Below are 55,115 nucleotides of genomic sequence, written 5' to 3' on the forward strand. Positions count from 1 at the left end.
CGGACACATTCCGAACCCGGAAGCTAAGACTCGCAGCGCCGATGGTACTGCAGGGGCGACCCTGTGGGAGAGTAGGACACCGCCGGACATTCATTACAGAAGAGCCGCCCAATGCTGGGCGGCTCTTCTGCATTTAACCCGTTCCCGTGCCGATCACGGGGCGCGGGCCTAGGCTTGGGCGATGGGCAACCGCCTCGCCGATGCGCTCAGTCCGTACCTCCGTGCGCACGCCGACAACCCCGTGGACTGGTATCCCTGGGGCGAGGAGGCCTTCGCCGAAGCGGCGCGGCGCGACATCCCCGTGCTCGTCTCGATCGGGTATGCGACGTGCCACTGGTGCCACGTCATGGCCCGTGAGAGCTTCAGCGATCCCGAGATCGCGCGGATCCTCGGCGACGGGTACATCGCCGTCAAGGTCGACCGCGAAGAGCACCCCGACGTCGACGCGAGCTACCTCGCCGCCGCCTCCGCGTTCACGCGCGAGCTGGGCTGGCCGCTGACCGTCTTCGCCCGACCGGACGGACGGGCGTTCTATGCGGGCACGTACTTCCCGCCGCGATCCGTCCGTGGCATGCCGTCCTTCCGCGAGGTGCTCGCCGCGGTCGACGAGGCCTGGCGCGAACGACGCGACGACCTCGATCGCACCGCCGACGCGGTCGGCGAGGCCATCGCCGCCGCCTCCGCTGCGCGCACCGAGGGCGAGCTTCCGACCACGGAGCAGCTCCAGGCGGCCGTCGCGAGCCTCGCCGCCGAGGAAGACGCGGTCCACGGTGGATTCGGCACCGCCCCGAAGTTCCCCGTCGCGCCCGTGCTCGGGTTCCTCGCTTGCTCGGGCGCTGAGGGCCGCGACCTCGCCGTGCGCACGTTCCTCGCCATCGCCGCGTCACCGCTCCGGGATCCCGTCGAGGGCGGGTTCTTCCGGTACGCGACCCGGCCCGACTGGAGCGAGCCGCACTACGAGCGGATGCTGACCGACAACGCGCTCCTCCTCTCCGTCGCCGCGGACCTCGCGGGCGAGCCCGCACCGTCCGACGCGGTCGCCCCGATCGCGCACGGACTCGTCGCCTTCCTCACGGAGCGCATGCGCCTGCCGTCCGGAGGGTTCGCGAGCGCGCAGGATTCGGAGAGCGTGATCGACGGGCAGCGCAGCGAAGGCGGCTACTACCAGCGTGACGCCGCCGGACGATCGACGCTCGAGCCGCCGGCGCTCGACGCCAAGGTGCTCACCGGATGGAACGGGCTGGCGATCGGGGCGCTGGCGCACGCGGGTCACGTCCTCGCCGACCAGCCCGCGCTCCGCGCCTCGCGCGAAGCGGCCGACCTGCTCCTCGAACGGCACGTGCGGGCCGACGGCACGCTGGTCCGCGCCTCGCTCGACGGGGTGGCCTCGCAGGCCCACGCCACGCTCGAGGACACCGGCATGCTCGCCGGCGGGCTGGTTCGGCTCGCGACGGCGACCGGTGAGGCGTCGTACGCGATCGCCGCTCGCGCGCTCATCGACGCCGCGGCGGACAACGGCGGCAGTGCCACGAGCGGGGTCGACTCGCCGCCGTTCCATGCTCCCGGCGGAGCGGATCCCGTGCTCGTCGCCCGGGGACTCGAGATGCCCGAGGACCCCGCCGAGGGGGCGACGCCGGCCGGCACCACCGCCTGTGCGGACGCCGCCTGGCGGCTGTACGCACTCGGCGCCGGCGACCGGTATCGCGAGATGGCGGAGCGCGCCATGCGTGCGGTCGCGGGCATCGCGGTCGAGCGTCCGATCGCGTTCGGCGGCGCGCTCGAGCTCATGGCGCGGCTCGCCGCGCCGCTCGTGCAGCTCGTCACGGTCGTGCCCGAGGGGGAGCGCGCCGGCCCGGGCGGCTCGGAGGAGGACGACCTCGTCCGCGCGACGCGCCGCCACGCGGCATCCGTCGCGACGGTCGTCACCGAACGGCAGGCGCGGGCGTTCGCCGCAGCGGGATTCGAGCTGTTCGAGGGCCGGACCATGCGGGACGCGCGCCCCGCGGCGTATCGCTGTCACGAGTTCGTGTGTGCGCTGCCCGTCGGAACGGCCGACGACCTCGTGGCGCTCGCGACGGACGCGTGACGCACCGCCCTACGATGGAGGCATGACCCGTGCGCGCCCCCGCAGCCTCGGTGCGATCGTCGGAGCTGCCGCCGCGGACGCCGCCCTCATCGTCGCGTTCGCCGCGACCGGGCGCGGCAGCCACGCCGAGCGCCTCGACCTCGTGGGCGTCCTCGGCACGGCGTGGCCCTTCGTCGTCGGCGCGGCGGCCGGCTGGATCGTCGTGCGCGCGTGGCGGCAGCCGCTCGAGGTGTGGCCGACGGGCATCGTCGTCTGGGCGGGCGCGCTCGTCGGAGGGATGCTGCTCCGCGCGCTGACCGGGCAGGGCACGGCGCTGCCGTTCATCGTCGTCGCGACGCTCACGCTCGGGCTGTTCCTCGTCGGATGGCGCGCTGCGGTCGCCGCCGCCGTCGCGCTCCGCACCCGCCGACGCACCGGGGCGACCGCGCGGTGAACCCGATCGAGTGGCTGTTCGACGCCCAGCTGGTGATCGGCGACCAGGTCATCCTCTGGCGCGAGATCGTCGGCAACGCGTTCGGCCTGGCGTCGGCCGTGGGCGGCATGCGACGCAAGGTGTGGGCGTGGCCCGTCGGCATCGTCGGCAACGTCCTCCTGTTCACGGTCTTCCTCGGTGCCGTGTTCGACACGCCGAACCCGGTGAACCTCCTCGGCCAGGCTGGACGGCAGCTCATGTTCATCGCCGTGTCGATCTACGGCTGGGTGCAGTGGTCGCGGAACCGTCGCCTGGGTCGTGAGCACGCAGCCGTCACGCCGCGCTGGGCGACGGCGCGCGAGCGCTTGCTGCTCGTCGTCGTGCTCGTCGGCGGCACCCTCGTGCTCACGCCGATCTTCCGTGCGCTCGGCTCGTTCGAGCCGGTCTGGGCCGACGCCTGGATCTTCGTCGGTTCGCTGCTCGCGACGTGGGGCATGGCGCGCGGCTGGACCGAGTTCTGGCTGATCTGGGTGGCGGTCGACATCGTCGGCGTGCCGCTGCTCGTGAGCGCCGGCTACTACGCCTCGGCGTTGCTGTACCTGTTCTACGGCGTCTTCACGATCATCGGCTTCATCACCTGGGTGCGCGTGCAGCGACGGGCGGATGCCGCGACCCCGGCGGCTGCGGGCTGACCCGCAGATCGACCTCGCCGGGCAGGTGCCGTCACCAGGTGGACGGAACGCGACCGAGCACGCTCCAGACCGCGGTGCTGAGCTCGGGGTGGTCGAGCGCGATCTCGCGCAGCACCTCGAACTCGAAGCGGGCGGCTTCGCCCTGGCGCGCGGTCGGGTGGTACGCCCGCGCTCGAGCCGGGCTCCAGCGGTCGGAGTGCAGGCGCTCCTCGCGGAGCGTCGCGACGACCTGCTCGTCGACGGAGGGCAGCTCGGGCAGGAACGCCCACGGATCCTCGCCCAGGCGGCAGCGCAGTTCGATGAGCGCGGCGAGTTCGTCGCGGGCATCCTGACGTAGGCGTTCCAACGTGGACGACTCAGCCATCTGCGACCTCCCCTCGCTCGTCCGATCGTAACCGACGCTAGGCGGCGCGTGTGTCGGCGGGGTTACGCCGGAAGTCCGGGAATGGACGCGAGGTGTCATCGCGGTGACGATCGCGCGACGGATGGTGCGGAGTCGCGCCTGCTTGAATGGTCGGGTGCATCCCGTGACCGACGACAAGCTCGTCGACGCGCTCGCCGCCGACCTCATGTCGGCGCGGTTCACGGTCGCGGCGATCGAGGGTCTGTGGGAGCAGTCGACGGAGGCGGAGCCGACGCATCCCGGCGCGGCGCTTCGACGCGGCCATCGGGTCCCGGCGCAGCGCGCGCTCGAGCGCGTCGACGTCGCGGACCGCCCGCTGGCCGTGCTCGTGCGGTGCTTCGTGCTGGGTGCGCCCGTGCGATCCGCCGACCTCGACGCGGCGCTGCCGTCACTCGGGATCGAGGGCGCGACGACACTCGGCCTCGTCGATGCGACCGGCGTCGACGGCCCTGAGGTCCGCCCACGCGTCGACCTCAGGCCCTACGCGTTCGCCGATGCCGCGGGTCAGGGGGAGTGGTGGCTCGCGTCCGACCTCGGCGAGCTCGCGACCGGCGGCCCCCTGCCCGAGGAGCACGTCCTCGGCGTCGGGGGAGCCTCGATGACGCTGAGCGGCCTGCTCATGCAGTCGCACGCCGGCGCGACGCTCGACCTCGGCACCGGATGCGGCATCCAGGCGATGCACGCCGCGCGGTTCAGCGACCGCGTGATCGCGACCGACGTCTCCGAGCGGGCGCTCGCGTTCGCGCGGTTCAACGCGAGACTCAACCGGATGGATCGGATCGAGTTCCGCCTCGGCAGTCTGTTCGCGCCGATCGCGGGCGAGCGCGTCGACCGGATCGTCTCGAACCCCCCGTTCGTCATCACGCCGCGCCGCGAGGGCGTGCCCGCCTACGAGTACCGCGACGGCGGCATGGTCGGCGACGGCATCGTCGAGGCCGTCGTGCGCGGCGCCGCCGAGCACCTCGCCCCTGGCGGCATCGCGCAGCTGCTGGGCAACTGGGAGTACCGGCGAGCCGGCGGCCCGGGCGAGCCCGACCAGCTCGAGGACGGCCTGGAGCGCGCGGCCGGGTGGGCCGCGACGTCCGGCCTGGACTACTGGATCGTCGAACGCGAACGCCAGGACCCGAGCGAGTACGCCGAGACGTGGATCCGCGACGGCGGCACGAGACCCGGCACGCCGGAGTTCGAGGCGCTGCACGCCGCGTGGCTCGACGACTTCGCCGACCGCGGCGTCGAGTCCGTCGGCTTCGGCTACGTGCTGCTTCGACGGCCGGCGGACGGCACCGAGCCGCGGCTCGCACGCGCCGAACGGCAGCACGGCCCGCTCGGCGAGACCCCGGGCGGCCTCGGCGCGCACCTCGCCGACTGCCTCGAGGCCGTCGACCGGATCGCGCCCCTCGACGACGCGGGGATGCGGGGGCTCCGCGTGGCCGTGGCGGGCGACGTCACCGAGGAACGGCATCACTGGCCCGGCGATGAGCAGCCGACGGTCATCCTGCTCCGTCAGGGCGGCGGCTTCGGTCGTGTCGTGGACGCGGGCACCGGCCTCGCGGCCCTGGTCGGCGCCGCCGACGGGGAGCTGCCGCTCGGCGTGCTGTCGGACGCCATCGCGCAGCTGCTGGACGTCGAGCCGACCGAGCTCTGGGACGAGCTCGCGCCCGCCGTGCGCGAGCTCGTCGCGGGCGGCCTGCTGCGCCCGGTCGCCGAGTAACGAGCGCGCGTTCGCGGCGCCCTTGCGGCGTGCGGCGGTATCCTCATGCTCGCCACCGAAAGCGAGCCCATGCCCGACAGCCCACTCTCCCAGTCGCCCTACGAGGTCCTGGGCGTCCCCTCCGACGCGGATGCCGCGGCGCTCCGTCTCGCGTACCGGCGCGCCCTGCGCCACGCCCACCCCGACACGGGCGGCGACGCGGTGCGATTCCACGCCGTGCAGGCGGCGTGGGAGCTCGTCGGCACGCCCGAGGCGCGGGCCGCGTTCGACCGCGGCGTGCGCACGGTGGCTCCCTCGGATGCCCCGCACGCGCCCTGGGCGCCGGCCGCGCCGAAGCCCCGGAGCGACTCGCGGCCGCTCGCCCGTTCCTACGGCCACCCCGGCGGGTGGACGCGCGAGCGCTACCTGGCGCTCATCCGCGAGTGGGCGGGGCGCGGGGTCACGCTCGACGACCCGTACGACCCGGCCCTCGTGCGGAGTGCGCCCCGCGACATCCGCCACGTGCTCGCCGACGCGCTCGCCGAGGAGGACACGGCCCGAGCGCTCGCCACGCTCGGCATCGCGTACACGGTCTGGCATGACGTGGCGACGGATGCCGCGGGGCCGGGGATGCCGCCCAAGCTCGACCACCTCGTCCTCGGCCCGACCGGCCTGGTCGCGATCCAGTCCGAGGACTGGGGAGGGCCGGTCGCCTTCAAGCGCGGCGAGCTCGTCGGCGAGGCGCTCGCCGGCGAGCGGCCGATCCGTGCGCTCGCGGCGCGCGCGAAGGCCGTGACGCGCCCGGCGAGGGTCAAGCCGACGGCGCTCGTGATCGTGGTGCCCGACGAGGACGCCGCCGTCCCGCTCGAGGTCGGCGGCACGAACCGCGGGGCGGTCGTCGCCCTGGTGCGACGGTCGAGGCTGGCGAGCGCCATCCGCGAGGGCCTGCCCGGAGCGCCGCACCTCGGCGGGGCCGACTCGATGGAGGTGCGCGCCCGCTTGCAGGCGACCCTGCGGTTCGCCTGAGCGACGGCGACGGCGACAGGCGGCGACGGCCGCCGCGTCCGGCGGGCCGTCCGCCGTACGCGAAGATGGAGGGATGGGCATCCCTGAGGTCGACGCGTACATCGAGGACTTCACCGCGTTCGTGACGGCATCGCCGTCGTCGTATCACGCGGCCGAGGAGGTGGCCCGGCGGCTCGAGGCCGCCGGCTTCGACCGCCTCGACGAGGGCGAGGCCTGGCCGTCCGGCGCCGGGCGCCGGGTCGTCGTGCGCGACGGCGCGGTGATCGCGTGGGTGCAGCCCGAGTCGGCCGGTCCAATCACGCCGTTCCGGATCCTCGGTGCGCACACCGATTCGCCGTCGTTCAAGCTCAAGCCGAACCCGTCCAGCGCCGCAGCCGGCCTCTCGCAGGCGAACGTCGAGGTGTACGGCGGCCCGTTGCTCAACTCCTGGCTCGACCGCGAGCTCCGCCTCGCCGGTCGCCTCGTCACGGCGGATGGCGCGACCCACCTCGTCGCGACGGGTCCGCTGCTGCGCATCCCGCAGCTGGCGATCCACCTCGACCGGGGCGTCAACGCCGACGGGCTCACGCTCGACAAGCAGCGGCACGTGCAGCCGATCTGGGGCGTGGAAGTCGGCCTCGAACCGGCCGATGTCGTGGGCCACCTCGCCGGCCTGGCGGGCATCGACCCCGACGACGTCGTGGGGCACGACGTGCACGTCGCCGACGCCGCGGCACCGGCCCGCTTCGGGCGCGGCGACGTCTTCCTCGCCTCCGGTCGGATGGACAACCTCACCTCGGTGCACGCGGGGCTGACGGCGCTGCTCGAGGCGCCCGCCGACGCCGCCCACATCAACGTGCTCGCGGCCTTCGACCACGAGGAGCTCGGCTCCGAGTCGCGGTCGGGGGCGAGCGGTCCGTTCCTCGACGACGTGCTCACCCGCATCGGCGCCGGCCTCGGCGCGGGCGTCGAGGATCGTCGTCGTGCCTTCGCCGCATCGTGGCACGTCTCGAGCGACGCCGGCCACGCCGTGCACCCGAACTATCCCGAGCGGCACGACCCCGTGAACCGGCCCGTGCTCGGCGGCGGCCCGCTGCTGAAGCTCAACGCGAACCAGCGGTATGCGACGGATGCCGCGGGGTCGGCGCGGTGGGCCGCGGCGTGCCGTGCGGCCGGTGTGCCGACGCAGCCGTTCGTCTCGAACAACACGATCCCGTGCGGCTCGACCATCGGACCGCTCACGGCCACGCGCCTCGGCATCCGCACCGTCGACGTCGGACCGCCGCTGCTCTCCATGCACTCGGCGCGCGAGCTGGCGCACGTCGACGACCTTCGTGCGCTCGGCGCGGCCGTCGCCGCATTCTTCGCGGGCGCCTGAGCCGCGCACCCGGCGCGCCGGCATGCCGGCTTCGCGTGAACGGCAGGATGTCGCGCACGCGCGACGGGATCCGCGCCACGGCAGGTGCGCCGCGAGTGCGAGCATCGTGACATGACCACGACGCACCCCGCACCTGTCGCGACGACCTCCGCGCTCTTCGACCACGCGGCCCCGCCCGAGGAGGCGGTGCACCACTTCAGGGCACGACTCGGCTTCGAGACCGACGTCTCGGACGTGGCCGCGGCGCTCGCCGCACGCGAGCCGGGCTTCGTGCTCGTCGACACGCGCAGCGAGGCGGCGTGGGCCGCCGGCCGGATCCCCGGCGCCGTGCACCTGCCGGGGCGGCGGATCGCGGACGATGCCGCGGCCCGGATCCCGGCCGGGACGCCCGTCGTGGTCTACTGTTGGGGGCCCGGATGCAACGGCGCGACGCGGGCCGCTCTCGCCTTCGCCATGCTCGGGCATCCGGTCAAGGAGATGCTCGGCGGCTTCGAGTACTGGGCACGCGAAGGGTTCGAGGTCGAGCGGGACGGCGGCACCGAGCGGCATCCGCTGGACACGCTCACGAACGTGGCGACCGACGGGCCGCCGATCGAGTGCGCGTGCTGAGACGCCGAATGGGGGACACGCGCCCGCGCGGCGGACGAGCGCCGCGGCATCCGCTCAGCGCAGCGGACCGCGCCGCGACTCGAGCCAGAGCGTGTGGTCGCGGAGCCCGTTGCGCACGGCAGCCTTGACGATCAGGTAGCCGATCCACAGGCTGAGCGCGATCATCGCGAGGTAGATCAACGAGCCGATGATGATCACGGCGGCACTCATGCCGCCGATGACGTCGGGGGAGATGTTCGGGTCCACTCGGCTACCTTGCCAGAGGGGTGCCCTCGGGCAGTAGCGACCCGATCGGGGGACACGGTACGGTGCGGCCGGGCGCACACCGTGCGGTCAGCACTCGATGACGTTCACCGCGAGCCCGCCCTCGCTGGTCTCCTTGTACTTCGTCATCATGTCGAGGCCGGTCTGCCGCATGGTCTCGATCACGGTGTCGAGCGAGACCACGTGCGTGCCGTCGCCGTGGAGGGCGAGACGCGCGGCCGACACCGCGGTGGAGGCGGCGATCGCGTTGCGCTCGATGCAGGGCACCTGCACGAGCCCGGCGACCGGATCGCACGTGAGGCCGAGGTGGTGCTCCATGGCGATCTCGGCGGCGTTCTCGATCTGGCGCGGCGTGCCGCCGAGCACGGCGCACAGGGCGCCGGCCGCCATCGCGCACGCGGAGCCGACCTCGGCCTGGCAGCCGCCCTCGGCGCCGGAGATCGACGCGTTCTTCTTCACGAGGCTCGCGATCGCCGCGGCGGTGAGGAGGAACCGGCGGATACCGGCCTGGTCGGCGCCGGGCACGAACCGCAGGTAGTAGTGGCCGACCGCGGGGAGGATCCCGGCGGCCCCGTTGGTCGGCGCGGTGACGACGCGGCCGCCCGATGCATTCTCTTCATTCACGGCGAGCGCGAAGGCGTGCAGCCATTCGGTGGAGGTGTCGCGCCCCAGCGGGGTGCGCGCGGCGTCGTCGCGGTCGTACTCCTCGAGCCGGCGGCGCACCTCGGGGGCCCGTCGCTTGACGCCGAGCCGGCCGGGCAGCATGCCCTCGGTGCGCAGGCCGTGCTCGACGCACTCGGCCATCGCGGCCCAGATCGCGTCGAGGCCGGCGACGATGCCCTCCTCGCCGTGCACGGCGACCTCGTTGCGCCAGGCGACGTCGCAGAAGTTGACGCCGTGCGCGTCGCAGAGGTCGAGCAGCTCGGCGGCCGTCGAGTAGGGCAGCGGATGGCGCAGCGCCTCGGCCTGCTCGGGGGTGTCGCCCTCGCGACGGATGAAGCCGCCGCCGACCGAGTAGTAGGTCTCCTCGGCGATCGGGAGCGCGTCGTCGTCGCCCCAAGCCTGCAGGGTCATGGCGTTGGGGTGGCCGGGGAGACGGGTCCGCGGTTCGAGGCTGATGTCGGACTGGGTCATGAGGACGGCGCGCCGGCCGGCGAGCCGGATCTGGGCGCCCGCCGTGCCGAGCCGCGTCCACGCCCCGCGGACGTCGTCGGGGTCGCAGTCGTGGGGCACCAGGCCCGCGAGGCCCGCGACGACGGCGTCGGGCGTGCCGTGCCCCAGGCCCGTGGCGCCGAGTGAGCCGTAGAGCGAGCAGGTGACGCGGCGGACCGCGTCGAGGCGTCCGTCGTCGGCCAGCTCCTCGACGAAGGCGCGGGCCGCCCGCATCGGCCCCACGGTGTGGGAACTGGAGGGCCCGATCCCGATCGAGAAGAGATCGAGGGCTGAGACGAACGCTGTCACCCACCTAGGGTACGTCGCAGCACGCGCACGGATTCGCCGGCGGGTCGAAGAATCGTGCGCGAAGCCGGGCGCGTGCTGCGACATCCGCGCTCAGGAGATCTTGCGGCGGTAGGCGAGCATCGCGAAGCCGTACGCCACCACGAGGATGCCGACGAGCCAGGCGAGGGCGATCCAGATGTCGGAGCCCACCGGCTGGCCGGTGAAGAGGGCCCGGATGGCGTCGACGATGGCGGTGACCGGCTGGTACTCCGCGAAGACGCGGACAGGACCGGGCATGCTCTCGGTGGGCACGAACGCGGAGCTGATGAACGGCAGGAAGATGAGCGGGTACGAGAACGCGCTCGCGCCGTCGACCGACTTCGCGGTGAGGCCCGGGATCACGGCCAGCCAGGTGAGGGCCAGCGTGAACAGGACCATGATCCCCGCGACGGCGAGCCAGGCCAGCAGGTCGGCGCCGGTGCGGAAGCCCATGATGAAGGCGACGCCGACGACGATCGCGAGCGACACGAGGTTCGCGACGAGCGAGGTCAGCACGTGCGCCCACAGCACGCTCGAGCGTGCGATCGGCATGGACTGGAACCGTTCGAAGATGCCGCCCTGCATGTCCAGGAACAACCGGTAGGCCGTGTAGGACACGCCCGAGGCGACCGTGATGAGCAGGATGCCGGGCAGCAGGTAGTCCACGTACTGCGTGTCGGAGCCGGTGTCGATCGCGCCGCCGAAGACGAACACGAAGAGCAGCATGAAGGCGATCGGCATGATCGCGGTCGTGATGATCGTGTCGAGGCTGCGGGTGATGTGCCGCAGGGATCGGCCGGTGAGCACGGCGGTGTCGCCGAAGAAGTGCGTGGTCGTGGTCATCGGTGCGGTTGCGGTGGTCATCATCGGTCCTTTCGGGTCGTGGCGGTCGTGGCGGCGTCGGCGGTGGTGGCGTCGGAGGTGGCGGTGCTGCCGTCGTCGCCGACGAGGGTGAGGAAGATCTCCTCGAGGGTGGGCTGCTTCTCGACGTACTCGACCTTCGCCGGCGGCAGCAGCTGCTTCAGCTCGGCGAGGGTGCCGTCCACGAGGATCCGGCCCTGGTGGAGGATCGCGATGCGGTCGGCGAGGTGCTCGGCCTCGTCGAGGTACTGCGTCGTGAGCAGCACCGTCGTGCCGTTCGCGGCGAGCTCCGTGACGGACTGCCACACCTCGATGCGCGCCTGCGGGTCGAGCCCGGTCGTCGGCTCGTCGAGGAAGATGATCGGCGGGTTGCCGATCAGGCTCATCGCGATGTCGAGGCGTCGGCGCATGCCTCCCGAGTACTCGGCGACCTTGCGGTTGCCCGCATCGGTGAGCGAGAAGCGGGCGAGCAGGTCGTCGGCGATGCGGCCCGGGCCGGGCAGGTGCCGCAGCCGGGCGACGAGCACCAGGTTCTCACGCCCGGTGAGGACCTCGTCGACGGCTGCGAACTGGCCGGTCAGGCTGATCGAGGCGCGGACCTCGGCCCCCTTCGCGGCGACGTCGAAGCCGTTCACGCTGGCCGAGCCGGCGTCGGCACGGAGCAGCGTGGACAGGATCTTCACGACGGTGGTCTTGCCGGCCCCGTTGGAGCCGAGGAGGGCGAAGATGCTGCCGCGGGCGACGTCGAAGTCGACGCCGCGGAGCACCTGCAGGTCCTTCGCATAGGACTTCTCCAGGCCCTGCACGCGGATGGCAGGCGCCTGGGTCTGATCGGTGGTCATCTGGATCTCCGTTTCTCATCGGGAGCGCGATGCGCGGATGTGCGTCGCGCGCTGGTACGGCGGTTCGGGGTGTTTCAGGGCGCACTGGACCACCCCGACGTCGGACGAGGGTCGTCCGGCGGGTCGTGCGTGGCGGTGACGCCCGGTATGCGGGTCGGCTAGCGAGCCGGCGTCGAGCTCGGTCGGCGGATCAGGATGTCGCCCCAGCTCGTGCGGGCGTGCAGCTCGACGGTGTTCTCGTCGGCGCCGGGCGCGTCGGACGGCTGCAGCTTGTTGCGCACCGCCCCGTGCTGGCTCGAGACGTCGAGCCAGGCGGCCGTGCCCTCGGCGACGCCGACCTCGATGCCGCCGTATCCGGCCTCGAGCTGGACCCGGCCGACGTCGATGCGCTCCACGAGGAGGTTGCCATAGCTGGTCTTCGCGGTGACGTCGCCTCTCGCGTTGGCGACGTTCACGTCGCCGTGCGCGCCCTGAACGACCAGCGTGCCGGTGACCTCGCCGATGGTCGTCGAGCCGTTCGGGTTCTTGATCTGCGCCTCGCCCGCGAGCTCGCGGATGCGGACGCTGCCCGACGACGAATGGAGCTCGACGGCGCCGGTCGCGCGACCGATGATGATCGCGCCCGACGCGGTGCGAGCCGTGACGCGCTCGGCCTCGTCGACCCGCACGTCGCCGGCGCCGGTGCGATAGGCGACCGCACCGAACGTGCCCTCGGCGAGGAGGCGGCCGGCTCCGGTGGCGCCGCGCACCTCGGACCCCTCGGGGACCTCGATCGTGACGTCGACCTGGCCGGCGTTGCCGAACGGCGTGTAGTGGAGCCATCCCTTCGTCGTGCGGACGGTGAGCACGTCGCCGACGAGCTCGACCTTCGCCTCGGCGGCGGTCTTGACATCCCCCGACTTGTCGGGGTTCGCGGGCCGGACCTCGACGACGGTGTCGGTGCGGTCGGATGCGACGACGTGGAGGTCGCCCCAGCCGAGGTCGACGTCGATGACGACGGGGTTCGGTGTCTGGAAGGTGGTCATGTCGACTCCTCGATCGTGTGGGTGTTCTAGCGGACCCAGCCGGTGACGCGGTTCGCGTCGCCGTCGGCTGGGCGGGTCTCGGTGGGCCGCGTCGGGGCGGGCTCGACGGCGGCGGCGATCGCGCGCACGAGCCAGGTGTTGACGGAGACGCCGTCGCGCGCGGCCGCCTGCTCGACCTGGGCCTTCAGCTGGTCGGGGAGGCGGAGCGTGGTGCGGCTCGTGGACGCGTCGTCGGGGATGGCGGCGGGCGCCGGCACCTCGGCGACGACCGGGACGGGGCCATCGGACGCGGACGTGAAGGTCGCGGCGACCGGCACGGTGACAACGAACTCGGGATCGCGTCCGCGGAGACGGACGTCGACGGATCCCGGAGCGAGCTCGGCGGTGATCTCGCCGGCCGCGGCCGAGAGCGCTTCGAGCAGGACGAGCCGCGCGGCGGCGTCCAACGGAGCGGTGAGGCGCTCGGCGAGCGAGCGTGCCTCGTCGCCGCCGGCTTCGGCTGCGATGGCGAGTCTGCGCTGGAGGTCGTCCACGTATCCGGTGAGGTCCATGACACCATGGTGACACCATTGTGGTGTCATGTCAATGTCCCTGGTGTCAGATTCTCGGCGAGATGGTGTCACGGCGGTGTCACGTGCTCAGCCGGCTCGCATCCGAGGCCGCCTAGGCTTGGCCGGATGTCTCCCAGCCACCCCGCCGTCCTGATCCGAGTCATGCGGGACGACGAGATCGCCGCCGTCCGCGAGCTCGTGAGCCGGGCGTACGCCGGCGACTTCGTGCTGAATCCCGCCTACCTGGCAGAGATCGAGCGCGTCGCCGACCGCGCGCGAACGGCCGAGGTCTGGGTCGCCGTGGACGTCGCGAGCGGCGCCTTGCTCGGCACCGTGACGACGCCGCGGCAAGGGGCCCGACTGTCGCCGGTCGCCCGCGATGACGACGAGCTCGACTTCCGGTTTCTCGGCGTCGCGGCCGGCGCGCGCGGGCGCGGTGTCGGCGAGACGCTCGTGCGGCACGTCCTCGCGCTGGCGGCGAGTCGCGGCATCCGACGCGTCGTGCTCAACACCGGGCCCGAGATGCAGTCGGCCCAGCGGCTCTACGAGCGGCTGGGATTCGAACGCCTGCCCGAGCGGGAGTACCGGTTCGAGCGGGCCGACGGGACGAGCTTCCTGATGATGGCGTACGGCCGAGCGGTGGTCCGTCGCGCCGCCGAGGGCGTCGCGTCCACGTCCGCCGCCTGACCAGGGCCGACGACAGCGGTCAGGCCACGACTGCTTTTGGCGCGCCGTGTGCAAAAGCAGTGCGCAAGTCGCGCACCTATCGGCGGCGTACCGTTGACATCCCCCCGAACGGGGCAATAGTCTCATGCCCGGGACACATATGTCGGCTCGCGCAACATATTGTCCTGCGCGCCTGCACAGGCGGATGGCACGGTCCACGCTCGAAGAGGAGAAACGACTGATGAAGCAACACGTCCGACATGCGATCGCCGGCGCCTGCGCCGCCGCGGTCACGCTCAGCCTGGGGCTCGTCGCCGCCCCGGCCAATGCCGAGAGCGACGACTACGAGGTGCTCGTGGTCGGCGAGACGCTCGGCTTCCGTCACTCGCACATCGACGACACGACCAACGCGATCATCAAGCTCGGCGAGGAGCACGGGTTCAGCGTCGACGTCTGGGACCCGCCGCAGGGCACGTCGCCCGGGCAGCCCGCGCTCACCCTGCCGAGCTCGCCGTTCACGACCGCGGACGACCTGTCGAAGTACGCGACGATCATCTTCGCCTCCCCGGTGGACGCGACGAACAACCTCGACCCGACCCGTCCGCGCCTGCTCAACGACACCGAGCTGGCCGCGTTCCAGGGCTACATCCGAGGTGGCGGTGGCTACGTCGGCCTGCACGCCGCGACCGACTCCATGCACACCGTGCCCTGGTACAGCGAGCTGACCGGCGGCAGCGCGCGCTTCCGCAACCACCCGGCGCAGCAGACCGCCACCATGCGCGTCGAGAGCCCGGGCCACCCGTCGACCGAGATGCTGCCGTCGGAGTGGGTGCGCTTCGACGAGTGGTACAACTTCACGACGAACCCCCGCGAGGACGTGCACGTGCTCATCACGCTCGATGAGTCGACGTACAACCCGGGGAGCGGCGCCATGGGCGAGGACCACCCGCTGGCCTGGTGCCACAACTTCGAGGGCGGGCGCTCGTGGTACGAGGCCGCCGGCCACGTGGACTCCTCCTGGACCGACCCGCTGTTCCTCGAGCACATCCTCGGCGGCATCGAGTGGACGGCCGGCGTGGTGTCGGGCGGCGGTGACTGCGTGACCTTCCCGGAGGTCGACGGCATCCTCACCGGCCTCGAGGACGGGTCGCAGCGCGTCGCGCAGCTCGGCGGCGACGTCGCGGCCTACCTCGAGGCGGCCGAACTGGCCGCCGACTCGGGCGACCACGCCGGCGCGATCGCGGTGCTCGTGCAGGCGAAGGGCAAGGCGAACGGCCTCCAGGATGCCGCGCTCGTCGCCAAGATCGCCGACCTGATCGAGTGGCAGCAGGCGCTCGTCTCCTGACGCCGGATGCGACGGGCCCCGCGACCTCGGTCGCGGGGCCCGTTCGCGTCGGTGGGCGGCTGTGCGGGTCAGCGACCGCCGCGTCGGCTCGTGATCTGGCCGGTGTCGAAGCCCAGCAGGTGCAGGCCGCCGTGGAATCGCGCGTGCTCGACCTTGATGCAGCGATCCATCACCACCGTGAGGCCCTGTTCCTCGCCGTAGTACGCCGCCTGCTCGTTCCAGATGCCGAGCTGCACCCAGATGGTCTTCGCGCCCGCGGCGACCACGTCGTCGACGACGGCCGGGATGTCGCTGCCGCGGCGGAACACCACGACGATGTCGGGCACCTCGGGCAGGTCGGCCAGGCTCGCATACGCCGGCTCGCCGAGGATCTCGGTCTCGTTCGGGTTCACGAAGTACAGGCGGTAGTCGCTCGACTGCTGCAGGTACGTGCCCACGAAGTAGCTCGAGCGCTGCGGCTTGGGCGAGGCGCCGACGATCGCGACGGACTTCGCCGCGTTGAGGATGCGCAGCCGCTGCTTCGCGTCGGGACCGTCCCACGTGCGCTGCGACTTCAGCAGCTTCGCGAGCGGCGAATCGGCGGGCAGGTCGCAGGACAGGCCGTTGACGAGGCGCACCGTCTCGACCTCGCCGGCGGTCGCGGCATCCGTCGTCTCGGTCGCCTGCTCAGCCGTCGGGTCGATCGCGGTGCTCATCGGTCTGCTCCGATCGTCGCGCCGGCCAGCGATCGACCCTGCGTCGCCGCGGCGAGCGCCTGGTCGAGGTCGGCGATGATGTCCTCCACGTCCTCGATGCCGACCGAGAGGCGCACGACCCCGGGCAGCACGCCCGCGTCGACGAGCTGCTGGTCGGTGAGCTGCGCGTGCGTCGTCGACGCCGGGTGGATGATCAGGGTCTTCGCGTCACCGATGTTGGCGAGGTGGCTGGCGAGGTTCACCGACTCGATGAGCGCCTGGCCGACCTCGCGGCCGCCCTTCACCTCGAAGCTGAACACCGAGCCCGGTCCCTTCGGCAGGTACTTGGCCGCCCGCTCGAAGTGCGGGTGGTCGGGCAGCCCGGCCCAGAACACGCGCTCGATGCGCGGGTCGTCGGCGAGCCACTCGGCCACGACGCGCGCGTTGTCGATGTGCGCCTGGATGCGGTACGGCAGCGTCTCGACGCCCTGCGCGAGCAGGAACGCGCTGTGTGCTGCGAGCGTGGGTCCGATGTCGCGCAGCTGCTCGGCCCGCAGGCGCGTGAGGAACGCGTACTCGCCGAAGTTGCCCGACCACTGCAGGCCGCCGTAGGTCGGCACGGGCTCGCCGAACAGCGGGAACTTCTCGGAGTGCCAGTCGAATCGACCCGACTCGACGACGACCCCGCCGAGCGTGGTGCCGTGCCCGCCGAGGAACTTCGTCGCCGAGTGCGTGACGAGGTCGGCGCCCCACTCGATCGGCCGGTTGAGGTACGGGGTCGCGATCGTCGAGTCCACGATGAGCGGGATGCCGTGCGCGTGCGCGACATCGGCGAGGCCCTCGAGGTCGGCGATCTCGCCCGACGGGTTCGCGATCGTCTCGACGAAGATCGCCTTGGTGCGCTCGGTGATCGCCGGCGCGTAGTCGGCCGGGTCGGAGGAGCGTACGAACGTCGTCTCGACGCCGAAGCGGCGCAGCGTGACATCCAGCTGGGTGATCGAGCCGCCGTAGAGGTTCGCCGACGCGACGATGTGGTCGCCCGCGCCCGCGAGGCTCGCGAAGGTGATGTACTGCGCCGCCAAGCCGCTCGCCGTCGCGACCGCGCCGAGGCCGCCCTCGAGGCTCGCCACGCGTTCCTCGAACGCCGCGACCGTCGGGTTCGCCAGGCGCGAGTAGATGTTGCCGTACTTCTGCAGCGCGAAGCGCGCCGCGGCATCGGCGGTGTCGTCGAAGACGAACGCGGTCGACTGGTAGATCGGCAGCGCCCGAGCGCCTGTCTCGGCGTCGGGGATGTTGCCCGCGTGGATGGCGCGGGTCTTGAAGCCGTATTCGCGGTCTGCCATGGCCTCACGCTACCCCGCGTCGCTGGGCCGTCCGCCCGCCGGCCGTAACGAACGGCAACGGATGCCGCGGACCGCGGGCCTCACGCGCCGAGCACCTCGTCGGTCGATACGACGCGCGCGAATCCGCCCCCGTCGAGGTTGACCGCGGTCGCGCGGGCGAGCTCGGCGGCCGTGAGGCGCACGCCGCCCGGACCGGCCATGTCGAACGTGTGCGTCGCGTCGATCGGCAGCGTCACGTCGTAGCCGAGGTTGCCGGCCATCCTGGCCGTGGTCTCGACGCACTGGTTCGTCTGGATGCCGCACACGACGACCTGGCGGATGCCGCGCTCGCCGAGCCATCCGTGCAGGTCGGGCTCACCGTAGAACGCCGAGTTGACCTGCTTCGTCACGAAGAGGTCGTGCGGAGCGTCGGCCACGACGGGCTTCAGCGCATTGCCCGGGGAGCCCGCCGCGAGCGTGGAGCCCGGCTCGCGCGAGTCGTGCCGAACCATCACGATGGGCCGCCCGGCATCCGCCCACGCCTGCACCAGCCGGCCGATGTTCGCCTCGGCGTCGGGGTTGTCGCGCTCGCCCCAGGCGGGGTCGTCGAAGCCCTGCTGCACGTCGATCACGAGGAGGGCGGCGGTGTCGTCGAAGTCCATGCGTCCATCGTCGCGCGGCGGCGCGGCCGGACCCGCGGCACCGGCTGCCATTCCTCCGCGACGGGCTGCCAACACGTGCGAGTACCGTGGTGCGGGTGATCCTGGAGCACGCCGTTCTGCCCGTCGTCGCCGGCCGCGAGGCGGAGTTCGAGCGCGCCTTCGCCGAGGCGAAGGCGATCATCGCCTCGATGCCCGGCTTCGTCGACCTCACGCTCTCGCGCTCGGTCGAGACGCCGAACGCGTACCTGCTGCTCGTGCACTGGGAGCGGATCGAGGACCACGATCCCGGCTTCCGCGGATCGGCCGAATACGCGCGCTGGCGCGAGCTGCTGCACGGGTTCTACGAGCCGTTCCCGGTCGTCGAGCACTTCCGCGAGGTCGAGGCGGTGGCGGGAGGCGCCCGATGAGCGGGGTGACGCAGGTCGAGACCATCGTCGTCGGCGGCGGCGCGATGGGCGCGGCGACCACGTGGCAGCTCGCCCGGCGCGGCCGCGACGTCGCGCTGCTCGAGCGGTACGAGCCCGGCCACCGCAACGGCGCCTCGCACGGCGCGTCGCGCAACTTCAACGTCGCCTACGACGACCCGGCGTACGTCCGGATGCTCGTCGAGGCGCTGCCGCTCTGGCGCGAACTCGAGGCGGAGTCGAGCACGTCGCTGCTCGACCTGGTGGGGGTCGCGAACCACGGGCCGGCGCCGCAGTTCGACGCCGTCCATGCCGCGCTCGAGGCGGCCGGCATTCCGGCCGAGTTCCTGCCCGTCGACGAGGCGTCGCGCCGGTGGCCCGGCATCCGCTGGGACACGCGGGTGCTGTTCAACGCGCAGGCCGGCCGGGTGAACGCGGATGCCACGATCGCCGCGCTGCATGCCACGGCCGCGTCCGCCGGGGCCGACGTGCGGCACCGCACGCGAGCCACGCGCATCGAGCCGCTCGGCGACGAACGCGTGCGCGTGGCATCCGTCACCGACGACGGCGCGGAGGAGGTGTTCGAGGCGCGCACCGCGGTGGTCGCCCTCGGCGGCTGGACGACGAAGTTCGTCGGCGGGCTCGCGCTGCCGCGGCTCGTCGTCACGCAGGAGCAGCCCGCGCACTTCGCCGTGCGCGACGACTCGATCGCGTGGCCGAGCTACAACCACTTCCCGGGCCCGGCGGCCGACGGGTACGACTACTGGCGCTCGCCGGTGTACGGCATGCTGACGCCGGGCGAGGGCGTGAAGGCCGGATGGCACGGCGTCGGCCCCGTCGTCGACCCCGACGAGCGCGACTTCCTGCCGCGGCCCGACCAGCTCGCCGACCTCCAGCGGTACGCCCGCGACTGGCTGCCCGGGGTCGACGCCGACGCGGTGACGCCGATCAGCTGCACCTACACGACGACGCCCGACGAGCACTTCGTGCTCGACCGCCTCGGGCCCATCGTGGTGGGCGCGGGGTTCTCGGGGCACGGGTTCAAGTTCACGCCGGTGGTCGGACGAATCCTCGCCGACCTCGCCGACGGGACGGGTCCGGCGCCCGAGCGGTTCGCGGCCGACCGCGTGATCGACGCGGCGGGCGGGTCGCCCACGGGGCTCGCCGGGCGCTGATCGGCGCGTGCGCGACATCCGCTCGGCGAACTCTGTTTCAGGAGAACGGAGGCTGATCAGGATGAATCCGGCGATCCGGTCCTGAACCACTTCCGTTCTCCTGAAACCGGCGTGGTGCGGACGCCGCGGCGGTGCGACATCCGCTCGGGTGCACAGGGCCTGATCAGGCCCGCTTGCTAGCCTGAGGGCAGGTCGCCGAGGGGCGGCCCCGGACGAGGGAACCCAGTACCCGGAGCGCGACAAGACTGGCCGAAGGAGTGCCGTCATGTCGTGGATCGTCCTCATCCTCTCCGGTGTGCTCGAGGCCGTGTGGGCCACCGCGCTCGGCAAGTCCGAGGGGTTCACCAAGCTCTGGCCGTCGGTCGTGTTCGGCGTCGCGCTCGTGGTGTCGATGGGCGGGCTCGCCTGGGCGATGCGCGACATCCCGGTCGGCACCGCCTACGCGGTGTGGGTCGGCATCGGTGCGGCCCTCACGGTGATCTGGGCGATGGTCACGGGCGACACGGATGTCTCGTGGGCGCGCCTCGCCCTCATCGCCGGGCTCGTGGGCTGCGTCGTCGGCCTCAAGCTGGTGGACGGCGGCGCCGGCCACTGACGCGCGCCGCGCCGCGCCATCCGCCCGTCCCGCTCGCCCCCGCCCGTGCCATTCGCCTGCCCCGGCCCGCCCCGCGCCATCCGCCCGCTCCCGGTCCGGCGAGAGTATGCCGAACGTCGCCGAACGCTGCACGAACGCGTCGTTCGGCATTCTCTCGCCGCGACTGGTGAGCGGACAGGTAAAGAATGCTTGACACGATGTGCAGAATGGTTGACACTGGACATGTCAAACATTGTTTACCTGAGGAGCTGGCATGTCCTACGAGGAGAAGGGGACCTGGGTCTACCTCGTCATCGCCGTCGTCGGCTACACCGTGTACCTCTCGCTGGTGCTCCCGCAGGTGGTCGGCGGCGTCGCCGTCGAGGACGTCGACTACGTGCCGGTCATGCTCTGGACCATCGGCGGAGCGATCGTCGCGACGATCGTGCTGCGCATCCTCGTCGAGATCGTGTTCCCGAGCGAGAGCACCAAGGGCGACGTGCGCGATCGCGAGATCGACCGGCTGGGCACCCGCGTCGGCGGCTCGTTCGTCGTCATCGGCGCGCTCGGCGCGCTCGTGCTCTCGATGCTCGAGGCGGACTGGTTCTGGATCGCGAACGTCATCTACCTGTGCTTCGTGCTCTCGGCGCTGCTCGAGAGCATCACCCGCCTGGTCGCCTACCGCAGGGGCGTGCCGACATGGTGAAGCCCACGAGGGTCACGAACGACATCCGTTCGCTGCGCTTCCGCCACGGCGAGATGACCCAGGCCGAGCTCGCGCAGCGACTCGGGGTCACCCGCCAGACCGTCATCGCCATCGAGCAGGGGCGCTACTCGCCATCCCTCGAGATGGCCTTCCAGATCGCGCGGGTGTTCGGGGTCCCGCTCGACGACGTCTTCCAGTACCCCGAGACGGAGGCATCATGAGAGTCGCACTCGCGGAGCGGTACGGACCGCCCGAGGTCGCCGCGGTCGGGACGCGGCCACGGCCGGAACCCGGTCGAGGCGAATTGCGCATCCGCGTGCTCGCCGCGTCGGTCGGAGCGTCCGACGGCGCCTGGCGCTCCGGGCGCCCGTGGTTCGCACGCCTGGCGTTCGGGTTGCGCCGCCCGCGGCATCCCGTCATGGGCTCCGACTTGGCGGGCCTCGTCGACGCCGTCGGCCCGGGCACGACGCGATTCGCGGTCGGCGACCGGGTGTTCGGCGCGACGGGCGCCAGCGGCGGGGCGCACGCCGAATTCGTCGTGGTCGGTGAGAACGGCGCGATCGAGCGACTGCCCGAGGGCGTGTCGTGGTCGGATGCCGCGGCCCTCTGCGACGGCGCCATGACCGCCCTGCCCTTCCTCCGTGACGGCGGGCACGTCCGTCCCGGCATGCGCGTGCTGGTCAACGGCGCCGCGGGGAGCGTCGGCGGGGCTGCGGTGCAACTCGCCCGTCACCTGGGTGCCGAGGTCACCGGCGTGTGCTCGACCGCGAACGTCGATCACGTGCGAGCACTCGGCGCGCAGCATGTGGTCGATCGCACGCAGGTCGATGCAATGCGCACGGGCGAGCGCTACGACGTCGTCTTCGATGCGGCCGGGAAGAGCACGTACCGGCGCGCCCGGCGTGCGCTCGTCGAGGGCGGTGTGTACCTGACGACCGTGCCGTCCTGGGCGATCATGGTGCAGCAGCTGACCTCGCGCCTGGGTCGCACGCGCGCCGTGATCATGTTCACCGGCCTCCGCCCGGATGAGGTGAAGCGGCCCGACCTCGATGAGCTCGCGGCGCTCGCGACCACCGGCGTGGTCCGGCCCGCGATCGACCGCGTGCTGCCCATCGAACGCATCGCGGATGCCTACCGGATCGTCGACACCGGACACAAGCGCGGCAGCGTCATCGTGACGCCGTCGACCGAGCCTGGGGAGGAATCATGAGGGCGATCGTCCAGGTGGGATACGGCGGACCTGAGGTGATCCGCGTCGCGGAGATGCCGGAGCCGGCGCCTGGCCCGCGTGACGTCGCGATCCGCGTCCGCGCGGCCGGCGTCCACGCCGGCGACGTCCGGATCATGCGCGGCGAGCCGCTCATGATCCGCGCGGCATTCGGGCGCACGAGACCGCGCAAGCCCGTCGTCGGGCGCGACGTGGTCGGAACGGTGATCGCCGTCGGATCCGAGGTGGACGGTCTCGCGGTCGGCGACCGGGTGTTCGCCGAGGCCGACCAGGGCGGGTTCGCCGAGGTCGTCGTGATCGACGCGCCGCACGTTCGACGGGCGCCGGCGAACCTCGACGACGAGCATGTCGCGGTCATCCCTGTGTCGGGCACCACGGCGTTGCAGGGCCTCCGACTGGCGAAGGTGCGAGCGGGCGACCGGGTGCTCGTCATCGGCGCGTCCGGCGGGGTCGGGACGTACGCCGTGCAACTCGCGGCCGGCCTCGGCGCCGAGGTGACCGGCGTCGCGAGCGCCGCGAAGGCCGACCACGTCCGCGCGGCCGGCGCGACCAAGGTGGTCGACTACCGGACGACCGACGTCACCGAGCAGGGCGAGCGCTACGACGTCGTGTTCGACCTGGTCGGCGACCGCCCGCTGGCGGCGATGCGCCGCATCCTCGCCCCGCGGGGCACGCTCGTGCTCTCCTCGGGTGGCGGCACGCGCGTGCTCGGCCCGCTCGGGCGCATCGTACGAGCGTCCCTGCTCGGCCTCTTCACGCGGCAACGGCTGCGGCCGCTCGCGGCGCGTCGCGACGGCGACGACCTCGACGAGCTCCGGCGCCTCGCCGAGGCGGGCACGCTCCGCCCGGTGGTCGACCGCGTCCTGCCCATCGATCGCGCGGCCGAGGCCCTCGGGCTCCTCGAGTCGGGTGCGGTGCGGGGCAAGCTCGCGCTGCGCGGGTTCGACCGTCCTGCCCCCTCGGCGGGCGCCGACGAGGCGGCTCAGCCGAGCAGCACCGCTCCGTAGGCCAGGGCCGCGACCAGTACCCACGACACGAGGCCGACCGCAGCCGCACGCCAACCCGTGTGCAGCAGCGCGGACACGCGCACCGAGGTGCCCAGCGCGAACAGCGCCATGGCGAGCAGCGTGGTCTGCACGAGGTCGGCCGCGACCAAGACGGGCTCGGGCACGGCGAGGAACGTGCGGACGAGCACGGCGGCGACGAACCCCGCGATGAACAGCGGCACGATCGCGGGCCGCGGCCCCGGGCCATCCGTCGACCGCCGTCGCTCGACGGTCGCCGCGATCGCGACCATCGGTGCGAGCATCAGCACGCGTGTGAGCTTCACGACCACCGCGACGGCGAGCGCGGCCGTGCCGGCGACCTGCGCGGTCGCGACCACCTGCCCGACGTCGTGCACGCCGGCGCCGACCCAGTGGCCGAAGCCCGTGGGCGAGAGCCCGAGCGGATGCCACAGCGCGGGCAGCACCGCGATGGCGAGCGTGCCGCACAGCGTGACAAGGGCGACGGGATGCGCCTGCTCCTCGTCGCGCGCCCGCGTCGCGGCCGCCATCGCGCCGATGGCCGACGCGCCGCAGATCGCGAACCCGCTCGCGACGAGCAGCGGCTCGCGCCCGGGCAGCCCGACGGCCCGCCCGAGCGCCCAGGTACCCGCGAACGCGAGCACGACGACCGCGACCGTCGTCGCGATCGTCACCCAGCCGAGCCCGGCGATGTCGGCGAGGCTGAGCTTCAGCCCGAGCAGCACGATGCCGGCCCGGAGCAGCGTGCGTGCGGAGAACGAGAGCCCGGAGCGCAGCGGTCCGTCCACGGCGTCCCTCGCGCGCGGGACCTGGGCGACCGCGATCCCCGCCGCGACGGCGACGGTGAGCAGCGGGACGACCGGGAAGAGCAGGTGCACGGCCCACGCGAGCGCCGCGGCCGCCGCAGCGACGCCGAGTCCCGGCATCCGCTCGCCCCACCGCTCGCCGGACGCGCTCATCCCCAGCCCGGCAGCCAGAAGTGGAGCTGCCGGAATTCGGGCGTGGTCGGGATCCCCGTCCAGAGCGGGAAGAAGAAGGCCGACACCGCGATGACGACGCCGAGGTACACGGCGACGGTCGCGAGCCCGCGCACCCGGCGCCACTCGGGGTCGTCCGCGCGACCGATGACCAGGACGGCGACCGCGCCGAGCGCGAGCAGCGCGTACGGCTCGTAGGCGATCGTGTAGAAGTGGAAGACCGTGCGCTCGAGGTAGAGCAGCCACGGCAGGTACCCGGCCGCCACGCCGACGAGGATCGCGCCGTCGACCCAGGAGCGGTAGCGCGCGAAGCGGTAGACGAGGTAGACCGTCGCGATCGTCGCCGCCCACCAGATCAGCGGGTTCGGGATGCCGAGGATCGAGGACCAGCAGTCCGGGGCCCCGCAGCCCTCGGCGGTGCTCGAGAAGTACATGTTCGTCGGCCGGAGCGCGAGCGGCCAGGTGAGCGCGTTCGCCTCCCACGGGTGCGTCGCGTGCACCCCCACGTGGTAGCCGTACGCGGCCTGGTGGTAGTGCCACAAGCTCTGCAACGCGCGGGGCATCCAGGACCACGCACCCGTGGCCGCATTGTCGGGCTCGTCGGCCCAATGGCGGTAGTACCCGCCGTCGGTGGTGAGCCAGCCGGTCCAGGAGGCGAGATAGACGACGGCGGCCACGGGCACGAAGAGCACGAACGTCGCCGGGCCCTGCTTCAGCACCGCGCCGGTCATCCAGAACGGCAGGCCGATCCGCCGTCGTGCCAGGGCGTCGACGAGTACGAGGTAGACGCCGAACGCCGCGAGGAAGTAGAGGCCGGACCACTTCACGGCCGTGGCCGCGCCGAACGCCGCCCCGGCGGCCACGACCCACGGCCGCGACCAGATCACCGGACCCGCGTACGGGTCGTGTCCCGCCTCGCGCGCCTCGGCGAGGCGCTCCCTGATGCGGTCTGCGGTCCTCGTGCGGTCGAGCAGCACGAACCAGAAGCCCAGCAGGGCGAACAGCATGACCCAGATGTCGAGCAGCGCGACGCGGCTCATCACGATGGCGTTGCCCTCGACCGCGAACAGCAGCCCCACGATCACCGCGACGAGCGTCGACCGGAAGAGGAGGCGCCCGACCATCGTGAGCGCGAACACCGCGACCGTGCCGGCGAGCGCCGTCGAGGCGCGCCACCACACGGCGCTGTCGGCGCCGAACAGCGCCATGCCGAGCCCGATCATCCACTTGCCGAGCGGCGGATGGACCACGTAGGACGGGTCGGTCGAGTAGAGGTCGGTGTCGCCCCGTGCGAACTCCTCGTCGGCGCCTTCGGGCCACGTGGACTCGTACCCGTTGTGGAGCAGCGTCCACGCGTCCTTCACGTAGTAGGTCTCGTCGAAGACGATCGCGTGCGGCTGCCCGAGGTTCCAGAACCGCAGGATGGCGGCGAGCAGCGTCACCGCGATGGGCCCGCCCCAGTACCACAGCGCGCGGCGCCGCGGCGTCGACATGACGCCCGACCACCATCGGTCGAGACGGCTGCCGCGGGGCTCCGCTGCCGGGGCAGGAGCCGGGGTGGGCGCGGCGCCGGATTCCGCGTCGAGCCCGACGCCGCCGTCGGCGGCGTCGGCATCGGTGTCGGCCCTCGCCCCGGCGTCGGCGGGTGGATCCGTGCGGGCGGCGGGCGCGTCCGCACCCGTGCCGTTCACACCCATGCGCCCACTGTAGCCGCGCGCCCCGCGGCATCCGTGCGCCAGACTGGACCGGTGATCATCCTCGCGGCGACGCCCATCGGCAACCTCGGCGACGCCTCGACGCGACTCCGCCAGGCGCTCGAGGACGCCGAGACCGTCGCCTCCGAGGACACGCGCGTGACACAGCGCCTGCTCGCCGCGCTCGGCATCGCCAACCGGCCGAGGCTCATCGCGCTGCACGAGCACAACGAACGCGCCAGGGCCGCCGACCTGGTCGAGCTGGCGCGCGACGGCGACTTGCTCGTGCTCAGCGATGCGGGCATGCCGACGGTCTCCGATCCCGGCTTCCCGCTCGTGCAGGCCGCGGTCGAGGCGGGTGTCGAGGTCACCGCGATCCCCGGCCCGAGCGCGGTGGTCACCGCGCTCGCCGTGTCGGGGCTGCCGACCGACCGGTTCGCCTTCGAGGGCTTCCTCCCGCGCAAGCAGGGCGAGCGGATGCGTCGCCTCGCCGAGCTCGCGGGCGACCGGCGGACGCTCGTGTTCTTCGAGGCGCCCTCCCGCCTGGCCGCGAGCCTCGCGTCGCTCGCCGAGGCCTTCGGGCCCGACCGCTCCGCCGCGGTGTGCCGCGAGCTCACCAAGCTGCACGAGGAGGTCCGTCGCGGGCCGCTCGGCGAGCTCGCGGAGTGGGCGGCCGGCGGCGTGCGCGGCGAGATCTGCATCGTGGTCGGCGGGGCGGGCGAGCCCCCGGCGGCCGACGCCGACGCCGCCGTCGCGCGGGTGCTCGAGCTCGCGGCATCCGGCACTCGCCTGAAGGAGGCGGCCGGCCTCGTCGCCGCCGAGACCGGCCTCGGCAAGCGCGACCTCTACGAGGCGGCGCTCGAACGGCGTGCAGCCCGCTCACAGTGAATTCGCACGCCCCGCGAGGATCATGTGCCCTGGGGGCACGAGTCGGGGGTGTGACATGGCACAGGCGGTTCGATTCTCGGAATTCGGCGGTCCGGACGTGCTGGAGGTGGTCGAGATCCCCGTCCCGGAAGCGGCACAGGGTGAGGTCCTCGTCGAAGTGGTCGCCACGGGCATCTCGCCGGTGGAGTCGGCGGTCCGGCTGGGCGCCCATCCCGAGCGGTGGCCGGTCGAGTTCCCGTCCGGCCAAGGACGCGAGTTCGCCGGCATCGTCGCGGGCACCGGGCCCGGCGTGACCCGGTTCCATCGCGGCGAGGAGGTCATGGGCTACGTCGCGCGCGGCGCGCAGGCGACGCACGTGGTCGTGCCCGAAGCGCAGCTCCTGCCCAAGCCGACGTCGCTGCCGTGGGAGGTCGCCGGGTCGCTGTACGTCGCCGGCACCACCGCGCTCGGCGCAGTCGAGGGCCTCAACATCGGCGCGGGCGATGTGGTCGTGATCACCGCCGCAGCCGGCGGCGTCGGATGCCTCGCGGCGCAGCTCGCCAAGGCGCGCGGCGCCGTCGTGATCGGCACCACGGCCCAGGCGCGCTTCGACTTCCTACGGCAGTTCGGCGTCATCCCACTCGAGTACGGCGCCGACCTGGCCGCGAACGTGCGCGCAGTGACCGACCAGCCCGTCACGGCCTTCCTCGACTTCCTCGGCGGACAGGCGGCCTCCGCGGCCGAGCTCGGCGTGCTCCCGTCGCGGGTGTTCACGACGACCGACTGGGCGGCCGTCGAGGACAACTTCGCCGTGAAGCTCTACGCCGGCGACACCATCGCGCTCGGACGGATCGCGCAGCTGGCCGCCGAACGGCAGATCCGGCTTCCGATCGCCGACGTGTTCCCGCTGGCCGACATCGGCGACGCCTACCGCCAGCTCGACCAGCGCGACTCCGCCGGCAAGATCGTGATCGGCATGAAGCTCGTCGGGTACGACCGCCAGAAGGTCAAGCCGTCGCGACTGAAGGAGCAGGACGTGACGATCGGCGTGCCGACTCCGCACACCCCGCTCAACGTCGAGGACATGCTTCCGCCGGTCATCGGCGACGGCCGCGCGCGGCAGCTGCGCCACGGCGAGGAGCCCCATCCGCGGGGCACTCCGGAGCCGCCCGAGCAGCCGCCCGAGCAGTGACGGCGCCCGGCGTCTCGGTCATGCGGGCGCCCGTAGGATTGTCCGCATGGCCGACGCCTCCTCGTTCTACATCACCACGCCCATCTTCTACGTCAACGACGTGCCCCACATCGGGCACGCCTACACCGAGGTCGCGACCGATGTGCTCGCCCGGTGGAACCGGCAGGCGGGGCGCGACGCGTGGATGCTGACGGGGACCGACGAGCACGGCCAGAAGATCCTCCGCACCGCGACCGCCAACGGCGTGAGCCCGAAGGCGTGGGCCGACAAGCTCGTCGACGAGGCGTGGAAGCCGCTGCTCGACACCATCGACGTGGCCAACGACGACTTCATCCGCACGACCGATGAGCGTCACGAGGTCAACGTCCAGAGGTTCCTGCAGAAGCTCTACGACGACGGTCACATCTACACCGGCGAGTACGAGGGCTACTACTGCGTCGGCTGCGAGGAGTACAAGCAGCCGTCCGAGCTCGTCGACGGCACGGGGGAGTACGAGGGCCAGCTCGTCTGCGCCATCCATTCGAAGCCGGTCGAACTGCTGCACGAGAAGAACTACTTCTTCCGGATGTCGGCCTTCCAGGACAAGCTGATCGAGCTCTACGAGTCGCGCCCCGACTTCGTGCAGCCCGAGTCGGCGCGCAACGAGGTCGTGAGCTTCGTGCGCCGTGGCCTGGAGGACCTGTCGATCTCGCGATCGACGTTCGACTGGGGCGTGAAGGTGCCGTGGGACGAGACGCACGTCGTCTACGTGTGGTTCGACGCCCTGCTCAATTACGTCACGGCCACCGGCTACGGCCAGGACGACGCCGAGTTCGCCCGACGTTGGCCGGCCCAGCACATCGTCGGCAAGGACATCCTGCGGTTCCATGCCGTGATCTGGCCCGCCATGCTCATGGCGGCCGGACTCGAGGTTCCCCGCGGCGTCTTCGGCCACGGCTGGCTGCTCGTCGGCGGCGAGAAGATGTCGAAGTCGAAGCTCACGGGGATCGCGCCCGAGCAGATCACCGACACGTTCGGCTCCGACGCGTTCCGGTACTACTTCCTCTCGGCGATCCACTTCGGCCAGGACGGCTCGTTCTCCTGGGAGGACCTCGCCGCGCGGTACCAGGCCGAGCTCGCGAACGGCTTCGGCAACCTCGCCTCGCGCGTGATCGCGATGATCGGCCGGTACTGCGACGGCGAGGTGCCGGCCGGCGGCGAGCCGAGCGCGGCCGATCGCGAGATCGTGCGCATCGAGCGCGAGGCGACGGATGCCGCGTGGGCCGCGATCCAGCGCCTGGAGATCCACGACGCCATCGCGTCGGCCTGGACGCTCGTCGACGCGCTCAACGGGTACCTGACCGCCGAGGAGCCGTGGGCGCTCGCGAAGGATCCGCACCAGAGGCAACGCCTCGAGACGGTGCTCGCCACGGCGTACCACGGGCTCGGCACGCTCGCCGTGCTGCTCTCGCCGGTGCTGCCGAAGGCGACCGCGAAGCTCTGGTCGGCGCTCGGCGCCGACGGCAGCGTCGACGAGCAGCGCATCGACCGTGCGCACGAGTGGCCGGTCGGGTCGCGCGTGTCGGCGCTCGAGCCGCTGTTCCCGCGTGTCGAGGTCGCCGAGTGACGCCTGGCGCGGATGGCGCGGCCCACCTGCGCACGCGTTCCGACGGCGGGCGCGCGGCCGAGTACCCGCCGGCGCCCGAGCCGCTCGCCGTCGCGGTGTACGACAACCACACGCACCTCGAGATCGCCGACGGCGCGCTGCCGCTGACGGCGCACGAGCACCTCGAGCGCGCGGCATCCGTCGGCGTCGCCGGCGCGGTGCAGGTCGGCACGGATGTCGCGACGAGCCGCTGGTCGGCCGAGCTCGCGGCCCGCGAACCGCGCCTGCTGGCGGCCGTGGCACTGCACCCGAACGAGGCACCCGAGCTCGACGCGCGCGGCGAGCTCGACGCGGCCCTCGCCGTGATCGATGAGCTCGCCGCGCAGCCGCGCGTGCGCGCCGTCGGCGAGACCGGGCTCGACTTCTACCGCACCGGCGACGACGGACGCGACGCGCAGTACCGCTCCTTCGAGGCGCACATCGACATCGCGAAGCGCCACGGGGTCGCGCTGCAGATCCACGACCGCGACGCGCACGACGAGGTGGTTGCGACGCTGCGGCGCGTCGGCGCGCCCGAGACCACGATCTTCCACTGCTTCTCGGGCGGCGCCGACCTCGCCCGGCTCGCGGGCGAGTCCGGCTGGTACTGCTCGTTCGCCGGCAATGTCACGTTCAAGAACGCCGAGAACCTGCGCGAGGCCCTTCGCGCGGTGCCGCTCGAGCTCATCCTGGTCGAGACGGATGCCCCGTACCTGACCCCCGCGCCGCTGCGCGGGCGGCCCAACGCGCCGTACCTCGTGCCGCACACCATGCGGTTCATGGCCGAGGTGCTCGACGCCGACCTCGACGAGCTCTGCGCGCAGGTGGCCGGCAACACCGTGCGTGCGTACGGGTCGTGGAACGACGGGCTCGAGGCATCCGGTGCCGGAGCCGCGGGTGCAGGCCCGTCGGGTGCGGGATCGCCGTGAGTCGGCGCGCCGCGACGACGGCGGGGCCGACCTGCCGGACGATCGAGACCGTGCGGGGGAAGCGGACGTGAACGCGCATCGGCACGAGGCCGACGGGGGCGACCACACCCCGCGCCTGCTCGGACCCGCCGAGATCCGCGACCTGGCGGATGTCCTCGGGGTCTCGCCCACGAAGAAGCTCGGGCAGAACTTCGTGCACGACGGCAATACCGTGCGGCGCATCGTGCAGACGGCCGGCGTCGAGCGCGGCGAGACCGTGCTCGAGATCGGGCCGGGACTCGGATCGCTCACGCTCGGGCTGCTCGAGGCGGGGGCCGACGTGATCGCGGTCGAGATCGACCGTCGTCTCGCCGAGCAGCTGCCTCACACCGTGTCGGTCATGCAGCCCGGCACGAAGCTCACCGTCGTGCACGACGACGCGCTGCGCGTCACCGAGCTGTCGGGCGAACCCGTGCGGCTCGTCGCGAACCTGCCGTACAACGTGTCGGTCCCCGTGCTCCTGCACCTGCTCGAGCGGTTCCCGTCGCTGCATTCGGGCATCGTCATGGTGCAGGCCGAGGTCGGCCACCGGCTCGCCGCCGACCCCGGATCGAAGGTGTACGGCGCGCCGAGCGTGAAGGCGGCGTGGTACGGCCGATGGCGCATCGCCGGTCAGGTCTCGCGCATGGTGTTCTGGCCCGTGCCGAACGTCGACTCCGTCCTCGTCGGCTTCGAGCGTGGCGAGGCGCCCGGGGATCCGCCCGGAACGGAGGCCGAGCGGGTCGCCGTGTTCGAGCTCGTGGACTCCGCGTTCCAGCAGCGGCGCAAGATGCTGCGCCAGTCGCTGTCCGGGCGGTTCGGCGGCTCGGCCGCCGCGGCGAGCGGCGTGCTGCAGCGTGCGGGCGTCGACCCGCAGGCGCGCGGCGAGCAGCTCACGGTCGACGACTTCCTGAGGATCGCGCGCACCGCGGCATCCGCGGCATCCGCCGCCGTCACGGACGTCGGGCCGAGCGCGTAGCACCGCGCGCGGTGTCCCGCGCCGCCTGGTCCGCTGCCTAGCGCGACGGTGAGTGCACGGCGACCCCTTGCGACCGCGCCCCCATGCGGGGGTACCGTGTCGGCATGAGCGAGGGCAGCATCGGATCCTCCCGCGACGGCGCCGGCGACCAGTCGGTGCGCGACGCCACGGGGCGCACGCACGACGAGTGGTTCGCGATGCTCGACGACGCCGGAGCCGCGGAGTGGCGGCACGCCGAGATCGCCGCCTGGCTCTCCGGCGACCAGGGCGTGGACGCGTGGTGGTCGCAGCACGTCACCGTCGCGTACGAGCAGGCACGCGGCATCCGCGATCCCGGACAGCGACAGGACGGCCGGTTCGAGGCGAGCGTGTCGCGCACGGTCGCGCTCGATCCCGTCGCCGCGCTGGAGGCGCTCGCCGACGTCGTCACCGCCGAGACCGGGGTCGAGGCGCTCGCGCGCAACACGGGCGCGCGCCATCCGACCGCCCGCTTCCACCTCGACGGCGGGGAGTTCGTGCTCGCCGCCTCGAGCCCTCGCGGCGAGGGACGCTCGTCGATCTCGCTCACCTGGGGCCGGATGCCCGACGGCTCGCGCGTCGCCGAGATCAAGGCCACGCTGCGCGAGTGGCTCGCACGCGTCGGCTGACCCGTCACGCCTCGGCCATGCCCTAGCGTGGAGCGCATGACGATGCCGGCGACCGACGAGGCGGTGCACGTCCGGGCGCCGGGCAAGATCAACGTCTTCATGCGCGTCGGCGCGCTCGACGCCGACGGCTACCACGACGTCGCGACCGCCTACCAGGCGGTCTCGCTCTACGAGGATGTGCGGGCGTGGCCCGACGACGAGTTCTCGGTCGCGTTCGCGGGGTCCATCGACACGGCCCTGCTGCCGACGGATGCCTCGAACCTCGCGATCCGCGCGGCGAAGCTGCTCGCCCGGCACGCGGGCGTCCCGGGCGGCGTCCGGCTCGAGATCGAGAAGCACGTGCCGATCGCGGGCGGCATGGGCGGCGGGTCGGCGGATGCCGCGGCGACCCTCGTCGCGTGCGACGCGCTCTGGGGGACCGCCCTGCCCAAGGAGGAGCTGCACGCGCTCGCCGCGTCGCTCGGTGCCGACGTGCCGTTCGCGCTCTCGGGCGGCACGGCGATCGGCACGGGCCGCGGCGACCGGCTGAGCCCCGCGCTCGCGACCGGGTCGTTCCACTGGGTGCTCGCCGTCGCGGAGTTCGGGCTCTCTACGCCCGCCGTGTACCGCGAGCTCGACCGTCGCCGCGACTCGGGGCTCGAATCGTCGTGGCGCGACCACGCCCACGGCGCGGCCGTCGGCCTGGACTCGCCCACGGTCGACGCGGCTGTGCTGCAGGCGCTGCGGGCCGGCGACGCCCGCCGGCTCGCGCCGGCGCTGCACAACGACCTCCAGTCCGCCGCGCTCGCGCTCGCGCCCGGGCTCGCGGGGATCCTCGAACTCGGCATCGAGAACGGCGCGCTCGCGGGGCTCGTCTCCGGTTCCGGGCCGACGGTGGCGTTCCTGGTCGACGACGCCGATTCGGCGATCGAGCTGCAGGTCGCCCTCTCGGCGGCGCGCCTGACCGCCGTCCGCGTGCATGGTCCGGTACACGGCGCCCGCGTCCTCACCCACTGACCCGCGCGCCGCGCCACCCGCCCCGGCTCTCCCCGCACCGCGTCTGCTCGACGCACCTGGGCGGCGAGAGTATGCCGAACGTCGCCGAAGCAGTTCCGAACCCGACGTTCGGCATACTCTCGCCGTGCGTCGATGCGGGATGTGGAGAACTCCGGGCGTCGACGCGGGTCTGGCGGCAGGGTGAGGGTGTGCGCCATCCTCGAGCCCTCCCGCCCGACCTGCTCACCCGACCGGCCTTCACGGTCGAGCGCGCCGGCCTGGTCGGCGTTCACCCGAGCCGCCTCTCCGCGTCCGACCTGAGGCGTCCGTTCCACGGCATCCGACAGCACGCGACCATCGCGGATGACGCGCGCTCGCGGGCCATGGCGTACGCGGTCCGGATGCCGGCCCGACAGGTGTTCTCGCACGTCACGGCCGCACTCGTCTGGGGCATGCCGCTTCCGCATCACCTCGAGCGGGACCGGCGCGTCCACGTTGCCGTGCCGAGTGGGTCGACGCGGTCGCTCGCAGCTGGAGTGGTCGGCCACGTGATCCAGCCCGAGCGGCTCGGGGTGACCTCGCTCGCAGGCGTCCGGGTGAGTTCACCGGCTGATACGTGGTGCCAGCTCGGATCGCTTCTCGGAGAGGACGATCTCGTGGCCGTCGCCGATTTCCTGATCACGGGCGGCGAGCCGAGCGGTCGACATCCGGCGCTGTGCAGTCGGACGGAACTGGAGTCTGCGCTGAAGCGCCACAAGGGATGTCGCGGTTCGACGCGGCTCCGCGGCGCACTCGAGCTCGTCAGGTACGGCTCGCTGTCGCGCCGCGAGACGCTCATGCGCTTGGACCTGGGGCGCTCGGGGCTTCCCGAGCCGTCACCGAACCACTCGGTCGTGGACGCGCTCGGTGCGTTCGTCGCCATGATCGACCTCGCGTTTCCGGAGTACCGCGTGGGCATCGAGTACCAGAGCGATCTCCACCGCGAGCCCGAGCGCTTCCGAACGGACGTGCGGCGACTCGAACGGTTGCTGGACGAGGGGTGGCTCATCGTGCAGGCGACGAGGGATGACGTCAGTGCCGACGGACACCTTCGCGACTCCGCCGCCTTCGCAACCCGCGTGGCCCGCCGCCTGGAGAGCCGCGGCTGGCGCCCGATCACGATGCCCTGACACCGCGCCATCCTCCGGAAACGTCGACAGTATGTCGAACGACGGTGAACGGTCGCCATTCACGACGATCGGCATACTCTCGACCCCTGGGTGGGTGGGTCGAGGAGGCCCGAGGGCGGGGAAGTAGGGTGGGCAGGACATGGCACACCTCCTGGGCGCCGAGCGCCTGCACCTCGAGTTCCCCACGCGCGTCGTCTTCGACGAGGTCACCCTCGGCATCGACGAGGGCGACCGCATCGGCATCGTGGGTCGCAACGGCGACGGCAAGTCGACGCTCATGAAGCTGCTGGCGGGCCGGCTCGAGCCCGATGGCGGGCGCGTCACGGTGCGCCGCGGCATCCGCATCGGCATGCTCGACCAGGCCGACGCGCTCGACCCGGCGACGACCGTCGCCGACGCCGTGGTCGGCGGCATCGAGGAGCACGTGTGGGCGGGCGACGCGAAGGTGCGCGACGTGATCGCGGGCCTGCTGGCGGATGTCCCGTGGCAGGGCCGCGTCGGCGACCTGTCGGGTGGGCAGCGACGTCGCGTCGGGCTCGCGGCGTTGCTGGTCGGCGACTGGGACGTGCTGTTCCTCGACGAGCCGACGAACCACCTCGACGTCGAGGGCATCGCGTGGCTCGCGCGGCACGTGAAGGGCCGCTGGGCGGCGAGCGACGGCGCGCTCGTCGTCGTCACGCACGACCGCTGGTTCCTCGACGAGGTGTGCACCGCGACGTGGGAAGTGCACGACCGGTTGGTCGAACCGTTCGAGGGCGGATACGCCGCCTACGTGCTGCAGCGCGTCGAGCGCGACCGGATGGCCGCGGCATCCGAGGCCAAGCGGCAGAACCTCATGCGCAAGGAGCTCGCGTGGCTGCGCCGCGGCGCGCCGGCACGCACGAGCAAGCCGAAGTTCCGCATCGAGGCGGCGAACCAGCTCATCGAGAACGAGCCGCCCGTGCGCAACCCGGTCGAGCTCAACCGGCTCGCGGTGTCGCGCCTCGGCAAGGACGTCGTCGACCTGCTCGACGTCTCGGTCGAGTACCCGGTCCGGGATGCCGCGCTCGGCGGTCCGGCGAGGAGGACCGTGCTGCACGAGCTCGAGTGGCGCATCGCGCCGGGGGAGCGCACCGGCATCCTCGGCGTCAACGGAGCCGGCAAGTCGACGCTGCTGAAGCTCGTCACGGGCGAGGTGCAGCCGACGACCGGGCGGGTCAAGCGCGGCAAGACCGTCAAGATCGCGGTGCTCAGCCAGGAGCTCGCCGAGCTCGCGGAGTGGACCGACGAGCGCGTGAGCGCCGTGGTCGCCGCGCAGCGCATGAGCTACACGATCGGCTCGGGCTCGAAGGCGGTGGAGCTCACGCCCGGGCAGCTGCTCGAGCGGCTCGGCTTCACGAACCAGCAGCTCGCGACGCCGGTGCGCGACCTCTCCGGCGGACAGAGGCGCCGGCTCCAGCTCCTGCTGATCCTGCTTCAGGAACCGAACGTGCTCATCCTCGACGAGCCCACCAACGACCTCGACACCGACATGCTCGCCGCCATCGAGGACCTCCTCGACGCGTGGCCGGGCACGCTGCTCGTCGTCAGCCACGACCGGTACCTCGTCGAGCGCGTCACCGACCGCCAGGTCGCGATCCTCGACGGGCACCTGCGCGACCTGCCGCGCGGCGTCGAGCAGTACCTCGAACTGCGGCGGCAGGGTCTCGAGACGCGGGCGGCTGTGCCGGGTGCGACTCGAGCACCGAGCGAGGCCGCCGGCGGTCGAGTCGATGCCGAAGGCGGCGTGCCGAGACCGGAACCGACGCTCTCCGGCGCCGACCGCCGCGCCGCCGAGAAGGAACTCTCCTCGATCGACCGGCGCCTCGAGAAGCTGCAGGCGCAGATCGGCCGGCAGCACGAGAAGCTCGCGCGGCACGACCAGTCCGACTACGTCGGGCTCGGCGCGCTCGGCGACGAACTGGCGGAGCTCGAGGGCGCCGTGGCCGACCTCGAGACGCGCTGGCTCGGAGTTTCCGAGCAGCTCGAAGGTTGACGCCGAAGGATCTGTGACGCTCGATGACCAAGTGGTCAATTGGGCGCAGGAACTTCGCCTAGCGTGGACATGCGCCCGCGATCGCAGCATCGACGCCCCCACCGCATCCTCGGATGGCGGAGCCATGCCGTCTCCACCATGCCCACACCAGGGCAGCCGATCGCGCGCGCCCACGTGAAAGGAACCGCACCGCCATGCCCAGCACCCGCACCAAGATCCTCGCCGCCCTCGCCGCGGCTCCGCTCGTCATCGGCCTCTCGGCCTGCGCCTCGGGCGCCGGTGCCGAGGGTGGCGACGACGTCGTCCGCATCGGCGTCGTCGGCAAGTCCGACCCGCAGTGGCCCGCCTTCGAGGAGGCCGCCGCCGAGGCCGGCATCGAGATCGAGCTCGTCGACTTCGCCGACTACGCCCAGCCGAATCCCGCGCTGACCGAGGGCGAGCTCGACCTCAACCAGTTCCAGCACATCGTCTACCTCGCCGACTACAACGTGTCGGCCGACGAGGACCTCACGCCGATCGGCTCGACGCAGATCTACCCGCTGGGCCTGTACTCCACGAAGTATGAGTCGGTCGACGACATCGAGGAGGGCGAGACCGTCGCGATTCCCGACGACCCCTCGAACCTCGCCCGTGCGCTGCTCGTGCTGCAGTCGGCGGGCCTGATCGAGCTCGAGGACGGCGGCTCGATCTTCTCGACCGTCGCCGACATCGACGAGGCGAAGTCCAAGGTGAAGGTGACGCCGCTCGAGGCGTCGCTCACCGCGACGAGCCTGCCGGATGTCGCGGCCGCCGTCATCAACAACGACTTCGTCGAGGACGCGGGCCTCTCGTTCGAGGACGCGATCGCGAAGGACGACCCGACCGACCCGAACGCGCTGCCGTACGTGAACATCTTCGCCGCGCGCGCCGACGACGCCGAGAACGAGACCTACCTGAAGCTCGTGGAGATCTTCCAGACCGACCCCGAGGTGCAGGCCGGCCTCGACGAGGCGTCGGCGGGCACGGGCGTGTCGGTGGAGATCCCGGTCGCGGACCTCGAGGCGTCGCTCGCCGACGTCGAGGACGACACGCGGGCACAGGGCTGACGCACCGGGCCCGAGCCTGACCCACGAATCGACCGCACGCGAGCGGGCGGGGGCGCCACGAGCAGCCCTCGCCCGCTCGGGCGTGCGCGGAGGAGGAACCCCATGGCGCTCGTGACCCTCGAGCACGTCTCCAAGTCCTACCCGGCCGCAGATCGGCGCGCCGACGTCGTGACCGCCATCGACGACGTGTCGCTCGAGATCGAGGCCGGCGACGTCTACGGCATCATCGGCTACTCCGGTGCCGGAAAGTCCACGCTCGTGCGGCTCGTCAACGCGCTCGAGCCCGCGACGAGCGGCTCGATCCGGATCGACGGCCGAGAGATCACGGGCCTGCGCGAGCGCGAGCTGCGCGCCATCCGGCTCGGCATCGGCATGATCTTCCAGCAGTTCAACCTGTTCGACGCGAAGACCGTGCGCGCCAACGTCGCCTATCCGCTCAGGGTCGCCGGCTGGAAGCCGGCCGACATCAAGGCGCGGGTCGCCGAGCTCCTCGAGTTCGTGGGCCTCGCCGACAAGGCCGGCGCCCACCCCGACCAGCTCTCGGGCGGCCAGAAGCAGCGTGTGGGCATCGCTCGCGCGCTCGCGACGCGTCCGCGCATCCTGCTGGCCGACGAGGCCACGAGTGCGCTCGACCCCGAGACGACCCAGGAGGTGCTGGCGCTCCTCAAGCGGGTCAACGAGGAGCAGGGCGTCACGATCATCGTCATCACGCACGAGATGGACGTGATCCAGTCGATCGCGACGAAGGTGGCCGTGATGGATCGGGGCCGCGTGATCGAGCACGGCGACGTCTTCGACGTGTTCTCGAGCCCGGGCCATCCGTCGTCGCAGAAGTTCGTCGGCACGGTCATCAAGGGCGTGCCGTCGCCGGCCGAGCTCGCGGTGCTGCGCGAGCGACACGAGGGGCGCATCGTCACGTGCTCGTTCCGCGACGGCGACGCGTCGCAGGCGCGCGTGTTCCTCGACCTGGTCGAGGCGGGGGTCGAGTTCGAGCTGGTCTACGGCGGCATCAACGACATCCGCGGTCGCGCATTCGGGCACCTCACCCTGGCGATCCGGGGCGAGGATGCCGCGATCGACCGCGCGATCGCCGCGATCGCGCAGCACGCCGACGTGACGGAGGCCCGCTGATGGACAAGCTCATCGAACTGGCCCCGGAGTTCTGGACCGCAGCGGCCGAGACCTTCTACATGGTGGCGCTCACCATGCTGTTCGGCGGCGCGGGCGGATTCCTGCTCGGCGTCGGGCTCTACGTCACGCGCCGCGGCGGGCTGATGCCGAACACGGTCGTGAACAACCTGCTCAACGTCGTCATCAACTTCTTCCGGCCCATCCCGTTCATCATCTTCATCGCTGCCGTCCAGCCGCTCACGCGCGCCGTGATCGGCACGGGCATCGGCACGGATGCCGCGATCTTCGCGCTCTCGCTCGCGGCGGCGTTCGCGATCGGCCGCATCGTCGAGCAGAACCTCATCACCGTGCGGCCGGGCGTGATCGAGGCGGCGCGCTCGATGGGCGCCGGACCCTGGCGCATCCTCGGCACCGTCGTCGTGCCCGAGGCGCTGGGCCCGCTGATCCTCGGCTACACGTTCATCGTCATCGCGGTGATCGACATGTCGGCCATGGCCGGGCTCATCGGCGGCGGCGGCCTCGGCTACTTCGCGCAGCTGTACGGGTACCGGCAGTTCGAGCCGGTCGTCACGTGGGCCGCGGTGCTGCTCATCGTAGTGTTCGTGCAGGTCGTGCAGTACCTCGGCAACTGGCTGGCGCGGCGCGTGCTGCGGCGGTAGCCGGCAGGTCAGGCGAACCCGAGCGACAGCTTGCGCAGCAGCGCGGCCAGCCGACGCTGCTCGGCGGCCGGCAGACCTGCGAGCAGCTCGGCCTCGGCGTCGACGAGCCGCGTGATGGCGGCGTCGACGCGCGTGACGCCGCCCGGAGTCATCTCGACGAGGATGCCACGGCCGTCGTGCGGGTCGGTCTGGCGCGTCACGAGCCCGCGTGAGACGAGCCGGTCGATGCGGTTCGTCATGGTGCCGCTCGAGACGAGCGTCTGCGCGAGCAGCGCCTTCGGCGGGAGGCGATAGGGCGCACCGGCCCGGCGCAGCGCCGAAAGCACGTCGAACTCCCACGACTCGAGCTCGGACCGCTCGAACGCCTGCTTGCGCGCCCTATCGAGCAGCTTCGAGAGCCGGCCGACGCGCGAGAAGACCTGCAGCGGCGCGAAGTCGAGATCGGGGCGCTCGCGCTCCCAGTCGTCGACGATCCGGTCCACCTCGTCCGCGTCCGCCGTCATGCGGCCAGTATCGCATCGGCGGGATGGCGCGCCGCCGCGTGGCAGACTTGGTAGGCGCTCGGCGGGCTCCGCCGGTGCAGTCCGCCATGGTGTAACGGCAGCACGACAGCCTTTGGAGCTGTGAGGACCAGGTTCGAATCCTGGTGGCGGAGCATGGACACCAATCTCGCGATCATCGTGCTCGCCGCGGGCCAGGGCACGCGCATGAAGTCGGCCACCCCGAAGATCCTGCACCCGCTGGCGGGCGCGCCCATCATCGCGCACGTGCTCGCGACGGCACGTGCGCTCGACGCGGCGCACGTCGTCGCGGTCGTGCGGCACGAGCGCGACCTGGTGGCGCAGGCGATCGAGAGCGAGCTGCCCGGCACGGTCATCGTCGACCAGGACGAGATCCCGGGCACCGGCCGCGCCGTCGAGCAGGCCGTCGAGGCGCTGCCCGCCGACTTCGCGGGCGACGTGCTCGTGCTGAACGGCGACGTGCCGCTCCTGAACGCCTCGACGCTCACCGAGCTGCTCGAGCGCCACCGCGCCGACGGGCTCGCAGCCTCCGTGCTCTCGGCGCGCTACGACGACCCCAGCGGGTACGGCCGCATCGTGCGCGGTGCCGACGGCGCGTTCGATCGCATCGTCGAGCAGAAGGACGCCACCGAGGACGAGCTCGCGATCGACGAGGTGAACGCGGGCGTGTACGCCTTCGGCGCGAACGCGCTGCGCGACCAGCTCGCCAACCTGACGACCGAGAACGCGCAGGGCGAGAAGTACCTCACCGACGTCATCGAGCACCTCCGGGCCGCGGGCTCCGAGGTGAAGGCGCGTCCGGTGTCGGAGTCGTGGCTCGTCGCAGGGGTCAACGACCGTGCGCAGCTCTCCGAGACGGCCGCGAGGCTGAACGCCCTGATCGTGCGCGGCTGGCAGCTGAACGGCGTCACGATCGAGGACCCGGCGACGACCTGGATCGACCTCGCCGTCCGCATCGAGCCCGATGTCACCATCCGGCCCGGCACGCAGCTCAAGGGCGCGACGGCGATCGCGACCGGGGCTGTCGTCGGCCCCGACACGACGCTCGTCGACTGCGAGATCGGCGCGAATGCCGAGGTCAAGCGTACGGACGGAACGCTCGCCGTGATCGGCCGGGGCGCGTCCGTCGGGCCGTTCGCCTACCTCCGGCCCGGCACGGTGCTCGACGCCGACGGCAAGATCGGCACGTTCGTCGAGACCAAGAACGCCCACATCGGCGAGGGCAGCAAGGTGCCGCACCTCTCGTACGTCGGTGACGCCGAGATCGGTGTCGGCTCCAACATCGGCGCCGGGTCGATCACCGCGAACTACGACGGCGTGAACAAGCACCGCACGACGATCGGCTCGCACGTGCGCACGGGCTCGCACGGCGTGTTCGTCGCGCCCGTTACGATTGGGGACGGCGCCTACACGGGGGCCGGCACGGTCGTCCGCAAGGACGTCCCGGCCGGTGCGCTCACCGTGAACGTCGCGCCGCAGCGCAACCTCGACGGCTGGGTGTCCACGCATCGCGCGGGCTCGAAGGCCGCCGAGGCGGCCGAGGCGGCGCAGGCGACCGGGGCATCCGCCACGGAAGGCGACGAGCAGGGCCAGGACTGAGAGCGACTCCGGTGGGAAGGACAGCACACATGTCGGGAATCGAGACCACCGGATCGAAGCGCCTCGTGCTCGTCTCCGGGCGGGCGCATCCGGAGCTCGCCGAGCAGATCGCGGTCGAGCTCGGCACCGAGCTCATGCCCACCGACGCGCGCACGTTCGCGAACGGCGAGCTGTACGCCCGCTTCGACGAGAGCGTGCGCGGCACCGACGCCTTCGTGATCCAGTCGCACGCCGCGCCGATCAACGAGTGGCTCATGGAACAGCTGATCATGGTCGACGCCCTCAAGCGGGCCTCGGCCAAGCGCATCACCGTCGTGTCGCCGTTCTACCCGTACGCCCGTCAGGACAAGAAGGGCCGCGGCCGCGAGCCGATCTCCGCCCGGCTGGTGGCCGACCTGTACAAGGCGGCCGGCGCCGACCGCATCATGTCGATCGACCTCCACGCTGCGCAGATCCAGGGCTTCTTCGACGGCCCGGTCGACCACCTCTTCGCGATGCCGGTGCTGCTCGAGCACTTCCGCGCGTTGCTCGACCCGTCGACCCTCACCGTCGTCTCGCCCGACATGGGCCGCGTGCGGGTCGCCGACATCTGGTCCGACAAGCTGGGCGTGCCGCTGGCCATCATCCACAAGCGCCGCGACCCGCTCGTGCCCAACCAGGTCTCGGTGCACGAGATCGTCGGCACCGTCGAGGGCCGGGTCTGCCTGCTCGTCGACGACCTCATCGACACCGGTCGCACGATCGCGAAGGCGGCCGAGGCGCTGAAGAAGAACGGGGCGATCGGCGTCGTCGTCGCCGCGACCCACGCGGTGTTCTCGAATCCGGCCGTCGAGATCCTCCAGTCCGAGGCGATCGACCGCGTCGTCGTCACCGACACGCTGCCGATCCCGCCCGAGAAGCGCTGGGACCGCCTGACCGTGCTGCCCATCGCGCCGCTGCTCGCGCGCGCCATCCACGAGGTCTTCGACGACGGCTCGGTGACGAGCATGTTCGACGGGGCGGCCTGACCATGTCGGATGCCGCGGCGCGACCCTGGCTCGCCAGTTACGCTCCTGGCGTGCCGCATGAGCTCCCCGCGCCCACCGGCTCGCTCGTCGACCTGATCGACGCCTCCGCCGAGGCCTACCCCGACCGGCCCGCGCTCGAGTTCTTCGGACGCGTGACGACCTACGCCGAGCTGCTCGAGCAGGTCGAGCGCGCGGCCGAGGGCCTGCGCCGGCTCGGCGTGCAGCGGGGCGACCCGGTCGGCATCGTGCTGCCGAACTGCCCGCAGCACGTGGTCGCCTTCTACGCCGTGCTGCGCCTCGGCGCGATCGTCGTCGAGCACAATCCGCTGTACACGCCGCGCGAGCTGCGGCACCAGTTCGAAGACCACGGCGCCCGTGTCGTCATCGCGTGGGACAAGGTCGTGGCCTCCATCCAGGACTTCCCCGACGACTTGGCGATGCGGCACGTCATCTCGGTCGACCTGACGCGCGCCATGCCGTTCACCACGCGCGCCGCGCTGCGCCTGCCCATCGCGAAGGCACGCGAGGCGCGGGCCGCACTCACCACGCGCGTCGAGGGCACCGTGCCGTGGCACGAGCTCGTGGCATCCGATCGCATCGCCCGTCACATCCACGGGCCCGACGTGGGCGACGTGGCGCTCATCCAGTACACGAGCGGCACGACCGGCAGCCCGAAGGGTGCGACCCTGACGCACGCGAACCTGCTCGCGAACGCCGCGCAGGCACGCGCCTGGGTGCCCGAGGTCGAGCGCGGCACGTCGGTGGTCTACGCCGTGCTCCCGATGTTCCACGCCTACGGGCTCACGCTGTGCCTCACGTTCGCCATGAGCATGGGGGCGCGACTCGTGCTGTTCCCGCGCTTCGACCCCGACATGGTGCTGAAGGTCGCGCGCAAGCGGCCGCCGACGTTCCTGCCGGCGGTGCCGCCGATCTACGATCGGCTCGCGAAGGCGGCCGTCGACGAGGGCGTCTCGCTCCGCGGCATCCCGATCGCCATCTCGGGCGCCATGCCGCTGTCGGCCGACGTCGTCGAGCCGTGGGAGGCACTGACGGGCGGCTACCTCGTCGAGGGCTACGGCCTGTCGGAGTGCTCGCCGGTCCTCATGGCCAACCCGGTGGCGCCCACGCGCAAGGCGGGCACGGTGGGCCTGCCCCTGCCTGACACCGAGGCCCGCGTGGTCGACCCCGACGAGCCCACGCGCGACGTGCCCGCGGGCGAGCGCGGCGAGCTCGTCGTTCGCGGGCCGCAGGTGTTCCAGGGGTACTGGCACAAGCCCGAGGAGACCGCCGCGGTGTTCGTCGACGACCCCGCGGGCGGGGCGCCGTGGTTCCGCACGGGCGACATCGTCACGATCGACGACGGCGGCTTCGTGCGCGTCGTCGACCGCATCAAGGAGCTCATCATCACGGGCGGCTTCAACGTCGCGCCGAGCGAGGTCGAGGACGCCATCCGGCACCACCCCGACGTCGACGACTGCGCCGTGGTCGGACTGCCTGACGAGCGCTCCGGCGAGGAGGTCGTGGTCGCGGTCGTCCTGCGACCCGGCGCCTCGCTCGACGCCGAGTCGATCCGCTCGCTGGCCCGGGAACGGCTGACGCCCTACAAGGTGCCGCGACGCGTGATGCAGGTCGACGACCTGCCGCGTTCGCTCATCGGCAAGGTCATCCGTCGCCAGGTCAAGGAGCAGCTGCTCGCGGCCGAGGCGGGCACGGGTGCCGGCGAGGGCTCGGCCTAGGTCTCGCGCCCCGGTTCGATGAGCCGCGGCGCCCCGGGCATGAGCCCGAGGTTGCCGAGCAGCACGCCGCGGTCGCCCGCGCCGACCTCGGCGTAGCAGAGCCAGCCCGGGCCGCCCTCGGCGAAGAGGTCGAGGGCGACCCGGGACGAGGCGGTCGAGTGGTACGCCGTCGCGTAGATCGCGCACGCGCGGTCGGCCGCCGAGTGCCCCACGCCGTAGGCCGAGAGCACGAGCGGGAGCAGCATCCCGGCGAGCGCGACCAGCACCACGACGCGCAGCATGCGCCGACGGCGGTCGGTGCGCACAGGGCGGTCGTCGTCGTCGAACTCGGGATGCCAGTCGCTCATCCGCTCTCCTTCCCGACCACCCGACGAGCACTGGGGATCCAGCGGGCTCGTGCGACCGCGGCGGCGGCGACGACGGATGGCAGCGCCGGACGCGGTGACGTGATGGTCAGGATAACCCCGCTCACCGCGTCCGGCGCCGTCGCTCAGTGGGAGGAGGGCGTGATCTCGATCTCCGAACGGTCGCCCGACCACAGCGTGTGGAACACGCCCGGCTTGTCGACCCGCTTGTACGTGTGCGCGCCGAAGAAGTCGCGCTGGGCCTGCACGAGCGCGGCCGGCAGGCGGTCGGCGCGCAGCGCGTCGTAGTACGCGAGCGAGGAGGAGAATGCCGGGGTCGGGATGCCCGCGCCGGCCGCGACCTGCACGACACGGCGCCAACTGTCCTGCGCGCCCGCGACGGCGTCGCGGAAGTACGGGGCCGTCACGAGGGCGACGAGGCCCGGATCGGCCTCGTACGCCTCGGCGATGCGGTTGAGGAACCGGGCGCGGATGATGCATCCGGCGCGCCAGATCTTGGCGATGTCGCCCTTCTTGATGTCCCAGCCGAACTGCTCGGCGCCGGCGACGATCTCGTCGAAGCCCTGCGAGTAGGCGATGATCTTGGACGCGTAGAGGGCGCGGCGCACGTCCTCGACGAAGGCGTCGGCCTCGTCGGCCGCGACGGTCCAGTCGCCCGACGGTCCGGGCAGGTCGGCCGCGGCGTCGCGCTGGGCGCGCTTCGACGACAGGCTCCGCGCGAAGACGGCCTCGGCGATGCCGGACTCGGGCACGCCCAGCTCGAGGGCGTTCTGCACGGTCCACGCGCCCGTGCCCTTGGCGCCGGCCTCGTCGAGGATGACGTCGACGAGCGGCTTGCCGGTCGCGGCATCCACCTGGCGCAGCACCTCGGCCGTGATCTCGATGAGGTAGCTCTCGAGCTCGCCCGTGTTCCACTCGGCGAAGATGTCGGCGATCTCGGCGGGGGACTTGCCGGTGCCCTGGCGGATGAGGTCGTACGCCTCGGCGATGAGCTGCATGTCGGCGTACTCGATGCCGTTGTGCACCATCTTGACGAAGTGGCCGGCGCCGTCGGTGCCGACGTGGGTCACGCAGGGCTCGCCCTCGGCGACCGCGGCGATCGACGCGAGGATCGGACCGAGGGTCTCGTACGACTCGGCCGAGCCGCCGGGCATGATCGACGGGCCGTGCAGAGCGCCCTCCTCGCCGCCGGAGATGCCGGCGCCGACGAAGTGGATGCCGGTCGGGGCGATCTCGGCGTCGCGGCGGATGGTGTCGTGGAAGTTGGCGTTGCCGCCGTCGACGATGATGTCGCCCGGCTCGAATCGCGAGACGAGCTCGGAGATCACCGCGTCGGTGCCCTTGCCGGCCTGCACCATGATGATCGCCTTGCGGGGCTTGGCGAGCGACGCCACGAAGTCGTCGTAGCTCTCGGCGGCGACGAAGCCGGCCTCGGGGTGCTCGGTCGTGAGCGTGCGCGTGCGCTCGGGGGAGCGGTTGAAGACCGCCACGGTGTTGCCCTCGCGGCTGGCGAGGTTGCGGGCCAGGTTCGACCCCATCACGGCGAGTCCGACGACTCCGATGTTGGCGCTGGCGGGTGTGGTGCTCTCGGGCATGCTCGTGCTCCTGCGTCGGTGCGGTTTCCGGCACCACGCTAGCAGTCGGGTGCCGCTCAAGAATCAGACGTCAATCAGTATGACATCGATTAAATATGATTTGAACCCGGATGGCGCTGCCGCCGTCATCCCGTCGCCGCTTCCGCACGCGGCAGGTCCTGCCACGTCCGCGCGACGTCGTCGGCCGTCCGTCCGAGCACGCGCAGCATCGACTCGCGCGCCGCCTCGGGACGACCCGCGAGGATCGCGTCCGCCACGTCGACATGCCACTGCATCGCGTCCTCGTTGGGATGGGTCGGCATGAGCCCGCTCGACGTGCGCCCGCGCAGCACCTCGCCGACGGCGTCGCCGAGCGCGGCGAACATCTCGTTGCCCGACGCGCGCAGCACCAGCCGATGGAAGTCGACGTCGAGCTCGAGGAAGGCGTCGGCGTCTCCCGCCCGACCGGCCGTTCGCATCGACGCCGCGATGCCCATGAGCTCGCTCGCGAGCGCGGGCGGGGCGAACCGCGCCGCGAGCTCGGCCGCCACCGGCTCGATCGCGGTGCGCAGTTCGGTGAGCGAACGCAGCTGCGCGCCCTTCTGCGCGGACTCGAGCCGCCACCTGATGACCGAGGGATCGAACAGGTTCCACGACCGCATCGGCAGCACGCGGATGCCCACGCGCTTCACCGTCTCGACGAGGCCGAGGGACTGCGCGACGCGCACCGCCTCGCGCACGACCGACCGTGAGACGCGCAGGTCGTCCTCGAGCGCGTCGGTCCGGAGGACCGTGCCCGGCGCGAGCTCACCCGACACGATCCGCGTGCCGAGGTGCTCGACGGCCAGGTCGTGCAGGCGGGAGCTCATGCGTCGAGGATAACGGCGGCGTCTCGGCGGCGAGGCGGCAGCGATACGGCCGCCCGCGGCATCCGCTAGACTGGGCGATTGAACTTCGGCGAGGGATGCCGCCGAAGGCCGGGTCCGCCCGGTCGTGGCATCCGTGATCGACGCGGTGGAAGCGAGCTTGACGGCTGTTCCTCACGCGCATGCGTTCGAGTAGAAGACAGACACCCCACTCTGGGCCCGAGAGCCCGCAAGGAGCCATCATCATGGACGAAGACAACAAGGTCGTCGCCGAAGCGCGCGAGACGTTCGGCAAGGGCGCGGCGCGCAAGATCCGCGCCGCCGGCAAGATCCCCGCCGTGCTCTACGGCCACGGCACCGACCCCCGCCACCTCACGCTGCCGGGTCACCAGATCCTGTTGCTGGTGCGCAAGGCCAACGCGGTGCTCGAGCTCAAGATCGGCAGCAAGACCGAGCTCGCCCTGGTGAAGGACGTCCAGAAGGACCCGGTGCACCAGATCATCGAGCACCTCGACCTCATCGTCGTCAAGCGCGGCGAGAAGGTCCAGGTCGAGGTGCCGGTGCACGTCGAGGGCGAGCCCGAGTCCGGCACGATCGCCGACCTCGACGCCACCACGCTCTCGCTCGAGGTCGAGGCCACCCACATCCCCGAGAACGTCGTCGTCAGCGTCGAGGCCCTCGAGGACGGCACCAAGCTGTTCGCGAGCGACGTCGAGCTGCCCAAGGGCGCCACGCTGCTCAGCGACCCCGAGACGCTCGTCATCAACGTGCACGTTCCGCAGAAGGTCGACCTGGGCGAGGAGCTCGAGGCGGCCGAGGGCGAAGAGGGCGCCGAGGGCGAGGAGGCCGAGGGCGCCGAGGAGACCACGGAGGAGTCGGCCGAGTAGCCGTCCGCGATCCGTCGCATCCGTCGCGAGGGCTCGCGGCGCCGCATCCGGGTACGCTCGGATCGCGGGGCCGCGGGCCCTCCGCCGTTCCCACCCACCAGTCCGGAGGCACCAGTGGACCTGCTCGACCGCCTCCTGCGCCGCCGGAAGGACGAGGCCGTGCCTGACAACACCTGGCTCGTGGTCGGCCTTGGCAACCCCGGCGCCCAATACGCCGGCAACCGGCACAACGTCGGCCAGATGGTCGTCGACGAGCTCGCGGCCCGCGTCGGCGTGAGCTTCAAGAGCCACAAGACGCCCGCGCGCGTCGCCGAGGGATTCCTCGGACCGGGCCGCCCCAAGCTCGTCATCGCGAAGCCCAACGGCTACATGAACACCTCCGGCGGTCCCGTGTCGGCACTGCTGAAGTTCTACTCGCTCGGCGCCGACCGGCTCATCGTGGTGCACGACGAGCTCGACATCCCCTTCGACACCGTGCGGCTGAAGCGCGGCGGCGGTCACGGCGGCCACAACGGCCTGCGCGACATCCAGAAGGCCGCGGGCTCGCCCGAGTTCACGCGCGTGCGCGTCGGCATCGGGCGGCCGCCGGGCCGCATGGATGCCGCGGACTTCGTGCTGCGCGATTTCGCCGGCCCCGAGCGCGACGCCCTGCCGAACCTGCTGTCGGATGCCGCGGACGCGGTGGAGGCCGTCGTCGAGCACGGGCTCGTCGCCGCGCAGCAGAAGTTCCACTCCCCGGCCTGACCCGAGCCGGGACGGGTCAGATCAGGCCGCGGAGGAACTCGTCGGGTGACGTCCCGGCCGCGCGGGCGCGCTCGAGCAGCCGCGTGTGCTCCTCGGTCGTGAGCTCGAGGGTCAGGGTCGTCCAGTCGGCGGACGGATCGTCGAAGTCGAAGAGCACGGCATCGGCGCCGGCACGGTCGTCGCGGAGGTCGGCGTCGGTGGGCGCCGCCGCCGTGACCTCCGTCTCGAGGTCGATCTCGGGAAGGGACGGCGAGACCAGCGCGTCGACCGCGGGTTCGCACGCGCCGCTCCACCCGGGCCCGGCCGGGATGTCGCCGCCGCGCTGGTAGGCGGTCGCGACCGCGCGCGCCCGCTCGTCGGCCGCCTCGTTCATGGGATGGCCGGCGTGCCCGCGCACCCACTCGAAGCGGTAGCGGCGACCGCGGAGCGCCTCGTCGAGCGACTGCATGAGCTCGAGGTTGAGCACGGGGGAGCCGTCGGCCTTGCGCCAGCCCTTGCGCTTCCAGTTCGGCATCCACTTCGTGAGGGCGTTGATGACGTACTGGCTGTCGCACTGCACGAGCAGTTCCTCGTCGAGGTGCGCCGTCGCGCGGAACAACTCGAGGACGGCCGTGAGCTCGCCCTGGTTGTTGGTGCCGCGCGGCCAGCCGCCCGCGGCCCAGCACGCGTCGTCGACGTACCAGGCCCACCCGGCGGGCCCCGGATTGCCGAGCGCGGATCCGTCGGCGGCGGCGATGATCATTCGGGTCCTTCCGATCGGAGCGGGCGGCGACCATGCTATCGGCGGCCACCGTCCTCGACCGCGTGTCAGGGGCCGCGCGTAGACTGCTCCGGTGATCCTGCAGGGCTTGAACACGGCGCTTTCGCGCGCCTCCACGATCGACCGAGCCCTGGCCGAGGCCGAGCGCAACGCCGACTTCTCGGCTCCCGCGGGGCTCGACGCACCGCTCATCGCCGCCCTGCTCGAGCGCCGAGCCGCGGCCGGGCACCCGCCGGCCCTCTTCGTCGTCACGGCGACCAGCCGCGAGGCCGAGGCGCTGCGCGCCTCGCTCGAGCCGTACCTCGACGGCGCCGAGGTCCTCGAGTTCCCCGCCTGGGAGACGCTGCCGCACGAGCGACTGAGCCCCAGCGCCGAGACCGTGGGCCGGCGCCTGCACGCCCTGCGGCGCCTGCGCGCATGGGCCGGCGAGGGGGCGGGCCACCCGCTCGTCGTCGTCGCGTCGGTGCGCGCGGCGCTGCAGCCCGTCGCCGACAATCTCGGCGACCTCGAGCCCATCGAGCTCGTCGCCGGCGGCCGCGGGTACGACCTGACCGACATCGCCGAGCGCCTGGTCGACCTCGCCTACGCGCGCGTCGACATGGTTGCGCGCCGCGGCGAGTTCGCGATGCGCGGCGGCATCCTCGACGTGTTCCCGCCGACCGCCGACCATCCGGTGCGCGTCGACTTCTTCGGCGACGAGGTCGAAGAGCTCAGGGCGTTCTCGGTGGCCGACCAGCGTTCCCTGCCCGATCGCGTCGAGCGCGTCGCCCTCGCGCCGAGCCGCGAGCTGCTGCTGACCGAACCGGTGCGGCAGCGAGCGCGCGAGATGGTGCACGAGTTCCCGAACCTGTCGGGCATGCTCGAGAAGCTCGCCGAGGGCATCCCGGTCGAGGGCATGGAGTCGCTGGCGCCCGCGCTGCTCGAGCGGCTCGTGCCGGTCACCACCTACCTTCCGGCCGGTGCCGCCGTCGCCGTCGTCGCGCCCGAGCGCGTCGCCACGCGCGCCGTGAACCTCGCCGAGACGAACCGCGAGTTCCTCGCCGCCGCGTGGAACGCCGCCACCGCCGGCGCCGCCGCTCCCATCGACCTCGAGGCCGGCGACTTCCTGACCCTGCGCGAGCTCCGCGCGTCCGCGCTGTTCACCGCACCCGGCGAGCCCGACCCGCAGCGCGCATGGTGGACGTTCTCGAGCTTCGACCAGGGCGACGCCGCCGAGGCGATCGGCGAGACGCTGGGCGACGCCGATGGCGCGTACGTCCGCGTCACGGCGTCGGCCGTCCCCAGCTTCCAGGGCAACGTCGAGGGTGCCGTCTCGCACGTCGGCGACCGCCTGCGCGACGGGTGGAGCCTCGTGGTCGCGGCCGCCGGGCACGGGCTCGTCGAGCGCGCCCGCGACGTGCTCGCCGAGCACGGGCTGGCCGGCCGGCTCGTCGATGCGGTGCCCGCCGAGCTCGAACCCGGCGTCGCATACCTCGTCCAGGCCCAGGCGTCGGCAGGCTTCGAGGTGCCCGAGGCGAAGCTCGGGCTGCTCTCCGAGGCCGAGTTCTACGGCCGGTCGGCCGGGTACGACACGCGGCAGGTCAAGAAGCTCGCGAGCCGCCGGCGCAACGTCGTCGATCCCCTGCAGCTCAAGCCCGGCGACCACGTCGTGCATTCCACGCACGGCATCGGCCGCTTCGTCGAGCTCGTGCAGCGCGAGGTGGCCACCGGTACGCGGCCGACGGGCCCGAGTCGCACCGCGGGCATCAAGCAGGCGCCGACCGCGATCCGCGAGTACGTCGTGCTCGAATACGCACCGTCCAAGCGCGGCCAGGCGGGCGACCGCCTGTTCGTGCCGATGGACCAGCTCGACCTCCTGTCGCGGTACGTCGGCGGAGAGGCGCCGAGCCTGTCGAAGATGGGCGGCAGCGACTGGGCGTCCGCCAAGAGCCGCGCCCGCAAGGCGGTGCGCGACATCGCGGTCGAGCTCGTGAAGCTCTACTCGGCGCGCATGGCGGCGAAGGGCCACGCGTTCGGCGCCGACACGCCATGGCAGCACGAGCTCGAGGAGGCGTTCCCGTACGCCGAGACGCCCGACCAGCTGCAGACCATCGACGAGGTCAAGGCCGATATGCAGCGACCCATCCCCATGGACCGCCTGCTCGCCGGCGACGTCGGCTTCGGCAAGACCGAAGTCGCGGTGCGTGCGGCATTCAAGGCCATCCAGGACGGCAAGCAGGTCGCGATGCTCGTCCCGACGACGCTGCTCGTGAAGCAGCACCTCGAGACCTTCTCCGAGCGGTTCGCGGGCTTCCCCGTGCACGTGCGCGCGCTCAGCCGGTTCCAGTCCGACAAGGAGGTCCGCGAGACCGTCGCCGGGCTGGCGGATGGCACGGTCGACATGGTCATCGGCACGCACCGCATCCTCACCGAGAAGGTCTCCTTCAAGGACCTGGGCCTGCTCGTCATCGACGAGGAGCAGCGCTTCGGCGTCGAGCACAAGGACCAGCTCAAGAAGCTCAAGACCAACGTCGACATCCTCGCGATGAGTGCGACGCCCATTCCGCGCACGCTCGAGATGGCGGTCACGGGCATCCGTGAGATGTCGACGCTCGCGACACCTCCCGAAGACCGCCACCCGATCCTCACGTTCGTCGGACCGTACTCCGAGCAGCAGGTCGGCGCCGCGATCCGCCGCGAGATGCTCCGCGAGGGCCAGGTGTTCTTCGTGCACAACCGCGTGTCGTCGATCAACCGGGTCGCCGCGCAGCTGGCCGAACTCGTGCCCGAGGCACGCATCGCGGTCGCCCACGGCCAGCTGAACGAGCACGTGCTCGAGCAGATCGTGGTCGACTTCTGGGAGCGCAAGTTCGACGTGCTCGTCTCGACGACCATCATCGAGACCGGCCTCGACATCTCGAACGCCAACACGATCATCATCGACCGCGCCGACAAGTACGGGCTCAGCCAGCTCCACCAGCTGCGAGGCCGGGTCGGGCGCGGCCGCGAGCGCGCCTACGCGTACTTCCTCTACGACCCAGCCAAGCCGCTCAGCGAGACCGCGCACGACCGGCTCGAGACGATCGCCGCCAACAACGAGCTCGGCGGCGGCATGCAGATCGCGCTGAAGGACCTCGAGATCCGCGGAGCCGGCAACCTGCTCGGCGCCGAGCAGGCGGGGCACATCGCAGGCGTCGGGTTCGACCTCTACCTGCGGATGATCGGCGAGGCGGTCAACGCGTTCCGCGGCGAGGTCGCCGAGGGCCAGACCGAGCTGCGGCTCGAGCTGCCCGTCGACGCGCACATCCCCGAGGAGTTCGTCGACTCCGAGCGCCTGCGGCTCGAGGCGTACCAGAAGCTCTCCGCCGCGAGCGGTCCGGCCGCCAAGGAGGGTCAGATCGACCTCGTGGTCGAGGAACTGGCCGACCGGTACGGCGCGCCGCCCGAGGCCGTCGAGCACCTCGTCGCGATCTCGCGCCTGCGCCGGAAGGCGCAGCTCGCCGGACTCTCCGACGTGATCGCGACGGGCTCGAAGCTGCGCATCGCGCCCGCGAGGCTGCCCGACTCCCGCCGCGTGCGGCTCGAGCGCATGTACCCGGGCGCCAAGCTGTTCCCGCAGAACGACGTCATCCTCGTGCCGTTCCCCACGCCCGGCGGTGAGGCGCCCGGCGACGCCGACCTCATCGAGTGGGTGTCCAACCTCATCGGCGTCATCTTCCCGGCCGAGCCCGTGCCGGCCGAGGGCGCTGCGGCGGCGACCGCGGGCTGAGCCGGCGGGCAGCGTCTCAGCGCGAGAGCGCCCCGCCCACGCCCTCGGCTGCACCCCGCCGTCGGTACGCGCGCGACCGGAGGCTCACCGCGAGCGCCGAGACGACCACGGCGACGCCCGAACCGAGCAGCACCGCGAGAGTGCCCTGGTCCGCGACATCCGGGAACTCGCTGAAGGCCAGCTCGTTCATGAGCAGCGACACCGTGAAGCCGATGCCGCCGAGCGCGCCCACCGTGGCGATGTCGGCCAAGGTCAGCGGCGTCTGGCCCGCACGGCGTCCCACGACATGCGCCGCGACGCCGCCGATGAGCGTGATGCCCACGAGCTTGCCGACCGGCAGCCCGACGACGATGCCCCAGAACGCGGGATCGAACTCGCCGGGGCTGACCGCGGGCACGGGCACCAGCGCCGCCGAGAACGCGAACAGCGGCAGGATCACCCCGTTCGACCACGGCTCGAGCGCGTGCACTGCGCGGCCGGCGGGGCGGCGCGACATGACGAGTCCGAGCATGACGCCGGCGATCGTGGCGTGCACGCCCGAGAGGTACACGAAGCTCCATGCCATCACCCCGAGCACGCACAGCAGCACGATGATCGGCCACTGCGGGCGCCGTGCCAGCACGTACGGCGATCGCGGCCGCAGCAGGCGGCTCGTGACGCCGAACAGCGTCACGGTGATCGCCGCGAACCCGAGCCAGGCGAGGTCGACGTCGGACGTGAAGAAGAACGCGATGATGAGGATCGCGACCAGGTCGTCGAGCACCGCCAGCGCGAGCAGGAACACGCGCACCCGGGTCGGGATGAACCGGCCGAACATGGCCAGCACGCCGAGCGCGAACGCGATGTCGGTCGCCGTGGGCACGGGCCAGCCGTCGGCCGTCGGTCCGGAGCCCGCGAACGCGAGGAAGACGAGCGCGGGCACCACGACGCCGCCGAGCGCGGCGATCGCGGGCAGCGCGGCCTTGGCGACGCCGTTGAGCTCGCCGATCACGAGCTCGCGGCGCAATTCGACCGCGACGATGAAGAAGAAGACCGCCAGCAGCCCGTCGCTGATCCAGTGCCCGAGTGACAGGTCGAGCGCCGTACCCGGGACGACGACGTGCGCGTGCTCGGCGTCGATGAGGGACGCGCCGATCGGCAGGTTGGCCAGCAGCAGGCCGAGGACGGCGGCCACGAGCAGCAGCGACGCGGACACGCGCTCGGAGCGGAGGACGTTCATGGCACCTCGGGCGGATCGGGCGCGGGAATCCGCGCGAGACGGCGACGACGACGCTGACGCATCGGCCGACCAGGCTTCCCGGCACTCCTGCGTCCACCCTATCGGCCGGGCGGATTAGGCTCGCAGCGGGGACCCGGCACGGTCCCGGGAGGCGGTGGAGGATGACGCGGACGACGGGCGGACATGAGACCGACGCCTCGATCGCGGCGACGACGGATGGCGCGACACGCGCCCGGGCGACAGGCGACGGCCTGCTCGAGCTCGTCGCCATGGTCGGCCGCCTGCGCGGCCCGGGCGGATGCCCGTGGGACGCCGACCAGACCCACGAGTCGCTCGTGCAGTACCTCGTCGAGGAGTGCTGGGAGCTCATCGACGCCATCGAGTCGGGCAGTCGCGAGGAGATGATCGAGGAGCTCGGCGACGTGCTCTACCAGGTGCTCTTCCACGCCGACCTCGCCGCGCACACCCCCGGCGAGGACTACGACATCGACGACGTGTCGCGCCACATGACCGCCAAGATGGTGGCGCGCCATCCGCACGTCTTCGGCGATCGCGAGGCCGAGACGGCCGCCGACGTGGTCGCGTTCTGGGACGACCTCAAGGCCAGTGAGAAGCCTCACCGCACGAGCGTGCTCGACGGGGTGCCGCAGGGCATGCCGGCGCTCGCGCTCGCGCAGAAGCTGCTCGGCAAGGCCGAGAAGGTCGGGGTGACCCGCGAGCCGACGGATGTCGCGTCCGCGCCGGCCACGGAGGAGGAGCTCGGCGACACGCTCATCGCGCTCGTCGCCTCGGCCCGCGCCCAGGGGCTCGACGCCGAACGGGCGCTGCGGGGCGCCATCCGCTCGCTGCAGGAGGACGTTCGCGCCGCCGAGGCCTGAGGACGCCGGGCTGAGTCGGGTTGCAAGGCCCTGGATCGCATCGCGGTCGCGGCGTAGCCTGCGGGCATGGCCATCGAATGCACGGCGCTGCACGAGTTCTTCGGCCGCTACGGCGCCGCGCTCGAGAACTTCGACGCCCGCACGTCGGCCGCGCTGTGGGGCGCGCCGCGCGC

The 55,115-nt window shown here is 72.2% G+C and carries 53 protein-coding genes, 1 tRNA gene, 1 rRNA gene and 1 riboswitch; of the genes, 37 read left to right on the forward strand and 18 right to left on the reverse strand.

What is annotated here, in order from left to right:
• The 4 genes from rrf to pnuC form a co-directional block, all read left to right on the forward strand.
• Positions 1–88: ribosomal RNA gene (gene rrf / locus ACFQ58_RS15355) — 5S ribosomal RNA — on the forward strand; the annotation flags it as partial.
• Positions 89–181: 93 nt separating this feature from the next.
• On the forward strand, positions 182–2,086 hold the full coding sequence (locus ACFQ58_RS15360) for a thioredoxin domain-containing protein (RefSeq protein WP_376952038.1): 1,905 nt from the start codon (positions 182–184) through the stop codon (positions 2,084–2,086).
• A gap of 22 nt (positions 2,087–2,108) precedes the next feature.
• Positions 2,109–2,519, forward strand: a complete 411-nt coding sequence (locus ACFQ58_RS15365) for a DUF3054 domain-containing protein (RefSeq protein ID WP_376952039.1) — start codon at positions 2,109–2,111, stop codon at positions 2,517–2,519.
• Positions 2,516–3,190 carry a nicotinamide riboside transporter PnuC gene (pnuC, locus tag ACFQ58_RS15370; protein ID WP_376952040.1) on the forward strand — a complete coding sequence of 225 codons (675 nt, stop codon included), beginning with the start codon at positions 2,516–2,518 and terminating at the stop codon, positions 3,188–3,190. The genes ACFQ58_RS15365 and pnuC overlap by 4 nt, the downstream gene beginning before the upstream one ends.
• Positions 3,191–3,221: 31 nt before the next feature.
• Here pnuC and ACFQ58_RS15375 read toward each other — a convergent pair whose 3' ends face one another.
• A complete protein-coding gene (locus ACFQ58_RS15375) occupies positions 3,222–3,554 on the reverse strand; it encodes a hypothetical protein (RefSeq protein ID WP_376952041.1) in 333 nt (110 codons plus the stop codon).
• A 205-nt stretch (positions 3,555–3,759) separates the two neighbouring features.
• Here ACFQ58_RS15375 and ACFQ58_RS15380 point away from each other — a divergent pair, with 205 nt between their 5' ends.
• The 4 genes from ACFQ58_RS15380 to ACFQ58_RS15395 all read left to right on the forward strand — a co-directional run bounded on the left by ACFQ58_RS15380 (position 3,760) and on the right by ACFQ58_RS15395 (position 8,275).
• Positions 3,760–5,304 carry a methyltransferase gene (locus ACFQ58_RS15380; RefSeq protein WP_376952287.1) on the forward strand — a complete coding sequence of 515 codons (1,545 nt, stop codon included), beginning with the start codon at positions 3,760–3,762 and terminating at the stop codon, positions 5,302–5,304.
• 69 nt (positions 5,305–5,373) lie between these two features.
• Complete coding sequence (locus tag ACFQ58_RS15385) at positions 5,374–6,309, forward strand: DnaJ domain-containing protein (protein ID WP_376952288.1); 936 nt, start codon at positions 5,374–5,376, stop codon at positions 6,307–6,309.
• Positions 6,310–6,382: 73 nt separating this feature from the next.
• Positions 6,383–7,666 (forward strand): M18 family aminopeptidase, encoded by a 1,284-nt coding sequence (locus tag ACFQ58_RS15390; RefSeq protein WP_376952042.1) that lies wholly within the window; start codon positions 6,383–6,385, stop codon positions 7,664–7,666.
• A gap of 111 nt (positions 7,667–7,777) precedes the next feature.
• Positions 7,778–8,275: a rhodanese-like domain-containing protein gene (locus tag ACFQ58_RS15395; RefSeq protein ID WP_376952043.1), complete on the forward strand. Its 498-nt coding sequence runs from the start codon at positions 7,778–7,780 to the stop codon at positions 8,273–8,275.
• A 54-nt stretch (positions 8,276–8,329) separates the two neighbouring features.
• On the opposite strand, the gene ACFQ58_RS15400 is transcribed toward ACFQ58_RS15395, so the two are convergent.
• From ACFQ58_RS15400 to ACFQ58_RS15425, 6 genes are all read right to left on the reverse strand, one after another.
• The gene (locus ACFQ58_RS15400) at positions 8,330–8,521 is read right to left on the reverse strand and encodes a hypothetical protein (RefSeq protein WP_376952044.1); all 192 of its coding nucleotides are present in this window, start codon (positions 8,519–8,521) and stop codon (positions 8,330–8,332) included.
• A gap of 87 nt (positions 8,522–8,608) precedes the next feature.
• Positions 8,609–10,000 (reverse strand): L-serine ammonia-lyase, encoded by a 1,392-nt coding sequence (locus ACFQ58_RS15405; RefSeq protein WP_376952045.1) that lies wholly within the window; start codon positions 9,998–10,000, stop codon positions 8,609–8,611.
• 90 nt (positions 10,001–10,090) lie between these two features.
• Positions 10,091–10,882: an ABC transporter permease gene (locus ACFQ58_RS15410; protein ID WP_376952046.1), complete on the reverse strand. Its 792-nt coding sequence runs from the start codon at positions 10,880–10,882 to the stop codon at positions 10,091–10,093.
• On the reverse strand, positions 10,882–11,721 hold the full coding sequence (locus ACFQ58_RS15415; RefSeq protein WP_376952047.1) for an ABC transporter ATP-binding protein: 840 nt from the start codon (positions 11,719–11,721) through the stop codon (positions 10,882–10,884). Before ACFQ58_RS15415 ends, ACFQ58_RS15410 begins: the two co-directional genes overlap by 1 nt.
• Positions 11,722–11,879: 158 nt before the next feature.
• The gene (locus ACFQ58_RS15420; RefSeq protein WP_376952048.1) at positions 11,880–12,746 is read right to left on the reverse strand and encodes a DUF4097 domain-containing protein; all 867 of its coding nucleotides are present in this window, start codon (positions 12,744–12,746) and stop codon (positions 11,880–11,882) included.
• Between the two features lie 26 nt (positions 12,747–12,772).
• Positions 12,773–13,297: a histidine kinase gene (locus tag ACFQ58_RS15425; protein ID WP_376952049.1), complete on the reverse strand. Its 525-nt coding sequence runs from the start codon at positions 13,295–13,297 to the stop codon at positions 12,773–12,775.
• A 126-nt stretch (positions 13,298–13,423) separates the two neighbouring features.
• Between ACFQ58_RS15425 and ACFQ58_RS15430 the strand changes: the two genes are divergently transcribed.
• Together ACFQ58_RS15430 and ACFQ58_RS15435 are read left to right on the forward strand one after the other, a co-directional pair.
• Positions 13,424–13,984 (forward strand): GNAT family N-acetyltransferase, encoded by a 561-nt coding sequence (locus tag ACFQ58_RS15430; protein ID WP_376952050.1) that lies wholly within the window; start codon positions 13,424–13,426, stop codon positions 13,982–13,984.
• 220 nt (positions 13,985–14,204) lie between these two features.
• Positions 14,205–15,308, forward strand: coding sequence for a ThuA domain-containing protein (locus ACFQ58_RS15435; protein ID WP_376952051.1), 1,104 nt, complete (start codon positions 14,205–14,207; stop codon positions 15,306–15,308).
• A 68-nt stretch (positions 15,309–15,376) separates the two neighbouring features.
• Here the strand turns inward: ACFQ58_RS15435 and ACFQ58_RS15440 are convergent, their stop codons facing one another.
• The 3 genes from ACFQ58_RS15440 to ACFQ58_RS15450 all read right to left on the reverse strand — a co-directional run bounded on the left by ACFQ58_RS15440 (position 15,377) and on the right by ACFQ58_RS15450 (position 17,966).
• Entirely contained in the window at positions 15,377–16,003 is a 627-nt protein-coding gene (locus tag ACFQ58_RS15440; protein ID WP_376952052.1) for a CoA-binding protein, read from the reverse strand.
• Positions 16,000–17,325, reverse strand: coding sequence for an O-acetylhomoserine aminocarboxypropyltransferase/cysteine synthase family protein (locus ACFQ58_RS15445; protein ID WP_376952053.1), 1,326 nt, complete (start codon positions 17,323–17,325; stop codon positions 16,000–16,002). Before ACFQ58_RS15445 ends, ACFQ58_RS15440 begins: the two co-directional genes overlap by 4 nt.
• A gap of 80 nt (positions 17,326–17,405) precedes the next feature.
• Complete coding sequence (locus ACFQ58_RS15450) at positions 17,406–17,966, reverse strand: cysteine hydrolase family protein (RefSeq protein ID WP_376952054.1); 561 nt, start codon at positions 17,964–17,966, stop codon at positions 17,406–17,408.
• 95 nt (positions 17,967–18,061) lie between these two features.
• On the opposite strand from ACFQ58_RS15450, the gene ACFQ58_RS15455 reads away from it, so the two are divergent.
• The 7 genes from ACFQ58_RS15455 (at position 18,062) to ACFQ58_RS15485 (ending at position 23,060) form a co-directional block, all read left to right on the forward strand.
• Positions 18,062–18,373 carry an antibiotic biosynthesis monooxygenase family protein gene (locus tag ACFQ58_RS15455; protein ID WP_376952055.1) on the forward strand — a complete coding sequence of 104 codons (312 nt, stop codon included), beginning with the start codon at positions 18,062–18,064 and terminating at the stop codon, positions 18,371–18,373.
• Entirely contained in the window at positions 18,370–19,545 is a 1,176-nt protein-coding gene (locus ACFQ58_RS15460; protein ID WP_376952056.1) for an FAD-dependent oxidoreductase, read from the forward strand. Before ACFQ58_RS15455 ends, ACFQ58_RS15460 begins: the two co-directional genes overlap by 4 nt.
• 187 nt (positions 19,546–19,732) lie before the next feature.
• A riboswitch (guanidine-III (ykkC-III) riboswitch) is annotated at positions 19,733–19,799 on the forward strand.
• Between the two features lie 11 nt (positions 19,800–19,810).
• A complete protein-coding gene (locus ACFQ58_RS15465) occupies positions 19,811–20,140 on the forward strand; it encodes a DMT family transporter (RefSeq protein WP_376952057.1) in 330 nt (109 codons plus the stop codon).
• Between the two features lie 253 nt (positions 20,141–20,393).
• The gene (locus tag ACFQ58_RS15470) at positions 20,394–20,825 is read left to right on the forward strand and encodes a hypothetical protein (RefSeq protein WP_376952058.1); all 432 of its coding nucleotides are present in this window, start codon (positions 20,394–20,396) and stop codon (positions 20,823–20,825) included.
• Positions 20,819–21,046 carry a helix-turn-helix transcriptional regulator gene (locus tag ACFQ58_RS15475; protein WP_376952059.1) on the forward strand — a complete coding sequence of 76 codons (228 nt, stop codon included), beginning with the start codon at positions 20,819–20,821 and terminating at the stop codon, positions 21,044–21,046. Before ACFQ58_RS15470 ends, ACFQ58_RS15475 begins: the two co-directional genes overlap by 7 nt.
• Positions 21,043–22,035, forward strand: a complete 993-nt coding sequence (locus ACFQ58_RS15480) for an NAD(P)-dependent alcohol dehydrogenase (RefSeq protein ID WP_376952060.1) — start codon at positions 21,043–21,045, stop codon at positions 22,033–22,035. Before ACFQ58_RS15475 ends, ACFQ58_RS15480 begins: the two co-directional genes overlap by 4 nt.
• Positions 22,032–23,060 carry an NAD(P)-dependent alcohol dehydrogenase gene (locus tag ACFQ58_RS15485; RefSeq protein WP_376952061.1) on the forward strand — a complete coding sequence of 343 codons (1,029 nt, stop codon included), beginning with the start codon at positions 22,032–22,034 and terminating at the stop codon, positions 23,058–23,060. The genes ACFQ58_RS15480 and ACFQ58_RS15485 overlap by 4 nt, the downstream gene beginning before the upstream one ends.
• Here the strand turns inward: ACFQ58_RS15485 and ACFQ58_RS15490 are convergent.
• Positions 23,036–24,037: a YeiH family protein gene (locus ACFQ58_RS15490; protein WP_376952062.1), complete on the reverse strand. Its 1,002-nt coding sequence runs from the start codon at positions 24,035–24,037 to the stop codon at positions 23,036–23,038. The genes ACFQ58_RS15485 and ACFQ58_RS15490 overlap by 25 nt on opposite strands.
• Positions 24,034–25,752 (reverse strand): dolichyl-phosphate-mannose--protein mannosyltransferase, encoded by a 1,719-nt coding sequence (locus tag ACFQ58_RS15495; protein ID WP_376952063.1) that lies wholly within the window; start codon positions 25,750–25,752, stop codon positions 24,034–24,036. Before ACFQ58_RS15495 ends, ACFQ58_RS15490 begins: the two co-directional genes overlap by 4 nt.
• Before the next feature lie 51 nt (positions 25,753–25,803).
• On the opposite strand from ACFQ58_RS15495, the gene rsmI reads away from it, so the two are divergent.
• The 12 genes from rsmI (at position 25,804) to ACFQ58_RS15555 (ending at position 39,038) form a co-directional block, all read left to right on the forward strand.
• Complete coding sequence (gene rsmI, locus ACFQ58_RS15500) at positions 25,804–26,637, forward strand: 16S rRNA (cytidine(1402)-2'-O)-methyltransferase (protein WP_376952064.1); 834 nt, start codon at positions 25,804–25,806, stop codon at positions 26,635–26,637.
• 55 nt (positions 26,638–26,692) lie between these two features.
• The gene (locus ACFQ58_RS15505) at positions 26,693–27,808 is read left to right on the forward strand and encodes an NADP-dependent oxidoreductase (RefSeq protein WP_376952065.1); all 1,116 of its coding nucleotides are present in this window, start codon (positions 26,693–26,695) and stop codon (positions 27,806–27,808) included.
• A gap of 46 nt (positions 27,809–27,854) precedes the next feature.
• On the forward strand, positions 27,855–29,414 hold the full coding sequence (metG, locus tag ACFQ58_RS15510; protein WP_376952066.1) for a methionine--tRNA ligase: 1,560 nt from the start codon (positions 27,855–27,857) through the stop codon (positions 29,412–29,414).
• Complete coding sequence (locus ACFQ58_RS15515; RefSeq protein ID WP_376952067.1) at positions 29,411–30,361, forward strand: TatD family hydrolase; 951 nt, start codon at positions 29,411–29,413, stop codon at positions 30,359–30,361. The genes metG and ACFQ58_RS15515 overlap by 4 nt, the downstream gene beginning before the upstream one ends.
• A gap of 67 nt (positions 30,362–30,428) precedes the next feature.
• Positions 30,429–31,358, forward strand: a complete 930-nt coding sequence (rsmA, locus tag ACFQ58_RS15520; protein ID WP_376952068.1) for a 16S rRNA (adenine(1518)-N(6)/adenine(1519)-N(6))-dimethyltransferase RsmA — start codon at positions 30,429–30,431, stop codon at positions 31,356–31,358.
• Between the two features lie 104 nt (positions 31,359–31,462).
• Positions 31,463–32,005: a DUF4287 domain-containing protein gene (locus ACFQ58_RS15525; protein WP_376952069.1), complete on the forward strand. Its 543-nt coding sequence runs from the start codon at positions 31,463–31,465 to the stop codon at positions 32,003–32,005.
• 36 nt (positions 32,006–32,041) lie between these two features.
• On the forward strand, positions 32,042–33,001 hold the full coding sequence (locus ACFQ58_RS15530) for a 4-(cytidine 5'-diphospho)-2-C-methyl-D-erythritol kinase (protein WP_376952070.1): 960 nt from the start codon (positions 32,042–32,044) through the stop codon (positions 32,999–33,001).
• Positions 33,002–33,189: 188 nt separating this feature from the next.
• Entirely contained in the window at positions 33,190–34,149 is a 960-nt protein-coding gene (locus tag ACFQ58_RS15535) for a hypothetical protein (protein ID WP_376952071.1), read from the forward strand.
• Positions 34,150–34,288: 139 nt separating this feature from the next.
• Positions 34,289–36,163: an ABC-F family ATP-binding cassette domain-containing protein gene (locus ACFQ58_RS15540; protein ID WP_376952072.1), complete on the forward strand. Its 1,875-nt coding sequence runs from the start codon at positions 34,289–34,291 to the stop codon at positions 36,161–36,163.
• Between the two features lie 194 nt (positions 36,164–36,357).
• The gene (locus tag ACFQ58_RS15545; protein ID WP_376952073.1) at positions 36,358–37,248 is read left to right on the forward strand and encodes a MetQ/NlpA family ABC transporter substrate-binding protein; all 891 of its coding nucleotides are present in this window, start codon (positions 36,358–36,360) and stop codon (positions 37,246–37,248) included.
• Positions 37,249–37,350: 102 nt separating this feature from the next.
• Positions 37,351–38,379: a methionine ABC transporter ATP-binding protein gene (locus tag ACFQ58_RS15550; RefSeq protein ID WP_376952074.1), complete on the forward strand. Its 1,029-nt coding sequence runs from the start codon at positions 37,351–37,353 to the stop codon at positions 38,377–38,379.
• Positions 38,379–39,038: a methionine ABC transporter permease gene (locus ACFQ58_RS15555; protein WP_376952075.1), complete on the forward strand. Its 660-nt coding sequence runs from the start codon at positions 38,379–38,381 to the stop codon at positions 39,036–39,038. The genes ACFQ58_RS15550 and ACFQ58_RS15555 overlap by 1 nt, the downstream gene beginning before the upstream one ends.
• A gap of 8 nt (positions 39,039–39,046) precedes the next feature.
• Here ACFQ58_RS15555 and ACFQ58_RS15560 read toward each other — a convergent pair whose 3' ends face one another.
• The gene (locus tag ACFQ58_RS15560) at positions 39,047–39,541 is read right to left on the reverse strand and encodes a MarR family winged helix-turn-helix transcriptional regulator (RefSeq protein WP_376952076.1); all 495 of its coding nucleotides are present in this window, start codon (positions 39,539–39,541) and stop codon (positions 39,047–39,049) included.
• A gap of 80 nt (positions 39,542–39,621) precedes the next feature.
• Between ACFQ58_RS15560 and ACFQ58_RS15565 the strand changes: the two genes are divergently transcribed.
• The 4 genes from ACFQ58_RS15565 (at position 39,622) to ACFQ58_RS15580 (ending at position 43,901) form a co-directional block, all read left to right on the forward strand.
• A tRNA-Gln gene (locus tag ACFQ58_RS15565) sits at positions 39,622–39,693 on the forward strand.
• Between the two features lies 1 nt (position 39,694).
• Positions 39,695–41,158 carry a bifunctional UDP-N-acetylglucosamine diphosphorylase/glucosamine-1-phosphate N-acetyltransferase GlmU gene (glmU, locus tag ACFQ58_RS15570; protein ID WP_376952077.1) on the forward strand — a complete coding sequence of 488 codons (1,464 nt, stop codon included), beginning with the start codon at positions 39,695–39,697 and terminating at the stop codon, positions 41,156–41,158.
• Positions 41,159–41,187: 29 nt separating this feature from the next.
• The gene (locus ACFQ58_RS15575) at positions 41,188–42,165 is read left to right on the forward strand and encodes a ribose-phosphate diphosphokinase (protein WP_376952078.1); all 978 of its coding nucleotides are present in this window, start codon (positions 41,188–41,190) and stop codon (positions 42,163–42,165) included.
• A 2-nt stretch (positions 42,166–42,167) separates the two neighbouring features.
• Complete coding sequence (locus ACFQ58_RS15580) at positions 42,168–43,901, forward strand: long-chain-fatty-acid--CoA ligase (protein WP_376952079.1); 1,734 nt, start codon at positions 42,168–42,170, stop codon at positions 43,899–43,901.
• Here ACFQ58_RS15580 and ACFQ58_RS15585 read toward each other — a convergent pair.
• From ACFQ58_RS15585 to ACFQ58_RS15595, 3 genes are all read right to left on the reverse strand, one after another.
• Entirely contained in the window at positions 43,898–44,248 is a 351-nt protein-coding gene (locus ACFQ58_RS15585; RefSeq protein ID WP_376952080.1) for a hypothetical protein, read from the reverse strand. The two genes, ACFQ58_RS15580 and ACFQ58_RS15585, sit on opposite strands and share 4 nt — an antisense overlap.
• 143 nt (positions 44,249–44,391) lie before the next feature.
• Positions 44,392–45,861: an NADP-dependent phosphogluconate dehydrogenase gene (gndA, locus tag ACFQ58_RS15590; protein WP_376952081.1), complete on the reverse strand. Its 1,470-nt coding sequence runs from the start codon at positions 45,859–45,861 to the stop codon at positions 44,392–44,394.
• A gap of 125 nt (positions 45,862–45,986) precedes the next feature.
• On the reverse strand, positions 45,987–46,709 hold the full coding sequence (locus tag ACFQ58_RS15595) for a FadR/GntR family transcriptional regulator (protein WP_376952082.1): 723 nt from the start codon (positions 46,707–46,709) through the stop codon (positions 45,987–45,989).
• Between the two features lie 242 nt (positions 46,710–46,951).
• On the opposite strand from ACFQ58_RS15595, the gene ACFQ58_RS15600 reads away from it, so the two are divergent.
• Positions 46,952–47,593, forward strand: coding sequence for a 50S ribosomal protein L25/general stress protein Ctc (locus ACFQ58_RS15600; protein ID WP_376952083.1), 642 nt, complete (start codon positions 46,952–46,954; stop codon positions 47,591–47,593).
• 159 nt (positions 47,594–47,752) lie between these two features.
• On the forward strand, positions 47,753–48,337 hold the full coding sequence (gene pth, locus ACFQ58_RS15605) for an aminoacyl-tRNA hydrolase (RefSeq protein WP_376952084.1): 585 nt from the start codon (positions 47,753–47,755) through the stop codon (positions 48,335–48,337).
• 16 nt (positions 48,338–48,353) lie between these two features.
• Here pth and ACFQ58_RS15610 read toward each other — a convergent pair whose 3' ends face one another.
• Entirely contained in the window at positions 48,354–49,079 is a 726-nt protein-coding gene (locus ACFQ58_RS15610; RefSeq protein WP_376952085.1) for an RNase H family protein, read from the reverse strand.
• Positions 49,080–49,170: 91 nt separating this feature from the next.
• Between ACFQ58_RS15610 and mfd the strand changes: the two genes are divergently transcribed.
• A complete protein-coding gene (mfd, locus tag ACFQ58_RS15615; RefSeq protein ID WP_376952086.1) occupies positions 49,171–52,845 on the forward strand; it encodes a transcription-repair coupling factor in 3,675 nt (1,224 codons plus the stop codon).
• Between the two features lie 16 nt (positions 52,846–52,861).
• Here mfd and nhaA read toward each other — a convergent pair whose 3' ends face one another.
• Positions 52,862–54,064 carry a Na+/H+ antiporter NhaA gene (nhaA, locus tag ACFQ58_RS15620; protein WP_376952087.1) on the reverse strand — a complete coding sequence of 401 codons (1,203 nt, stop codon included), beginning with the start codon at positions 54,062–54,064 and terminating at the stop codon, positions 52,862–52,864.
• Positions 54,065–54,225: 161 nt separating this feature from the next.
• Here nhaA and ACFQ58_RS15625 point away from each other — a divergent pair, with 161 nt between their 5' ends.
• Entirely contained in the window at positions 54,226–54,942 is a 717-nt protein-coding gene (locus tag ACFQ58_RS15625) for a MazG family protein (protein WP_376952088.1), read from the forward strand.
• Positions 54,943–55,115: the final 173 nt, after the last annotated feature.

The organism is Agromyces sp. NPDC056523 (genome assembly GCF_042794545.1).
In the GTDB taxonomy this organism is placed as follows: Bacteria; Actinomycetota; Actinomycetes; order Actinomycetales; family Microbacteriaceae; genus Agromyces.

Excerpts from the sequence above, each read along its gene's own strand:
- ACFQ58_RS15360 (WP_376952038.1), top strand. The coding sequence starts at position 182 with ATGGGCAACCGCCTCGCCGATGCGCTCAGTCCGTACCTCCGTGCGCAC.
- ACFQ58_RS15365 (WP_376952039.1), top strand. The coding sequence starts at position 2,109 with ATGACCCGTGCGCGCCCCCGCAGCCTCGGTGCGATCGTCGGAGCTGCC.
- ACFQ58_RS15375 (WP_376952041.1), bottom strand. The coding sequence starts at position 3,554 with ATGGCTGAGTCGTCCACGTTGGAACGCCTACGTCAGGATGCCCGCGAC.
- ACFQ58_RS15380 (WP_376952287.1), top strand. The coding sequence starts at position 3,760 with ATGTCGGCGCGGTTCACGGTCGCGGCGATCGAGGGTCTGTGGGAGCAG.
- ACFQ58_RS15385 (WP_376952288.1), top strand. The coding sequence starts at position 5,374 with ATGCCCGACAGCCCACTCTCCCAGTCGCCCTACGAGGTCCTGGGCGTC.
- ACFQ58_RS15390 (WP_376952042.1), top strand. The coding sequence starts at position 6,383 with ATGGGCATCCCTGAGGTCGACGCGTACATCGAGGACTTCACCGCGTTC.
- ACFQ58_RS15395 (WP_376952043.1), top strand. The coding sequence starts at position 7,778 with ATGACCACGACGCACCCCGCACCTGTCGCGACGACCTCCGCGCTCTTC.
- ACFQ58_RS15410 (WP_376952046.1), bottom strand. The coding sequence starts at position 10,882 with ATGACCACCGCAACCGCACCGATGACCACGACCACGCACTTCTTCGGC.
- ACFQ58_RS15415 (WP_376952047.1), bottom strand. The coding sequence starts at position 11,721 with ATGACCACCGATCAGACCCAGGCGCCTGCCATCCGCGTGCAGGGCCTG.
- ACFQ58_RS15420 (WP_376952048.1), bottom strand. The coding sequence starts at position 12,746 with ATGACCACCTTCCAGACACCGAACCCCGTCGTCATCGACGTCGACCTC.
- ACFQ58_RS15425 (WP_376952049.1), bottom strand. The coding sequence starts at position 13,297 with ATGGACCTCACCGGATACGTGGACGACCTCCAGCGCAGACTCGCCATC.
- ACFQ58_RS15430 (WP_376952050.1), top strand. The coding sequence starts at position 13,424 with ATGTCTCCCAGCCACCCCGCCGTCCTGATCCGAGTCATGCGGGACGAC.
- ACFQ58_RS15435 (WP_376952051.1), top strand. The coding sequence starts at position 14,205 with ATGAAGCAACACGTCCGACATGCGATCGCCGGCGCCTGCGCCGCCGCG.
- ACFQ58_RS15440 (WP_376952052.1), bottom strand. The coding sequence starts at position 16,003 with ATGAGCACCGCGATCGACCCGACGGCTGAGCAGGCGACCGAGACGACG.
- ACFQ58_RS15445 (WP_376952053.1), bottom strand. The coding sequence starts at position 17,325 with ATGGCAGACCGCGAATACGGCTTCAAGACCCGCGCCATCCACGCGGGC.
- ACFQ58_RS15450 (WP_376952054.1), bottom strand. The coding sequence starts at position 17,966 with ATGGACTTCGACGACACCGCCGCCCTCCTCGTGATCGACGTGCAGCAG.
- ACFQ58_RS15460 (WP_376952056.1), top strand. The coding sequence starts at position 18,370 with ATGAGCGGGGTGACGCAGGTCGAGACCATCGTCGTCGGCGGCGGCGCG.
- ACFQ58_RS15465 (WP_376952057.1), top strand. The coding sequence starts at position 19,811 with ATGTCGTGGATCGTCCTCATCCTCTCCGGTGTGCTCGAGGCCGTGTGG.
- ACFQ58_RS15470 (WP_376952058.1), top strand. The coding sequence starts at position 20,394 with ATGTCCTACGAGGAGAAGGGGACCTGGGTCTACCTCGTCATCGCCGTC.
- ACFQ58_RS15475 (WP_376952059.1), top strand. The coding sequence starts at position 20,819 with ATGGTGAAGCCCACGAGGGTCACGAACGACATCCGTTCGCTGCGCTTC.
- ACFQ58_RS15480 (WP_376952060.1), top strand. The coding sequence starts at position 21,043 with ATGAGAGTCGCACTCGCGGAGCGGTACGGACCGCCCGAGGTCGCCGCG.
- ACFQ58_RS15485 (WP_376952061.1), top strand. The coding sequence starts at position 22,032 with ATGAGGGCGATCGTCCAGGTGGGATACGGCGGACCTGAGGTGATCCGC.
- ACFQ58_RS15490 (WP_376952062.1), bottom strand. The coding sequence starts at position 24,037 with ATGAGCGCGTCCGGCGAGCGGTGGGGCGAGCGGATGCCGGGACTCGGC.
- ACFQ58_RS15495 (WP_376952063.1), bottom strand. The coding sequence starts at position 25,752 with ATGGGTGTGAACGGCACGGGTGCGGACGCGCCCGCCGCCCGCACGGAT.
- ACFQ58_RS15505 (WP_376952065.1), top strand. The coding sequence starts at position 26,693 with ATGGCACAGGCGGTTCGATTCTCGGAATTCGGCGGTCCGGACGTGCTG.
- metG (WP_376952066.1), top strand. The coding sequence starts at position 27,855 with ATGGCCGACGCCTCCTCGTTCTACATCACCACGCCCATCTTCTACGTC.
- ACFQ58_RS15525 (WP_376952069.1), top strand. The coding sequence starts at position 31,463 with ATGAGCGAGGGCAGCATCGGATCCTCCCGCGACGGCGCCGGCGACCAG.
- ACFQ58_RS15530 (WP_376952070.1), top strand. The coding sequence starts at position 32,042 with ATGACGATGCCGGCGACCGACGAGGCGGTGCACGTCCGGGCGCCGGGC.
- ACFQ58_RS15540 (WP_376952072.1), top strand. The coding sequence starts at position 34,289 with ATGGCACACCTCCTGGGCGCCGAGCGCCTGCACCTCGAGTTCCCCACG.
- ACFQ58_RS15545 (WP_376952073.1), top strand. The coding sequence starts at position 36,358 with ATGCCCAGCACCCGCACCAAGATCCTCGCCGCCCTCGCCGCGGCTCCG.
- ACFQ58_RS15550 (WP_376952074.1), top strand. The coding sequence starts at position 37,351 with ATGGCGCTCGTGACCCTCGAGCACGTCTCCAAGTCCTACCCGGCCGCA.
- ACFQ58_RS15555 (WP_376952075.1), top strand. The coding sequence starts at position 38,379 with ATGGACAAGCTCATCGAACTGGCCCCGGAGTTCTGGACCGCAGCGGCC.
- ACFQ58_RS15560 (WP_376952076.1), bottom strand. The coding sequence starts at position 39,541 with ATGACGGCGGACGCGGACGAGGTGGACCGGATCGTCGACGACTGGGAG.
- glmU (WP_376952077.1), top strand. The coding sequence starts at position 39,695 with ATGGACACCAATCTCGCGATCATCGTGCTCGCCGCGGGCCAGGGCACG.
- ACFQ58_RS15575 (WP_376952078.1), top strand. The coding sequence starts at position 41,188 with ATGTCGGGAATCGAGACCACCGGATCGAAGCGCCTCGTGCTCGTCTCC.
- ACFQ58_RS15580 (WP_376952079.1), top strand. The coding sequence starts at position 42,168 with ATGTCGGATGCCGCGGCGCGACCCTGGCTCGCCAGTTACGCTCCTGGC.
- ACFQ58_RS15585 (WP_376952080.1), bottom strand. The coding sequence starts at position 44,248 with ATGAGCGACTGGCATCCCGAGTTCGACGACGACGACCGCCCTGTGCGC.
- gndA (WP_376952081.1), bottom strand. The coding sequence starts at position 45,861 with ATGCCCGAGAGCACCACACCCGCCAGCGCCAACATCGGAGTCGTCGGA.
- ACFQ58_RS15595 (WP_376952082.1), bottom strand. The coding sequence starts at position 46,709 with ATGAGCTCCCGCCTGCACGACCTGGCCGTCGAGCACCTCGGCACGCGG.
- ACFQ58_RS15600 (WP_376952083.1), top strand. The coding sequence starts at position 46,952 with ATGGACGAAGACAACAAGGTCGTCGCCGAAGCGCGCGAGACGTTCGGC.
- ACFQ58_RS15610 (WP_376952085.1), bottom strand. The coding sequence starts at position 49,079 with ATGATCATCGCCGCCGCCGACGGATCCGCGCTCGGCAATCCGGGGCCC.
- nhaA (WP_376952087.1), bottom strand. The coding sequence starts at position 54,064 with ATGAACGTCCTCCGCTCCGAGCGCGTGTCCGCGTCGCTGCTGCTCGTG.
- ACFQ58_RS15625 (WP_376952088.1), top strand. The coding sequence starts at position 54,226 with ATGACGCGGACGACGGGCGGACATGAGACCGACGCCTCGATCGCGGCG.